The 57,671-nt window shown below is 44.4% G+C and carries 51 protein-coding genes and 1 other RNA gene (2 of these 52 running past the window's edge); 26 read left to right on the top strand and 26 right to left on the bottom strand.

Going from position 1 to position 57,671, the window contains the following annotated elements; translation table 11 throughout:
* The 4 genes from BFP72_RS12450 to BFP72_RS12435 form a co-directional block, all read right to left on the bottom strand.
* Window positions 1-12, bottom strand: partial view of a sigma-54 dependent transcriptional regulator gene (locus tag BFP72_RS12450; RefSeq protein ID WP_099600777.1) — the 5' end (the start) only. It extends 1,152 nt beyond the left edge of the window; 12 of the gene's 1,164 nt are visible here — the first part of the coding sequence; it begins with the start codon at window positions 10-12; its stop codon lies beyond the left edge, outside the window.
* Window positions 13-23: 11 nt separating this feature from the next.
* An RNA gene (gene rnpB / locus BFP72_RS12445) (RNase P RNA component class A) lies at window positions 24-413 on the bottom strand.
* A 42-nt stretch (window positions 414-455) separates the two neighbouring features.
* Window positions 456-842: a hypothetical protein gene (locus BFP72_RS12440; RefSeq protein ID WP_099599447.1), complete on the bottom strand. Its 387-nt coding sequence runs from the start codon at window positions 840-842 to the stop codon at window positions 456-458.
* A gap of 40 nt (window positions 843-882) precedes the next feature.
* A complete protein-coding gene (locus tag BFP72_RS12435) occupies window positions 883-5,487 on the bottom strand; it encodes a translocation/assembly module TamB domain-containing protein (RefSeq protein ID WP_099599446.1) in 4,605 nt (1,534 codons plus the stop codon).
* 142 nt (window positions 5,488-5,629) lie between these two features.
* Between BFP72_RS12435 and tsaD the strand changes: the two genes are divergently transcribed.
* From tsaD to BFP72_RS12415, 4 genes are all read left to right on the top strand, one after another.
* Window positions 5,630-6,643, top strand: a complete 1,014-nt coding sequence (tsaD, locus tag BFP72_RS12430) for a tRNA (adenosine(37)-N6)-threonylcarbamoyltransferase complex transferase subunit TsaD (RefSeq protein ID WP_369824088.1) — start codon at window positions 5,630-5,632, stop codon at window positions 6,641-6,643.
* An 83-nt stretch (window positions 6,644-6,726) separates the two neighbouring features.
* The gene (gene smpB / locus BFP72_RS12425; protein WP_099599444.1) at window positions 6,727-7,188 is read left to right on the top strand and encodes an SsrA-binding protein SmpB; all 462 of its coding nucleotides are present in this window, start codon (window positions 6,727-6,729) and stop codon (window positions 7,186-7,188) included.
* 3 nt (window positions 7,189-7,191) lie between these two features.
* Window positions 7,192-7,944 (top strand): NlpC/P60 family protein, encoded by a 753-nt coding sequence (locus BFP72_RS12420; RefSeq protein ID WP_099599443.1) that lies wholly within the window; start codon window positions 7,192-7,194, stop codon window positions 7,942-7,944.
* Between the two features lie 92 nt (window positions 7,945-8,036).
* Window positions 8,037-8,546, top strand: coding sequence for an HNH endonuclease (locus BFP72_RS12415; protein ID WP_099599442.1), 510 nt, complete (start codon window positions 8,037-8,039; stop codon window positions 8,544-8,546).
* Here BFP72_RS12415 and BFP72_RS12410 read toward each other — a convergent pair.
* The 9 genes from BFP72_RS12410 to BFP72_RS12370 all read right to left on the bottom strand — a co-directional run bounded on the left by BFP72_RS12410 (window position 8,543) and on the right by BFP72_RS12370 (window position 15,420).
* Window positions 8,543-8,995: a pathogenesis-related family 1 protein gene (locus tag BFP72_RS12410; protein ID WP_158233394.1), complete on the bottom strand. Its 453-nt coding sequence runs from the start codon at window positions 8,993-8,995 to the stop codon at window positions 8,543-8,545. The genes BFP72_RS12415 and BFP72_RS12410 overlap by 4 nt on opposite strands.
* 107 nt (window positions 8,996-9,102) lie before the next feature.
* Window positions 9,103-9,867 (bottom strand): enoyl-CoA hydratase/isomerase family protein, encoded by a 765-nt coding sequence (locus BFP72_RS12405; RefSeq protein WP_099599440.1) that lies wholly within the window; start codon window positions 9,865-9,867, stop codon window positions 9,103-9,105.
* Window positions 9,851-10,414, bottom strand: coding sequence for a TetR/AcrR family transcriptional regulator (locus BFP72_RS12400; RefSeq protein ID WP_255397275.1), 564 nt, complete (start codon window positions 10,412-10,414; stop codon window positions 9,851-9,853). Before BFP72_RS12400 ends, BFP72_RS12405 begins: the two co-directional genes overlap by 17 nt.
* Before the next feature lie 170 nt (window positions 10,415-10,584).
* On the bottom strand, window positions 10,585-10,881 hold the full coding sequence (locus BFP72_RS12395; protein ID WP_099599438.1) for an SCP2 sterol-binding domain-containing protein: 297 nt from the start codon (window positions 10,879-10,881) through the stop codon (window positions 10,585-10,587).
* Entirely contained in the window at window positions 10,878-11,981 is a 1,104-nt protein-coding gene (locus BFP72_RS12390) for a glutaminyl-peptide cyclotransferase (protein ID WP_099599437.1), read from the bottom strand. Before BFP72_RS12390 ends, BFP72_RS12395 begins: the two co-directional genes overlap by 4 nt.
* Window positions 11,982-12,112: 131 nt before the next feature.
* On the bottom strand, window positions 12,113-13,378 hold the full coding sequence (locus tag BFP72_RS12385; protein WP_099599436.1) for a sodium:proton antiporter: 1,266 nt from the start codon (window positions 13,376-13,378) through the stop codon (window positions 12,113-12,115).
* A 447-nt stretch (window positions 13,379-13,825) separates the two neighbouring features.
* On the bottom strand, window positions 13,826-14,254 hold the full coding sequence (locus BFP72_RS12380) for a cytochrome c (RefSeq protein ID WP_099599435.1): 429 nt from the start codon (window positions 14,252-14,254) through the stop codon (window positions 13,826-13,828).
* Entirely contained in the window at window positions 14,238-14,897 is a 660-nt protein-coding gene (locus BFP72_RS12375; RefSeq protein ID WP_099599434.1) for an SCO family protein, read from the bottom strand. The genes BFP72_RS12380 and BFP72_RS12375 overlap by 17 nt, the downstream gene beginning before the upstream one ends.
* Complete coding sequence (locus BFP72_RS12370) at window positions 14,890-15,420, bottom strand: CopD family protein (protein WP_099599433.1); 531 nt, start codon at window positions 15,418-15,420, stop codon at window positions 14,890-14,892. Before BFP72_RS12370 ends, BFP72_RS12375 begins: the two co-directional genes overlap by 8 nt.
* A 131-nt stretch (window positions 15,421-15,551) precedes the next feature.
* On the opposite strand from BFP72_RS12370, the gene BFP72_RS12365 reads away from it, so the two are divergent.
* Window positions 15,552-16,244 (top strand): Crp/Fnr family transcriptional regulator, encoded by a 693-nt coding sequence (locus tag BFP72_RS12365; protein WP_099599432.1) that lies wholly within the window; start codon window positions 15,552-15,554, stop codon window positions 16,242-16,244.
* Window positions 16,245-16,270: 26 nt separating this feature from the next.
* On the opposite strand, the gene topA is transcribed toward BFP72_RS12365, so the two are convergent.
* A complete protein-coding gene (gene topA / locus BFP72_RS12360) occupies window positions 16,271-18,583 on the bottom strand; it encodes a type I DNA topoisomerase (RefSeq protein ID WP_099599431.1) in 2,313 nt (770 codons plus the stop codon).
* A gap of 121 nt (window positions 18,584-18,704) precedes the next feature.
* Here topA and BFP72_RS12355 point away from each other — a divergent pair, with 121 nt between their 5' ends.
* Genes BFP72_RS12355 through BFP72_RS12345 form a run of 3 tightly spaced genes read left to right on the top strand, consistent with a single transcriptional unit; the run spans window position 18,705 to window position 23,439 of the window.
* Window positions 18,705-19,199, top strand: a complete 495-nt coding sequence (locus tag BFP72_RS12355; protein WP_099599430.1) for a histidine phosphatase family protein — start codon at window positions 18,705-18,707, stop codon at window positions 19,197-19,199.
* Window positions 19,200-20,225 carry an agmatinase family protein gene (locus BFP72_RS12350; protein WP_099599429.1) on the top strand — a complete coding sequence of 342 codons (1,026 nt, stop codon included), beginning with the start codon at window positions 19,200-19,202 and terminating at the stop codon, window positions 20,223-20,225.
* Between the two features lie 10 nt (window positions 20,226-20,235).
* The gene (locus BFP72_RS12345; protein ID WP_158233393.1) at window positions 20,236-23,439 is read left to right on the top strand and encodes a caspase family protein; all 3,204 of its coding nucleotides are present in this window, start codon (window positions 20,236-20,238) and stop codon (window positions 23,437-23,439) included.
* Here BFP72_RS12345 and BFP72_RS12340 read toward each other — a convergent pair whose 3' ends face one another.
* Window positions 23,440-24,237, bottom strand: coding sequence for an MBL fold metallo-hydrolase (locus tag BFP72_RS12340; protein WP_158233392.1), 798 nt, complete (start codon window positions 24,235-24,237; stop codon window positions 23,440-23,442).
* 97 nt (window positions 24,238-24,334) lie between these two features.
* Between BFP72_RS12340 and BFP72_RS12335 the strand changes: the two genes are divergently transcribed.
* The 4 genes from BFP72_RS12335 to BFP72_RS12320 all read left to right on the top strand — a co-directional run bounded on the left by BFP72_RS12335 (window position 24,335) and on the right by BFP72_RS12320 (window position 28,046).
* Window positions 24,335-24,670: a hypothetical protein gene (locus BFP72_RS12335; protein WP_099599426.1), complete on the top strand. Its 336-nt coding sequence runs from the start codon at window positions 24,335-24,337 to the stop codon at window positions 24,668-24,670.
* 123 nt (window positions 24,671-24,793) lie between these two features.
* Window positions 24,794-25,018: a hypothetical protein gene (locus BFP72_RS12330; protein ID WP_143520056.1), complete on the top strand. Its 225-nt coding sequence runs from the start codon at window positions 24,794-24,796 to the stop codon at window positions 25,016-25,018.
* Window positions 25,019-25,474: 456 nt separating this feature from the next.
* A complete protein-coding gene (locus BFP72_RS12325) occupies window positions 25,475-27,406 on the top strand; it encodes a methyl-accepting chemotaxis protein (RefSeq protein ID WP_099599424.1) in 1,932 nt (643 codons plus the stop codon).
* Between the two features lie 118 nt (window positions 27,407-27,524).
* Entirely contained in the window at window positions 27,525-28,046 is a 522-nt protein-coding gene (locus tag BFP72_RS12320; RefSeq protein WP_099599423.1) for a ferritin, read from the top strand.
* Between the two features lie 62 nt (window positions 28,047-28,108).
* On the opposite strand, the gene BFP72_RS12315 is transcribed toward BFP72_RS12320, so the two are convergent.
* Window positions 28,109-30,196: a thioredoxin domain-containing protein gene (locus tag BFP72_RS12315; RefSeq protein WP_099599422.1), complete on the bottom strand. Its 2,088-nt coding sequence runs from the start codon at window positions 30,194-30,196 to the stop codon at window positions 28,109-28,111.
* A gap of 45 nt (window positions 30,197-30,241) precedes the next feature.
* On the bottom strand, window positions 30,242-31,525 hold the full coding sequence (gene tyrS / locus BFP72_RS12310) for a tyrosine--tRNA ligase (protein ID WP_221406562.1): 1,284 nt from the start codon (window positions 31,523-31,525) through the stop codon (window positions 30,242-30,244).
* A 185-nt stretch (window positions 31,526-31,710) separates the two neighbouring features.
* On the opposite strand from tyrS, the gene BFP72_RS12305 reads away from it, so the two are divergent.
* A complete protein-coding gene (locus BFP72_RS12305) occupies window positions 31,711-32,946 on the top strand; it encodes a tetratricopeptide repeat protein (protein WP_099599420.1) in 1,236 nt (411 codons plus the stop codon).
* Between the two features lie 126 nt (window positions 32,947-33,072).
* Window positions 33,073-34,017 carry a hypothetical protein gene (locus BFP72_RS12300; protein ID WP_099599419.1) on the top strand — a complete coding sequence of 315 codons (945 nt, stop codon included), beginning with the start codon at window positions 33,073-33,075 and terminating at the stop codon, window positions 34,015-34,017.
* Here the strand turns inward: BFP72_RS12300 and BFP72_RS12295 are convergent, their stop codons facing one another.
* From BFP72_RS12295 to BFP72_RS12285, 3 genes are all read right to left on the bottom strand, one after another.
* Window positions 34,018-34,683 carry a DUF4159 domain-containing protein gene (locus BFP72_RS12295; protein ID WP_099599418.1) on the bottom strand — a complete coding sequence of 222 codons (666 nt, stop codon included), beginning with the start codon at window positions 34,681-34,683 and terminating at the stop codon, window positions 34,018-34,020. It abuts the gene before it with no gap.
* Window positions 34,676-35,596 carry a DUF6089 family protein gene (locus tag BFP72_RS12290; protein WP_099599417.1) on the bottom strand — a complete coding sequence of 307 codons (921 nt, stop codon included), beginning with the start codon at window positions 35,594-35,596 and terminating at the stop codon, window positions 34,676-34,678. The genes BFP72_RS12295 and BFP72_RS12290 overlap by 8 nt, the downstream gene beginning before the upstream one ends.
* Before the next feature lie 101 nt (window positions 35,597-35,697).
* Window positions 35,698-36,306 (bottom strand): bifunctional 2-polyprenyl-6-hydroxyphenol methylase/3-demethylubiquinol 3-O-methyltransferase UbiG, encoded by a 609-nt coding sequence (locus tag BFP72_RS12285; RefSeq protein WP_099599416.1) that lies wholly within the window; start codon window positions 36,304-36,306, stop codon window positions 35,698-35,700.
* A gap of 177 nt (window positions 36,307-36,483) precedes the next feature.
* On the opposite strand from BFP72_RS12285, the gene BFP72_RS12280 reads away from it, so the two are divergent.
* The gene (locus tag BFP72_RS12280; protein WP_158233391.1) at window positions 36,484-39,087 is read left to right on the top strand and encodes a WG repeat-containing protein; all 2,604 of its coding nucleotides are present in this window, start codon (window positions 36,484-36,486) and stop codon (window positions 39,085-39,087) included.
* A gap of 201 nt (window positions 39,088-39,288) precedes the next feature.
* On the opposite strand, the gene tpx is transcribed toward BFP72_RS12280, so the two are convergent.
* Window positions 39,289-39,789 carry a thiol peroxidase gene (gene tpx, locus BFP72_RS12275; RefSeq protein WP_099600776.1) on the bottom strand — a complete coding sequence of 167 codons (501 nt, stop codon included), beginning with the start codon at window positions 39,787-39,789 and terminating at the stop codon, window positions 39,289-39,291.
* A gap of 243 nt (window positions 39,790-40,032) precedes the next feature.
* On the opposite strand from tpx, the gene BFP72_RS12270 reads away from it, so the two are divergent.
* The 8 genes from BFP72_RS12270 to BFP72_RS12235 all read left to right on the top strand — a co-directional run bounded on the left by BFP72_RS12270 (window position 40,033) and on the right by BFP72_RS12235 (window position 48,492).
* A complete protein-coding gene (locus BFP72_RS12270) occupies window positions 40,033-40,371 on the top strand; it encodes a tRNA-binding protein (protein WP_099599414.1) in 339 nt (112 codons plus the stop codon).
* Window positions 40,372-40,580: 209 nt separating this feature from the next.
* Window positions 40,581-41,168, top strand: a complete 588-nt coding sequence (locus BFP72_RS12265; RefSeq protein ID WP_099599413.1) for a hypothetical protein — start codon at window positions 40,581-40,583, stop codon at window positions 41,166-41,168.
* A gap of 163 nt (window positions 41,169-41,331) precedes the next feature.
* The gene (locus BFP72_RS12260) at window positions 41,332-42,789 is read left to right on the top strand and encodes a circularly permuted type 2 ATP-grasp protein (protein ID WP_099599412.1); all 1,458 of its coding nucleotides are present in this window, start codon (window positions 41,332-41,334) and stop codon (window positions 42,787-42,789) included.
* A gap of 106 nt (window positions 42,790-42,895) precedes the next feature.
* Entirely contained in the window at window positions 42,896-43,831 is a 936-nt protein-coding gene (locus BFP72_RS12255; RefSeq protein ID WP_099599411.1) for an alpha-E domain-containing protein, read from the top strand.
* A 2-nt stretch (window positions 43,832-43,833) separates the two neighbouring features.
* Entirely contained in the window at window positions 43,834-44,682 is an 849-nt protein-coding gene (locus BFP72_RS12250; RefSeq protein ID WP_099599410.1) for a transglutaminase family protein, read from the top strand.
* A 6-nt stretch (window positions 44,683-44,688) separates the two neighbouring features.
* Window positions 44,689-45,402: a peptidase gene (locus tag BFP72_RS12245; RefSeq protein ID WP_099599409.1), complete on the top strand. Its 714-nt coding sequence runs from the start codon at window positions 44,689-44,691 to the stop codon at window positions 45,400-45,402.
* 4 nt (window positions 45,403-45,406) lie between these two features.
* Window positions 45,407-45,937: a methylated-DNA--[protein]-cysteine S-methyltransferase gene (locus tag BFP72_RS12240; protein ID WP_099599408.1), complete on the top strand. Its 531-nt coding sequence runs from the start codon at window positions 45,407-45,409 to the stop codon at window positions 45,935-45,937.
* A gap of 119 nt (window positions 45,938-46,056) precedes the next feature.
* Window positions 46,057-48,492, top strand: a complete 2,436-nt coding sequence (locus tag BFP72_RS12235) for a methyl-accepting chemotaxis protein (protein WP_099599407.1) — start codon at window positions 46,057-46,059, stop codon at window positions 48,490-48,492.
* Between the two features lie 67 nt (window positions 48,493-48,559).
* On the opposite strand, the gene BFP72_RS12230 is transcribed toward BFP72_RS12235, so the two are convergent.
* The gene (locus BFP72_RS12230; RefSeq protein WP_099599406.1) at window positions 48,560-48,751 is read right to left on the bottom strand and encodes a cold-shock protein; all 192 of its coding nucleotides are present in this window, start codon (window positions 48,749-48,751) and stop codon (window positions 48,560-48,562) included.
* Between the two features lie 231 nt (window positions 48,752-48,982).
* On the opposite strand from BFP72_RS12230, the gene BFP72_RS12225 reads away from it, so the two are divergent.
* Window positions 48,983-49,651, top strand: a complete 669-nt coding sequence (locus tag BFP72_RS12225; RefSeq protein ID WP_158233390.1) for a YdcF family protein — start codon at window positions 48,983-48,985, stop codon at window positions 49,649-49,651.
* 6 nt (window positions 49,652-49,657) lie between these two features.
* Here the strand turns inward: BFP72_RS12225 and BFP72_RS12220 are convergent, their stop codons facing one another.
* From BFP72_RS12220 to BFP72_RS12205, 4 genes are all read right to left on the bottom strand, one after another.
* Window positions 49,658-50,104: a hypothetical protein gene (locus BFP72_RS12220; RefSeq protein WP_099599404.1), complete on the bottom strand. Its 447-nt coding sequence runs from the start codon at window positions 50,102-50,104 to the stop codon at window positions 49,658-49,660.
* 58 nt (window positions 50,105-50,162) lie between these two features.
* Window positions 50,163-50,957 (bottom strand): DnaJ domain-containing protein, encoded by a 795-nt coding sequence (locus BFP72_RS12215; RefSeq protein WP_099599403.1) that lies wholly within the window; start codon window positions 50,955-50,957, stop codon window positions 50,163-50,165.
* Between the two features lie 112 nt (window positions 50,958-51,069).
* The gene (gene pgk, locus BFP72_RS12210; RefSeq protein ID WP_099599402.1) at window positions 51,070-52,257 is read right to left on the bottom strand and encodes a phosphoglycerate kinase; all 1,188 of its coding nucleotides are present in this window, start codon (window positions 52,255-52,257) and stop codon (window positions 51,070-51,072) included.
* A 78-nt stretch (window positions 52,258-52,335) separates the two neighbouring features.
* Window positions 52,336-52,944 carry an L-threonylcarbamoyladenylate synthase gene (locus tag BFP72_RS12205; protein ID WP_099599401.1) on the bottom strand — a complete coding sequence of 203 codons (609 nt, stop codon included), beginning with the start codon at window positions 52,942-52,944 and terminating at the stop codon, window positions 52,336-52,338.
* A gap of 229 nt (window positions 52,945-53,173) precedes the next feature.
* Between BFP72_RS12205 and BFP72_RS12200 the strand changes: the two genes are divergently transcribed.
* Complete coding sequence (locus BFP72_RS12200) at window positions 53,174-55,321, top strand: T9SS type A sorting domain-containing protein (protein ID WP_158233389.1); 2,148 nt, start codon at window positions 53,174-53,176, stop codon at window positions 55,319-55,321.
* A 213-nt stretch (window positions 55,322-55,534) separates the two neighbouring features.
* On the top strand, window positions 55,535-57,671 hold the start of the coding sequence (locus BFP72_RS12195; protein ID WP_099599399.1) for a translocation/assembly module TamB domain-containing protein. It continues 2,918 nt past the right edge of the window; the window shows 2,137 of its 5,055 coding nt (coding positions 1-2,137); it begins with the start codon at window positions 55,535-55,537; its stop codon lies off the right edge, out of view.

The following is a 57,671-nucleotide window of genomic DNA, read 5'->3' as shown; positions in this document are numbered from 1 at the left end:
CCTCTTTGCCATAATGTAAGTATAATAAAAATAGGTCTATAAGCCGGGTTCTGTATCTCGACGAATCGAGACCCTTATCATTTATCTAGCTCTGCCATTGCTGACACAATCTAACGATCTACCCATCCTGTTTACTCCGAGGAGAACGAAGCGAGCAGCTTCTACAGGACCTATTTGATCTTTCAACTCGTAAGGTTTACAATGCGTCCTGCATCACTGCATGACCGGTGGGCTCTTACTCCACCATTTCACCCTTACCTATCTGTCAAGTTGCCTTGATAGATAGGCGGTATTCTTTCTGTTGCACTATCTCCCCTGGCTCTCGCCAAAAGCTTCCCGTTAGGAAGTACGATGCTCTATGTTGCCCGGACTTTCCTTTCCGATACAATCGGAACGATAAGGCGACCTATTGATACAAATGTAGTCATATATGGATGGATAGACCATTACCCTACTTAGAAAATATCCATTCCTGTCAAGTTCATCTCCCATGTATCTGCGAGGTTGGCGATTTCTTGAAGTATGGTTTTGAAGGTGTCATTTGAGGTTTCGGATATTTTGTGTTTAGACTCTATTTTGAGGAAACCATTGTCGATCACAAATTTGCCGTAGGTAGTAGCGTGATTCTGTTCTAACAAGTCTTTGAATTTGATCTTTTCATCAGCGATGCACACTTTGGAGGAGAGGGTTATGATTTGTTCATTGGCATCCATTGCGGCTACTACAGCTTGGAATCGATCGTTGGCTAATGGGATAACGATGACAGAGCGGGAAGGATCGTATTCAGAAAAATTTCCGTTGACCTCTTCTGCATACGTTTTCATGAATTTATTGAGCTGCATGATTATGGGGTTAGGGTTTGTCTTATATCATACAATTTACTTATAATAATTCGTCTTCTTCTTTGATTGCTTCTCCCTGGGGAGTGGGGGATTTTTCTTTGGGTTTGTCATTTCTGTTTTTGTTTCGAGAATCAACAAGTATTTGATTGAGCTCGTCGAAACTACGGACATACTGGAGACTGAAGCCAGTTTCTATCCCGTTAGAACCTGTAGTACTGTTGATGTCGTTTTGGTCGGATCGACTGTACATTTTAGCTCTCAAACGGCCATCTGAAGTCAAGAGGTATTCGACTGTCCAGTCTCCAATGATGACTGACATGTCATTTTTAGTTTCTTCATTGGGCAACCCACCGCCTCGAGTGACTCTAAGGCGCCCATCCAAAAAGGTGTAAGAGAGCCGGAGTTGGAAGGTGTTGAAGGCATCGTTATCCAGTCCTGCTAAGTCCACATCTATTTCTAAATTCTCGTCTACTTGAGTCGCCCAGTAGCTGAGCTGATTGGAAACGAATTCGCTCAAACTACTGCCGATAGATGATGAGTTGACTTCAAAGCTATTTTCAGGGGAGAACTTTCTTAGTATCAACAAGCTGAAAACCTGACGATTCATTTCTTGTTCGTTGCTTGCGAGTTTGGCCTTGAATGCACTGATGATGGATTCTAAGTTTTGATTGGTAGAGTTGGTTTCGGAGACGATTGAGATGTGGTCGGGGTAGTCTTCTATGTCTATACCAAACTTGATCTGAGGAGAGAGTAGGTCTCCAGTTAGTTTTAGGTTGACAATGGAAGGGTATTTTTTTCGCGCTTCGGGTGTGTTGATTTGCTCTTCGTCCAGATAAGGAGCCAAGAGAGGAGATAGAGAGGCCAGCTGTCTGTACCGGGCCTTGATGTTGAGTTGAGCTTCATAAGGGTCGCCGTACCATGCGATGGTGCTTCCTTTGTTGATGTCAAACTCTTTGTTGATGATGTTGTATAATGTGAAATTGTACCCTCCGTCATCAATCTCAAAATCGCCAAACATGTTGAAATCTCCATCTGAGTTGATTTGCAGCACAATATTGCCATCCCCTCTGCCTCGGATGATATCACCAGATTTGATATCAAAGATGAGTTCTACATAGGCATCAGTGGTCATCTCTATATCAAACTGTAATTGAACGCCTTTGATTTTTTCGGCTTCTCTTTCCATTACATTTTCTATGGACTCGACGACTTTTTCGTCAGTCAGATCGACAAATTCTATATATTCCTGTTGTTCAATGTCATAACTGGAGGCCTTGCTGACTGGGATGGCTATGCGCGTACCCTTGTTGGTTTTGGCACTTGCATTGATGATGATGTTGTCTTTGTTTCCTCCAAAATGAATTCGTCCAGTGCCGTGTGCCGTACCATAGTAGGCATTGTTGTCTACTGCCGTGGTGTTGAGTAATTTGAAGTTTTTGAATGTGCCTGTGACATTGAGATCGAGTTTTTTGAGTCCATCAAAGGTCAGGTCTCCCGTGAGGTAAGCCAGGTTGTTTTCATTGTCTTTGAGTTCTACTTGTTTCAATTGCAGTTTATTTTTGTCGAATGTGACTCCACCATTTACTTTGTAGTGTGTGTTGAGGTAAGTGATAGTAGCAGCTCCATCATATATACGTCCGTCTCCATATATTTCAGGATGGCCTAGACTACCCTTGATCTTGAGTTTTGCATCAGCAAATCCACTGATGTCTTCTACACTGTTTTGGAAAACCGGTGCTAGGATTTTCATGTTGGTGTTCTCAAATTCTGCATCGAGATTGAGCTGGTTTTGACTGTTGTATGGGAGGATGTAACCTGTGATCCCAATTTTTTTGTCTTCATTTCGAATCAAATGAAAATCTACCGAGAGCCGTTTGTTTTGGTTTTCCCATCGAGAAACACCATAAATATTCCCGACAAGGAAATCTTCGATCATGATGTCTGTGGCAGAGAGGTCACTTTCTATGAGGTTTTCCTCTTCTAGTCGTTTTATTTTTACAATACCGTCAAGTGTGCCCTGAATCTCAGTTTGGAAAAGAGACTGTAGGTTGACAAAGCTGAATTGGTTTACTGCGATGTTGAGCTGCTTGTTTGGATCATAGGAGTAGTCGCCATTGATTTGGATTGATTCTTTGTTGTTGTGGATTTGAAGATTCGAAAAACTCCATTCATTGTCTTTGTATACAATGTGATTGTCTTCTGCCCATTGCCATGGTTGATTGAGGATTTTTATTTTTGAAGGCTGGAGTTGACCATAAATTTCACTGCCTCGAAACTCTATGTTTGAGTTTATTTGAAAGCTGTTGTTGTATTCGTTTTGATCGATATTGAAGTACAATTCCATGTTCTGCTCATACCAAACTGCGTCTAGAATGAGGTTTTGCGACTCATACTTGTCTATCCATTTTTGTTTTTTACTTTCTACATAGATGGAGGCGAGGACATCTCGTTCGTAGGTTTCTTTTGATATGTTTAGGTCTATTTCATTGTAGGATAGGTAGTTGTCTTGTATGCTGAGCGTATCAATCTCTGTGAAAAGACTTAGTATGGTTGTTGAGTTTTGTGTGAAAGTACCATCTACTCGTACGTTAGGCGAGAGGTAGAAATCAGGAAAAAAAGGAGTGACAAAGCGGTTGAGATCCCAGAGGTTGAGAGTGATGTCTGCTTCAAAAGAATCCAAGGGTGTTGCTGACTTTTCCTTGTAGTACTGGTTCATTTGCAAGCTGTCAGGATTGGAGTACATCCAGAGTTCTTTGGCGAAATTGTTGGCGGCTAAAAATAAGCTGCTGTTTTTGTATTGACCTGTTATTCGTCCCGTTAGGCCATCGGTTTCGATGTGCATGATTCGATTGTCTCCAATGGCCGTGGATAGAAACTTGATAGAGTCGATTTGCAGCGGTTTGTGGCGGTAATAAATGTGGTTGTCGTAGAGGTTGATGAATCCTTTGAGATCGTCTGTCTTGAGGCCCTTCATGTCTATGTCTATCCGCGAGCCAAGTGTTAGCGGTTCTGTGGTGAGACCTAATTTATGAAGGTGTATGGAATCCAACTTTGCAGTAATGTCAATCTTATTGACATCCTGGTGAAGATCGATATCCATGTCTCCCCTAAAGGCTAGGTTTGGGTCTGTGATGGTTAGTTTTCCTTTGAAAATCTGATCTTCGAAGTAGCCGAAAGTGGTGATGTTTTGGTAGTTGTATTGTCTGATCTCGACCGAGTCGATATTCGCTTGAAGTGTGAAATTGGCATTTTCTTTTTCAAAACCTAAACCTTCGATGTTCCCGTTCATGGTGATTTTTCCAAGATAGGTAGAGCCTGGAGACAGTGCTTTCAGATCAAAATCATCAAAAGCCAATTCCCCTGAGTAGGTAGGGATTTTGTCTGGGTTGATTTTGAAGTTGAGATCGGTGTTGATATGACCCGCTTCAGAGTAGAAATTGCCTCTAGCTACAAAATCTGATGTGAAGCCCATGAAACTACCATCTAGCTGAGTGACTCCAAGTGTATTCATTTTTTGTTTGGTTTCGTCGTTGAGATAGCGACTGATATCTGAGGGTACGATGACCGAATTTTTGAGGTCGATATCCATGAATGTCTCCTTGATGATAGGTAGGCCGTAGAAACTGGCTTCACCTCTTAGGTGAGAACGTTCTCCAAAACGTATGTCAAGATCTTCTCCTTTGAGACGGCCTACCTTGCCATGTATGTTTCCTGATAGGCTGATGACTTCATGGATTTCCGGGATTTTGGGGTTGAGTAGCCAGAGTTCTTCTAGACCGATTTTTGATCTTTGAAAATTTCCGTAGAACTCAATACTATCTGCGAAATACGAGAAGTTGGAAGGCTTGCTGTAGGCAAAATGAAGCGAATCTCCGACTTGACTTTTATCGGTTTTGAGTAGAAATTCGTAGATGCTGAGGTCTTGTTGGGAGAGACGCAGTTTGCCAAAAAAAGACTTAATATTGAAATGGTCAGCCGGATCACTAGCTCGCATTCGGTCTATCTCAAGGTTGAGGGTGTCGTTGGTTATGGTGAAATTGCTCAGCGTAGAGAGGATATCTTTGAATTGCAGGTGATAGACGTCTTTGCCTTGCTTTGTGCTGTCCTGCCTCATGTCATTGAACGAAAAGTTGCCATTGTTGATTTCTACTCGTTCTAGGTATACGGCCAGTGGTTTAGCACCTTGATTTTCCTTTTTTAGGAATGTACGTAGTTCATAGACAAACTGAGAAATGTTGACCATGGATGAATCTCCTTTTTTGATCAAGTGTACGCTTGGGGTCGTTAGTTCTAGAGTTTCGGCATGAAGTGTTCGTTTTAGAATTAGGTCAAGTAGGCTGATGTTGATTCGGGCTTCTTGAGCAGCGATGAGCGTGCTGTCGGTTTCTTTTTCGTAGATTCGGAGATCTTTTACGAGCATTTTGTCATACCACGTGAGGTTGATGTGGCCCACTTCTATCTCGAAACTGGTATTCGAAGAGATTTGATGGATGACCGAATTGATGAATTTGGTTTGGATTTTGGGAACTTGAAAAAAGGCAAATGCCACCAAAAACGTACTGAATATCATTACGGGAATCCACACAACTATGCGTGCAATCCCGTGTAGCAGTATTCCGCCTTCTACATGACTTTTTTTCTCCATCTGAGTGATCCTGTGCAAATGTACTTTGAAATGCCAAAACAATTATGGTACCTATTTTAAACTCTATGTCTTGATTACATTGATTTTATTTTCAACTTTGCTGTCGCATATAGGGATCAGCCTGTAATTCGGATAACTGAAGATGTATACTATGAAAAAAGTGATATTGGCAATAGAGTCGTCGTGTGATGAGACCTCTGCTGCCGTATGTGTGGACGGTAGGATCAAAAGCAACGTGATTGCGACGCAGGCCATACATAGCAAGTATGGAGGGGTAGTGCCCGAGTTAGCTTCTCGTGCTCACCAGCAAGCAATTGCACCGGTAGTGATGGAGGCATTGGCAGTTGCAGGAGTGACCAAAAATCAGTTGACAGAGGTGGCCTTTACTCAAGGGCCTGGGTTGTTGGGGGCCTTGTTGGTAGGTTCTTCTTTTGCCAAGTCTTTGGCATTGGGTTTGGGAGTTCCTTTGTTGGCTGTCAACCATATGAAGGCTCATGTTTTGGCACATTTCATAGAAGAACCTCAGCCGTCGTTTCCTTTTTTATGCTTGACAGTGAGTGGGGGGCATACGCAGATTGTGCGGGTGGATGATTATCTAGATATGACTGTGCTTGGTCAGACGCAAGACGATGCAGTAGGGGAGGCGTTTGACAAATGTGCCAAAATCATGGGGATTCCCTATCCAGGTGGTCCGATCATTGATAGACTAGCCAAAGAAGGTGATGCGAATCGGTTTGAATTTTCGAAAACAGAAATGCCTGATTTGGATTATTCGTTTAGTGGGATCAAAACGTCATTTTTGTATTTTGTCCAAAACAATACACAAAAAGACGTGGCTTTCGTAGAGAAGAATAAAAATGACTTGTCAGCTAGTATACAGAAGTGTCTGATTGCGATGTTGATGGAAAAGCTCGTACGAGCTGCAGAACAAGAGGGTATCCATGAGATCGCCATAGCAGGAGGAGTGTCTGCCAATAGTGAACTTCGTAGTACCATACAAGGTATAGGAGCAGAGAAGGGATGGAAGGTGTATATACCAAAGTTTGAGTATTGTACCGACAATGCAGCGATGATTGCGATGACAGCTTACTACCAGAGTTTGGGACAGGACTATGCAGATATGCATGTGTCTCCTATGCCTCGAATGAAATTTTAACAGAAGAATTAGAATGCTAGAGGCATTTCGTGTGAGATTGATTGCATAAATGCCCAAATGGCATAACTTTAGTATACAATAGGATGAGCAAAACTAGATTTTCAAATGATGTCAATATTCGAAACAAGAAGGCGAGCTTCGAATATGAGTTTATAGACAAATATGTCGCAGGGCTAGTTTTGAAAGGGACTGAAATAAAGTCAATCAAAGAAGGTAAGGCGAGCTTGCAAGAGGCATATTGCTTTGTGTCCAACGATGAGATGTTTATCAAAGGGATGCATATTTCTGTGTACGAGCAGGGTACGGTGTATAATCATGACCCGTTGAGAGAGAGAAAGTTGCTCCTCAATAGGAAGGAGATAGACAAGATTCAAACCAAGTCCCAAGAGAAGGGATTGACGTTGATACCACTGAGGCTGTACATCAATCAGAGAGGATTTGCGAAAATGGAGATTGCCTTGGCCAAAGGAAAGAAAATACATGACAAGCGTAGCAGCATAAAAGACAAAGATGTAAAAAGAGAGCTGGAACGAAACAGGTATTAAAAAATGAACCAACAACCTAAAGGGATTTGTCGCTTGGCGATTGTCCCGATGAGAGCACAACCCTCTCATGAGTCAGCAATGCTATCCCAACTACTTTTTGGTGAGCATTATCAAATCCTCAATGAAGAGAACCATTGGCTGTACATAGAGCTTGTGAGTGATCAATCCAGAGGTTGGATTCCTCAAAATCACCATACGGCAATTAGCGAAGAGTATTTTCGTCAAATTGGTCTCTCGGATTACAAAGTCTGTACCGATTTGAGCAGTACGATATTTTTTCAAAAGAAAAGTGTACACATTGTTCTTGGGAGTATTTTACCGATCACGACCAGTGAGTTGTTCAAACTTGAAGAACAGATTGCTTACAACGGATCCTCCAAAAGCCTGTCCCAGCGACGTGATTTTGATTTTTTGAGAGAGGAAGTACGCAAGTTTGAGCATGCGCCTTATTTGCTCGGAGGCAAAACACCGTTTGGTATTGACGAAGGGGGATTTGTGCAGCAGGTTTTTAAGTTGTGTGGGTATCAATTGCCTCGCCATGTTGTGGAGCAGTCCAAAAGAGGAAGAGAAGTCAAGGGACTGGGGGAGGCTGTCTCTGGAGATGTGTGTTACTCAATATCGGGCAGGCCATTGGCTTTGATCTTCTTGAATAAGTCTAAATATGTAGGACTGGTGGATGGTGAAGTTAAAACAGTATCTACTTTAGAGGCTTATGCAGAGGACTGGGTAGTAAGGCGTGTTTTGAAGGATATTTGATTCAGGGGATTTATTCGATTGGTATAAAAGCCTATTCCTACTTATATTACAAATAAAGGGTTGTATATCAATTGTTTGTAAAATATGTCGCAATGAATAGCAAAGTACTTGTCTTGAATCAAGATTATTCACCATTGACCATCTGTACGGTTACTAGAGCCTTCCTGTTGGTTTATTTGGAAAAGGCGGAACTTCTCGAGCAAGATGATACCTCTTCGATGAGGAGCGTGTCTCGTAGTTTTCCGAGACCAACAGTGATCAAGATCAATCGTTATATTCATGTGCCATTTCGTGGAGTGGTACTCACTCGGCAGAACCTCTTCAAAAGAGACCAAAACATGTGTCAGTATTGTGGTGTCAAGGAAGATTTGACGATAGATCACTTGATCCCTCGATCTAAAGGGGGTAAATCCGTTTGGAATAATCTAGTGACGGCATGCCAGTCCTGTAATTCTAAGAAAGGAGATAGAAACCTAGAGCATACAGGGATGAAGTTGAATAAGCAGCCTTTTAGGCCTAGCTATTTGATGTTTCTCAAAGATGCAATGGGTGAAATTCGCAAGGATTGGCAGCTCTATCTTAAGAGTACCAAGGTCGCTTAGTAGGGTTTTTGTCCGACGTAGTTTCCAGGAGGACTGTAGTTGCATACCCAAGTGACATTTCCGTCACATACATTTTTGGCACAGCCTACCTCGGTAGTGTTTTTCCATACGATTTGAGTATAGTGTCCACAGACTTTTCCGGCATCACATTTATTTTTGGAATAACTGTAGTTTTTCTTCTCATTGCCCCATGCATCGATCGCATCTCCTACAGTGAAGTAGCCCTGAGTCCCTCTGAATAAATTTTCACCATAGGCGTTTTGGCTATGACTAAAACCACAACCGTTTTTTTGCAATTGGATCGCCCATTGGTTGGCAACAGCCGCGAGGGTGTCAGAGTATTTTATTTCCCCTACACCGACCTCTGCTCTCCAGAAGTTGTGTCTTTCAAGGATGAGCTCTATTTCATCGGCAGTTGCCATTTGACTGAATGAAGATAGTGATGTCATCAGAGCGAATATAAGGAGAAAGAGATGCTTAAACATGCGGGTGTGTTTTCTAACGATATGGGTTGACTTACTAGCGTAGAGTTTGACTCTACTCAGTTTAAAAGTAGTTAGTTTTTGCGTACTTTTTTGAATTTTAAGAGAGCTTCTTGACATTTTTGAGAAAGGACGAGTTGCCCACTAATTTGAGCTCGTTCTTCTAGTGTCTGGTCCCAATGCTCTGTTCCACTCCATAGCATGGTTTTTATTTCGGACATGGCAGTTGTAGAGTATTGGGTCAGTTCTCTTGCCATCTGGTGAGATTGCTCAAGCATAGCTTCTGGGGTGGTGAAAACCTCATGGTATAGCCCTTTGTTTTTGGCCCATACGGCCGGTTGCCAAGTAGTTGGTGTTAGGCTGAGTTGAGCTACGGCTGAGGGGCCTATTTTTCTTGTTACAGCCGGCTCAATGACGAAGGGGCCGATTCCGATGGATAGCTCGCTGAGTTTGATGGAGGCTGTCTCGGATGCCAGACAGTAGTCTGCTGCACTAGCTATGCCTACTCCACCACCTACAGCTTTGCCTTGTACAGATACCAGAATGAATTTGGGACATTTGCGCATGGCTTGGATGACGTGGGCAAAGCCCATAAAGAAGCGCTTGCCTTCAGCAGCAGTGGAGATATTGAGCAACTCGTCAAAGCTCGCTCCAGCACAAAATGTTTTTGTCCCTTCACTTTGCAGATGGATGACTTTGATCGCAGGGTTTTCTCCCGCTTCAGTGAGTGTACGTGAGAGTTTCGTTAGTAGGGCAGCAGGTAGGGCATTGCTTTTGGGGTGGCCAAAAGTGATAGAGGCTATGCCTTCACGTACAGAGAGGTTAATTTTTCCATTCATATTGATTCTCTATCAGTCCTGCGAAGAACATTTCCATGATATTGCCTTTGATGTCTGTCACGTCTAGTTCGCGATTGGCGTGATACCAGTGTTGTAGCCAGCGCACAGAAGATAGCAGGGTATAAAGTGCGATTTTCGAATCTACATTTTTGATTTCTCCACGTTTGATCCCTTCTTCAATGATATCTGTGAAGCGACGTTCATATTGTTTTCTTTTTTCTAAAAACTGTGATTTACAAGGCTCGGTCAAGTGTCTCCACTCGTCGTTCATGACTGTCGCCAAAGGTGAGCTCATGGAGTTGATTTGTATATGTAGCGCAATGAGCTTCTTTATTTTTTCTATCGGTGTATCACTTGTCGCGTACACTTCATCCATTTTGGCCCCATAGGTGTTGGCCAGGGAGAAGCAGATTTCATTGAGAATCTCTTCTTTGGATTTGATGTGGTTGTAGAGACTGGCAGCCTCCATGCCGACTTCTGAGGCGAGATCACGCATAGTAGTCGCTACGTACCCTTTCTCTCGAAACAGTCGTGCGGCTTCTTCAATGATGATTTGTTTCTTTGACTTCTTGATAACTCTAACAGTTTAGATAAAAAGAATCCATATAAAGCTAACATTTGTTAGTTTGATATGAAAGACAATCACACCTAAAGGTTAATCTGTTGTTTAGTTCACTTTTGGGTCAAGGAAGTATAAACAATAAAAGGGGTATTCGACTAGAATAGGTTGGATAACTTCATCGCAACGCTCATGTCACCTTCTATTTTGATTTTTCCCATCATGTATGCCCCCATGGCATTCATCTCCCCATTCATCAACTTATTGAAGTTTTCAAGGCTTACTTTGACTGTGCAGTCTGCATAGTCGTCTTCATTGGTGACCTTTGTCGGATTGGAACTATCGTCGAGTGAAATGACTCCTTCATCGAACCTGAACTTGATTTTCTTGCCAATACTTCCACCTTTCTTTTCGGCGAGAGAAGCCACTTTTTGGGTCGTTTCTTCTAAACTCATATCGGCACTTGTTCTTGATTTAGGATTTCAATTTCAAATAGTTTTGGCCACCATTTTCCAGTAATATAGTACGTTTTGGTTAATTTGTTGTAGGCGATTCCATTCAAAACATCGATGCGTTCGTGATAATTTTGAAGATCTAAAATACCAGATAGGTCCAATACACCTTCAACTTGGCCGTTTGTAGGGTTAATCATGTAGATTTTGTCCGTTAAGTAGCGATTGGCAAATATTTTCCCATTCACATATTCGAGTTCATTGAGAAAATCGATCGGGCCATGGTTGTCGTAAACTTCTACAATACGTAAGTCTGTGAAACCGTTTGGGTCTTTGAAGAATAGCTTGTGACTGCCGTCACTCATCACTAGCGTGTCGTCATTGATAGTGGTCAAGCCCCAGCCCTCTGCGTTGTGGTAGTAAAACTCATCAATAGGGGACAGAGTGTTTTTATCGAAAATAAAGCCCTTCTGAGCTCTATACGTCAACATATACAAACTGTCTCCTTTGATAGCAATGCCCTCACCGAAGTACTTTGGTTCTAAGTCAAATTGCTTGATTTGTTGACCAGATTGAATATCGATGTGATTGACACTGGATTCGTTTTGCTGTCCAGTACTTTCGTACAAAACCCCATTTTCCATGATCAAACCTTGGGTATACGATGTGGGATCGTGTGGGTAGCTATTGATTAGTTGGTAAGTTAAGCTTTGAGGAGCGGACTTGGCTAGTAGTTTGAGATTAACAATGCGACGTTCGATGGTTTGATTATTCAAGTAGATGGTCAATATGATCGCATGAGAACCTACCGTCTGATTTTTAGTTTTCCATACCCCGGTATGATTTGATTCAAAGGAGAATATGTTTTTGCTCTCTCGTTGTGCAGTTATTGAGTCAATTTCTATGCCTTCCTGTTGTGGGCGAATGAGAAATTCAATCTCATCACCTAAAGCAAATGTACTGTTGTTTTCCGGAGAAATTACTTTGGCGTATTGTGTCTTTCTAAGTGGTTTGGATGCCGTCTCTTTGTTGCTTTTGTCACAACAGGAAAGGCTGTGTACCATGCAAATGGCCAGTAAGAATGTTTTGTATGAAGGACTCATCGGTGAATTTTTTACAATGATAATTCCTAAGTTGGTCAATGCAAACCTTCATTGAAAAATCAATTCAATGTTTGAAGTTTTATCATAGAACGAGTTCCCGACAGAGGTGTCACCTGTTTATAAAGCTTGGTTTAGCTCTTGTTGAGTTTTTTTTCGGTAAAGGTCGTACGCATGAGATAAGGGACAGTTAGTCCTTGGTAGAGCACAGAACATACCACTACGGTATAAGTCATAGTGATGATGATGTCTTTTCCTTCGAAATCCGGTAGGGACAGTGATAATGCAATGGGGATGCCTCCACGTAAACCGCCCCAAGCCAAGACGTTGATGGTGTTTTTTTCGAATTTCCGAAAGGGGCTCATGGCGGCAATCGGGACGCCTACACTTACATATCGTGCAAACAATACAATGATGAAAGCGAATAGCCCAGCGGCAAAATAATCAAAACGAAGAGGGATGATCAGCATTTCTAAACCTATCAAAACGAAAAGCATAGCATTAAGCGTTTCTTCGATCAAGTACCAAAACTTGAAAACGTAATCTCCAGCGGCACTGGTGACATGCCCACTTTTGCCTTCATTTCCTATGACAAGCCCCATGATTACCACTGCTTGCTTAGCAGATACATGGGTGAACTCGGCAAGTTGTGTGCCAGCCATGACTAGCGCAAGGGTCATGAGTACTTCCACTTCTACCTCGTCATTGTCTATGTATTTGAGCAAGCGGTAACCTAAATAACCGAGGAAGAGACCTATAATGATTCCTCCAATGATATCAGTACCAAATACCCAGAGGATATCAATGGGCCCAATGTAATGATCCTCTCCTGAGTGTGCCAGATCCAAAAGAGTCAAGGCCAATACCACAGCAATTCCGTCATTGAATAATGACTCTCCTGCCATTCTAGTTTCTAGGTTTTTGGAGAGGTTGTATTTTCTTATGGTGGATGTAATAGCTATTGGGTCGGTAGGAGATATCAAGGCTCCAAAAACCAAACAATACATCAAGTCTAGTTCGAGCCCAATCCAGTCTAGTAAATAGTGGACACCAGTGCCTACAATGGCTGTAGAGATTAGTACGCCCAATAGTGCCAGTATGAGTACAGGAGCACGTTCTTCTGCTAATTTTTTGAAATCAATCTGTAAAGCCCCCGCAAAGAGCATGAAACTCAAAACAAGTTGATAGAGGACCTCATGATAGTCATAGTCCTTGAGTATACGTTCTGTGCCTAGTTTAAACTCTGGGATCAACTCATTGAGTATTAATAACGCAATAGACAGCCCCAATGCTAATATCATCAATCCAACAGAAGAAGGGAGTTTTAGATAGTAGGTGTTGATGTAGATAAAGACCCCTGCGAGAAAAATAAACAGGGCTAGGATATCTAAAATTTGCATAAATGTTGTGTTCAGAATTTTACTTTTGGTGGTGGCTAAAATTCATCCAATACAATATTAATACAATTCAATAATAATTCTACGTACTACAATGAGTAAATAAAACTACCAATTTCATTTTTGTCCTTTGTGAGTAAACATGTCTTATTTGAGCATCTGCTTTTTGTCATATTTACTGCACGTCACCCGTTTTTGGAGAGCATGTTTTTGTATCTAAAATAGGAGATGGTAAATATGACTATTGGGAATAAAATAAATGAAAAGATCATGACCACAGGTTTTAGGTGAAAATTACTTCCAAGAGGAATTTTGTTTTTTACTTGGAAGTAAATGTAGGGCTGTAGTTATTTAGCTGAGAATTCTTTCGATAAATACGATCCTTCAATGGATCAATCGACTAATGGTGAGATTTGTCGAATGAGTGATGGGTAAAATTGGATGAATGTCCTATTTACATAGATTTAGACTTTTTTCAACCGTTGAAATGGTCGTTATTCCCTTCTTTTTGCCCCAATTGACGTCTATGAAGGTGATGATTTCGGCAATTTCTAAGGAGGTGAGCCGTGGATTGGCTGGCATTTCTCCATCATATGTTTTGTGGTTGATTGAGATTGGACCAGTGAGTCCATGTTTGATGGCACAGATACTTAGCTCGAGGTTGGATTGTATAAAGGCGGAATCGATCGGGGGGATGAGTAGACCAAGACCACTGCCATCATTTTGATGGCAGTTGGCACAATGAAGTCTATAGAGCTGCTCTCCTTGGATCAAATATTGTCGCAGTTTGATTTCCTCAGGATTACTATGTTTGCATGATCCTAAGGATAGAGCCAAGAGTACTATAAATAAGGAGACGAACTTATTTATATTCTTCATTGAGTAATATATTGATGTCAGACAATAGTAGATCAACTTGTTCTTCCATGGTACCATCGTATACCCCTCTGATACGACGCTCTCGATCTACCAGCAAAAATGCACCGCTATGAATGAAACCTCCTGGAGCCTCCTCGTCAGACCCAGCAGTCACCATGTAGCTTTTTTCGCCCAATTGATAGATGGAGTCTTGGTTGCCAGTGAGGAAGAGCCAGTGATCACTGTCTACGCCTAACGCCTGACTGTATTCAGCGAGCACGTTGACATTGTCGTAGTTTGGGTCAATGGTATGAGATACTATTTTCAAGCGGTTGTCATTATGGTATTGATCATAGACTCGCAGCAGTTGTTTTTTCATGACTGGACATATCGTAGGGCAGGAGGTGAAAAAAAAGTCTGCCACATAAATGTTGTCACGCAGCGAGTCATTGGTGATGAGTACGCTGTCTTGGTTGAGTAGCTGAAAATTGGCAACACGGTGTGGTAGGGTGTCCGTTTGTATTGTTCCGTTGATGAACTGTGTGACAATCTCAGGTCGTCCTAAGACTGGTAAGTTTTTTTTAGGGCTTGTGGTAGTGCAAGCGTAGCAGCATATCCCTATTATAAAAAGGAAAACATTTCGCTGTATTATGGGGTTAGTCATCTTTTCTTAAATTTTTGTATAGTTTAATTCCACCCATTAGTAGAACTCCGAGTGCGATAATTCCCAATACTCCCCAAATCCAATTGAAACTGCTCTTGAGAACTACTACGAATACAATGGCGAATAAGAAAAGAGTGGCTACCTCGTTCCAAATGCGGTATTGTTTAGAGCTGTAGCGATAGATACCTTGAGTCATTTGGCGATGAAGTCTGCCGCAGATCAGGTGATAGCCATATAGCCCAACAACTAAGCAAAGCTTGATTTGAAACCATGGTTGTAGCCAGTAATTCATCAAATAAGCCAACCATCCACCCAAAAATAGCGTAAGCACAGCTGATGGCCATGTGATAATATACCACAGGCGATTCTGCATGAGGAGCATTTGTTTGCTTAGTATCGATTTTTCTGGTTCGCTTTTTGCTTGAGATTCAGTAGAGTAAATAAACAGACGAACCATATAAAACAGGCCTGCAAACCAAGTGACGATAAAAATGATGTGGGTAGCCTTTAGGTACAAATACATTGGAAAGTAAAATCTTGGGCAAATATAGATCCCATGTGAGAGTTCTCATACAGATGATGTGTCAATATTGAGTCAAATGGGAATTAAATCTAGAAGGATATTTTTTGTGAACGACTACAAACGACGAGAAAATGATTATCGAAAAAAATATAACACACAACGAGCAATTGCTTACTGGTTTTAAGAGAAATACAGCTGAGATGGTGACGGAAGATGTTTTGTCAAATATCCCTTCTTCGGTTTTGGATTATGCAAAGGATAAATTGATCTACGAAAATGGTCAGGTGTCAGATTGTATTTATTTAATAGAACAAGGGAGTGTCAAGATTGCTAAATCTGACGGCACGGGGAAAGAGGTGGTGAAATCCATCTTGAACCCTGGGAGTGTTTTTGGAGAGAAGGCTCTGTCTGGAGAGGAAATTCGTACGGAGTACGCACAGGCTGTCACTGCAGATACAAAGGTGAAGGTGTTTGTCGTAGAGGATGTACTGGAGGCTTCAAGGCAAAATGCTCAACTGAACCAAAAGGTAATCAATATCTTAACTAAGAAACTGGAAAGTCTTGAGAAACGATTGGAGTCTATCACGTCGAAGGATTCACGTACTCGAGTAGTTGATTTTTTGAGGGATTTAGCTTTGGAGAATGGTCAGAAGGTCGGGTTTGAAACTTTAATCAAAAATAATTTCACGCACAAAGATATTGCAAGTCTTACAGGGACTTCAAGACAAACTGTGACAACTACTTTGAATCATCTCAAAGAGCAAAACATAATTAACTTTGATCGAAGAAGAATTCTAATCAGAGATATGGATTTGTTGGAATAATAATAAAATGACTCAAGGAAGAGAAATTATTTTTTCTTCCTTGTTTTTTTCTCTGGAGCTTTCTTTTCTAATGCTACACAGTCTTCGTATGTCAAAGTTTTTGGATCAGTATCCTTAGGGATCTTTACATTCTTCTTGCCAAATTTGATATACGGACCCCATCTCCCATTCAGTACTTGAACTTCTGGGTTTTCATCAAAGGCTTTGATAAACTTCTCTGCATCAGCTTTTCTTTTTGCTAAGATCAATTCAATGGATTCGTCTGCTGTGATCTGAAGAGGGTCCATTTCTTTTGGAATGGATACGAACTTGCCATCGTGTCTGATGTAGGGGCCGAATCTTCCGATAGCTGCGGTCATCACCTTGTCTTCAAACTCCCCAACTTGTCTTGGCAGTTTGAATAGTTCCAAAGCATCTTCCAAGGTTAGACTTTCAAGAAATTGACCTTTTTTGAGGCTCGCGTATTGAGGTTTTTCTGCCCCTTCTTCATCACTGATGTCGCCGAGTTGGACCATGGCTCCAAATCGTCCGAGTCGCGCATAGATCGGTAGACCAGTTTTTGGATCGTTTCCTAGCTCTCTAGTCGTTCCGATTTCGGATCTTTCTATTTGTTCTGTGGTTTCGACTTTTTTGTGAAAATCACCATAGAATGAAGCAATCATGCTATTCCAGGTTTTGGTGCCTTGAGATATTTCATCAAACTCCTTCTCTACGTTGGCAGTGAAGGAGAAGTCAATGACATTTGGAAAGTGCTCCACCAAAAAGTCGTTGACCACCATTGCAGTGTTTGTTGGGAAAAGTTTGTTTTTCTCTGCTCCTGTGATTTCAGTTTTGTCAAGGGTTGAGACTTTTTCTCCAGAGAGGACGATTTCTTTGTAGTGTCTTTCGTGACCATCACGAGCTTCTTTGACTACATAATTTCTTTTCTGAATCGTAGAAATAGTGGGGGCATACGTTGATGGTCTACCGATCCCCATTTCTTCGAGCTGTTTGACGAGGCTTGCCTCGGTGAATCGAGCTGGGTGTCTTGTAAACCCTTCTTTTGCTTTGAGTTCTTTTAGATCAAGAGCCTGCCCAACAGACAAGGGGGGCAACATTTCTTTTTGCTCCGGCTCATCGTTTTCATCATCATTTGATTCGATGTAGACTTTTAAGAAGCCTTCAAATTTGATCACCTCACCTGAAGCGCGCAATTTTTCTGCTCTTGTGGAGATGTTGATAGTTGCAATGGTTTTTTCGATTTGAGCATCGGACATTTGTGAAGCGATGGCTCGTTTCCAGATCAGATCGTACAGTTTTTTTTCACTATCGTCTCCTCCTGCAGTGTGTAGTCCAAAATTGGTGGGACGTATCGCTTCGTGAGCCTCTTGTGCTGAAGAATTTTTGGTTTTGTATCGTCTTGGGTTTGAGAAACTGTCTCCATAGCTCGATTTGATTTCTTCTTGAGCGGCAGTCATTGCCTCTTCGGATAGATTGAGAGAGTCTGTTCTCATGTAGGATATTTTACCACTTTCGTACAGCTTTTGGGCTACACTCATGGTTCGAGATACTGAGAATCCCAACTTTCTACTGGCTTCTTGTTGTAGCGTAGAAGTAGTGAATGGAGGAGCAGGAGTTTTTTTGCCTGGTTTTTTCTCCAGGTTTTCAATTTCGAATTGTGCACCGACGCAACCTTGGACAAAACCTAGGGCATCGTCTTCACTTTTGAATTTGGTAGGCAATTCGGCGACAAGAGTTTTTCCTTGATCCAAAATAAATAAGGCAGTCACTTTGAATGCCGAAACTGGCTTGAACTTGTCTATGGCACGTTCGCGATCAACAACCAATCGTACGGCTACCGATTGTACTCGTCCTGCCGAAAGTCCTGTTTTGATTTTTTTCCAAAGAATAGGAGAAAGTTCGAAACCAACGAGTCGATCGAGTACCCGACGTGCTTGTTGTGCATTGACAAGGTCTATATCGATACCCCTAGGGTGCTCGATGGCAGAGGTGATGGCTCCCTTTGTGATTTCACGAAAGACGATGCGCTTCGTGTTTTCGTCTTTAAGCTTCAAGGCTTCTTTGAGATGCCAAGAGATTGCTTCCCCTTCACGGTCATCATCACTCGCGAGGTAGATAGTCTCTGCATCCTTGCTCAATTTCTTCAGTTCCTTGATGACATCTTTTTTGTCTTTGGAGACTTCGTAGGTTGGTGCAAATCCATTTTCTACATCGATGGCATTGTTGCCTTTTTGTAAATCTCGAACATGGCCATAGCTAGAGGTGACCTTGTAATCTTTACCTAGATATCCCTCTATGGTTTTTGCTTTCGCGGGTGACTCTACTATAACTAAGTTCATTTTGGAATGAGTGTTTTTGACTTTCGAATGCGCCAAAGTTCAATAAAAAAAAATGATTTAAGCAAATACTAAAAATAGATTTCTCAATATCTTGCCCACTCCAAGACAATAACGAACCAACATGAGCAAGGAACTTTTTTTGATTAGACATGCGGAAGCAGATTCGGAAAATTTTGATATCAAGGACATCGAAAGACCCCTTACTTCAGACGGAGAAATCGTCGCTTCCAAGGTCGGTAGATTCTTAAAAACAGCCAACCATCAACCTGACGCTATATTTGTGAGCTCTGCACTACGGACTCGACAAACAAGTGGTTTTCTAGTGGAACAGATTGGTTTTGATGCACAGAATATCATGATCGTAGAGGAGTTGTATGAGGCCTCTACTCGGATACTATTGAGGGTGATCAATGAGCTTGGAAATAATTTTAATAAGGTGTTTATTATTGCTCACAATCCTGGGATTAGTTTCTTGGCGGAGTATCTCACGGGCGAAATCATCGGTAATGTCGCGCCTGCGGGAATTGTACATCTCAAGGCAAAGGATGATTGGGCAGAGTTTTCTCAAAACACTGTCGACCTCATAGAATATATCAGTCCCAAAGAATTAGATTAAATGTCAATAGATAGTGAAAACTATGACCCTAGTGCTCCCGGAAAACGAGGAACACTGTTTGGGTTGCCGTTTGAAAAGGAAGAAGCAGAAGTCGTCGTGTATTCGGTGCCTTGGGAGGCTACGGTCTCGTATCATAGTGGTACGGCATATGGCCCGGTATCGATATTGGAAGCCTCTGTGCAGTTGGACCTGGACTTGCCAGGCAGAGAGGCTCCTTGGAAGCGAGGCATATGGATGACACCCCTCGATGGCAAGACCAAATCGAAAAGTGACATCCTGAGAGCACAAATAAAACCATATATAGCCTACTTGGAAGGAGGAAGGGCTATTCCCAATGAAAAGGAACTACTTGAGAAAGTAAATGCATCGACTGAGTCTTTGCGGCAAAGAGTCAAAACTGAAACGTTGGCGCTCATTCAAGAGGGGAAAAGAGTCGGTTTGCTCGGTGGAGATCACAGCACACCGCTTGGGTACATGGATGCTCTGGTAGAAGCCTATGGAGAGTATGGGGTGCTACAAATCGATGCGCACATGGATTTGAGGGAAGCCTACGAAGGGTTCGAACACTCACATGCATCGATTATGTACAATGCTTTGAAACACCGTCAGATTACAAAGTTGGTTCAAGTCGGGATTCGTGATTTTTGTGAGGAAGAGATGGAGGTTGTAAATCAAAATAAAGAGCGTATTGCGGTCTTTTTTGATGAGAATAACAAATCGAGAATGTATGAAGGAGAGACGTGGAGGTCAATTTGTGATTCGATCGTTGAGGAATTGCCTCAACGGGTTTACGTAAGTTTCGATATCGATGGGCTCAATCCAATGCTGTGTTCGGGTACGGGGACGCCTGTGCCCGGAGGGCTAGAGTATGCTGAGGCTGTTTACTTACTTCAAAGGGTCAAAGCATCTGGTAGAGAGATTATTGGGTTTGATTTGTGCGAAGTGGCACCACAAGAGTATGATCAGCAATGGAATGCCAACGTAGGTGCTCGTTTGTTGTATCAGTTGTGTGGATTGGTTGGTTGATATGAAAGGAATGATACGGACACTTGTACTCGTCTTCATGGTGAGTGTGCAGCAAGCATGGGGACAAGATTTGGAAATGAGGACTGTGTTTCAACGTGGACATGAAGCACCTATCATTGCAGCAGCATTTAATCCAGGCGGAGAGTTGTTAGCGACGGGGAGTGAGGATCAGACAGTGATTCTTTGGGAAGTTGCGACTGGGAGGCAGTTGCGCACTTTTTCAGGTCATTCTCGTGCTGTGACAACTCTTGATTTTCATCCAAAGGATGAGAAAATTGCGACTGCTGGAGATGATAAGTCTTTGATTGTCTGGGACTATATGACAGGGGAGAAGGTTCAGGAGTTTAATTTTGATTATTGGGTGAGTTCAATCCGATTTAGCCCTGATGGTAGCAAGATATTGGTAGGTGGGGGGAGTCATACGGTTCAACTTATAGATTTGGCTACTAGTCAAGTTCTTCAAGATTTTAAAGTTCAAAAGACACAGTATGGGGTTTTGGTTGCTTTTGGGGCAACGGGAGTAGAGGTGATCACTGGCAATGACGATGGCAAGGTAATCCGCTATGGCGTGTTGGATGGAGAACCGACGGATACGCTGCGCAACATTTCAGCGAGTAGTTGCGGAGGGTGTCTGACATATTTGGACATTCGTGAAAGCGAACTCGCGAGTGTCGCTCATTCGGGAGCTGTATCCTTATGGGATCTTATGAACGGGGAGTTGCTAGAGTCTTATGGAAATATTGACAATGATTATGAAGACGTGGCTTTGAGTCAAAAATATGTGTTTGCTAGTGATGAGAAGCAGGTCGTTCAGTGGAGAAAGGATGGGGTACAGGTTCGGGTTTTTGGTCAGTCGTCCGAAGATCTCACTGGCATTGCCATGAGTCCAGATGGCCAGTCGTTGCTCACGTACGGGGAAGACCAAGTGGCAAAGCTGTGGGATGTGGAAACAGGGACCGTGCTGCAAGAATATCGAGGCTATCTCAATATGGAAAATGACCGAGGCTTGTCGTTTGGCAAGAATTCATATTGGCATTCGAACTTGAACCAATATCTATCGATTCGTAATAAAGTATTGATAAGTCCTGACGGAAAGAAAGTCATTAAAGGGCATTATAATTCTTCTGCTTTTTTGTGGGATACCCATAGTGGGCGGTCTCAGCTTGAACTCAAAGGGCATGACAAGATCGTCGTAGATTATGTTTTTGCCCCCAATAGCAAGCATGTTTTTACCGCAGGAGGTGATCGTGTGGTTCGTCTTTGGGATGTGGATAGTGGTGAAATGCTTCGTGTTTTTGAGGGACACCGAGATTTGGTGTTTGAACTGGTACTGAGTGAAAACGGCCGCTATCTGGCATCAGGGAGTTGGGACGGTACAGCAATGGTGTGGGATGTAGAGACTGGAGCACTCATGCATACGTATCGGTTTGACAATAGCTCGCCGTTTACTATGGCATTCGCATACCATGATCAATATTTATTGGTCGGGGGCTTGGATAAAAAGCTATGTTTGGTTGAATTGGACACTGGAGAGCCCTTTGTACAGTACATAGGTCACCGAGATATTGTGACGGATATTGAGATTCGTGACGAAGAGATACTGACTGCTAGCAAAGACGGTTTGATCAAGCTTTGGGAATTGAAGACGGGGTTTCAGAAGAAGCGATTGGCGGGTCACGAAGGGCCTGTCTATGATGTAAGCTACGATACACATGGACTCTACATTGCATCGGGAGGACAGGACAAGTCGGTTCGACTATGGGATGCGGAGACAGGTAAAGAAAGGAGGACGTTTGTAGGTCACAAAGGAGCCGTGACCGGAGTGCAGTTTATCAACGACGATAGGGTGTTGGTGAGTAGTAGTTTGGACGGTACGATGAGGTATTGGGACGTAGAGAGTGGTAAGGAGATTGCCATGCACGTGTTTTTGGGGGCAAGAGATTGGTTGACTAAATCTAGTCGGGGATACTTTGATGCGACCGAAGCAGCGAGAGAGAATGTTTTTTTTGTAGAAGGCGTGAAGAGTTATGCCTTGGATCAATTTTTTGAGGAGTTTTATCGACCGGATATATTGGAGCAGTCGCTCCAATTGGGTGCAGATGTACACTATGATTCTGATCTGAAGCAGAAACTCCTCGATTCGCCTCCTCCAACGGTAGAGATTGTCTCTCCAAAGCCTGGCGAAAGACCTACGAGCAAGGAGATCGATGTAGTCATCAAGTTGACCAACCAAGGTGGAGGGGTCGACGAACTTCGATTACTTCACAACGGCAAAAGAGTCATGGGAAATGAACGAGGGTTGATGGATGCGGATACCCATGGAAAATCACTCTATAAACATGTGAGTATTGGACTGGTTCCAGGTAAAAATGTGATATCAGTTTCAGGGTTTAGTGAGGAGCGAATTGAATCCCAAATCATCGAGCGTGAAGTGATGTATGAGGGTATCGTGGATCAAATCACTTGTCATGTTGTGGCGATTGGGATCAATACCTATAAAAATCCGATTCTCAATTTGAATTATGCCAAAGAGGATGCCGAAGGTTTTGTTGATTTGATAAAAAAGAAGGGGAAGAATTTGTATGATGATCTAAAATTGTACCCTCTATACAATACAGAGGCTTCCAAAGAAAATATCTATAAAGTGCTAGATGAGGTAGCGAGACAGGCCAAGCCAGAAGATGTGTTGTTGGTTTACTATGCGGGGCATGGTAGTACAGTAGATGGAGATTTTTATTTTATACCTACAGAGAATGTACGCTTGTACGATCAGAAAAAACTCAAGGAGCATGCAATACATGCTGGAGACATGCAAGTGAAGCTTGCTCATATTGCCGCATTGAAACAAATGGTTGTGATCGACGCGTGTCAATCAGGGAGCTCGACGCAGCTTTTGGCTTCTCGCGGAGCAGAAGAGGAAAAGGCGATGGCGCAGTTGTCACGTAGTACAGGGGTGCATATCTTGGCAGCATCAGGGAGTGAGCAATACGCTACAGAGTTTGCCGAACTTGGGCATGGGTTGTTTACCTATGTACTGTTGGAAGCATTGAGCGGTTCAGCAGATGGGGCACCTGCAGATGGCAAAGTCACAATCTATGAACTCAAGTCCTACCTAGATGACCAGGTGCCGGAGTATTCTTCCAAATACAAAGGAAGACCTCAATACCCAGTCACCTACTCGAGAGGGCAGGATTTTCCAATTGTCGTGGAATAGTTAGAAATTGATTTTTTGGCCAGGTTCACTGAATACCTCCGCACTTGGCATCTGTTGGTTGATTTTTTCTATCGTTTTGTCGTTACCCGAAGTAGGGAGGTGCATGCCGACTACTTTTTTAGCAGCGATGTGTTTTTCGATGATTTCAGTACCGAATAGATTGGTCATGAACCAAAACGGGACGATGGCCAAATCGATTTCCTCATAGATCAATCGGAGGTCGTCAAAGTAACGGACATCCATTTGTGTGTCTGCTACATGCAATATCTTTTTGTCTGCTATGGTGACCAAAAATATTTGGTTTTGAATTTTGCCGTATGCCTTGCCTGCATGCCGGGTGTAGGCGCTACTAATGGTCATATCGTCCACAACATCCGTTTTCCATCCTTTGGTCCATACATTGGTGCTGACTCGGTCTTTGACCTCATCATAGCCGTCAGCTTTGAGGCGCATGCTATCTGCTGCTTGTGGTGTAGCTATGACCCGAGCATCTTTGTTGTTTTTGAGGTAGTTGACATAACTAGGTGCATCAAAGTGATCCGCGTGTGTATGTGTAACCAGTGCAGTGTTCACTCCCTCGTAGGGGCTTTTTCCAGCAATGATGTCATCCATAAGGTCATAATCGGGTGTGTGAAATTTCCCCGTAGGGTCAGTGAAAAGAGCATCGATGATGACTTTTTTACCTTGATATTCGATCAATACACCTTCATTGCCCAAATATGTGACCGTTTGAGCTTGACTTACAAGTGCACAAACCATTGCACATATCGTAAGTAGGATAGATTTTATAGGAAGCATTCTGCTAAGATATTGGAGAAACATGATACAAATAAAGTAACAAAATCTAAATATTAATTTGTAACGAATCTAAATAAAAATTAGATTTGCACCCACAATGCATTTGATACACGAATCACATAACGGAAAGATAATTCAGGCAGACAGTGAAAACTGCTTTTACTTGATATACAAGGGAGGGGAGTACAGGATGAATGTCTGTTCTTTTATCGCTTTCAAGTATAAATTGGATGCTTTCAATATTGAAGAAATGCTCCTTTCTGATTCGGTTCAAAATGATTTGGAAATAATCCCACTCTGCAACAAGGACCGTATCCTTGTTTTGACATTGAATGAAATTATTGAGGTCAAAGATTTGGTGCAAGGAGCACTGGTTATGCTTGAGCTCAATAGTATTGTTGAATATAGAATTCATAAGGCAAGTTTGGCATAGTACTTGTCTCTCCAACTATCGTTAGCAAATTACTATTGTTTTTTTGGTCGCTTTTGTAAGTGCATCGTATGGTGCTCACGTCTATAGAAGCGTTTGTTTGAGAAAAGAGAAAAAAATCCAATCGTGAGATCTGAAGAGGCAAGTTATGTCGTAGGTCATGCGAGAGGAGAATTTGAAATGCAGCATGTTCGTAGTATTGTGACAGAGGGCAATGTGTCTCATCGTGTCGTCAATATCTACTTGTTTTGGAGAGAAGAGTGTCAATACGCTTCAATACTAGAAGTGTACGGCCATTCTATAACTGGAGACGATGTCTTGAACTGGAAAAGTTCGGGTGCGGACTGGTGATAGAGCGGTGTTTGCACATTTTCATGACCCCACCTGTAAGTATTCCAAAATAAGCATTATGCATTTGAAAGGCATGTTGGATTTGTCTGCAGAAGAAATAGATTTCTATCTGATGGCGAAGACAAGAGGTGCCTTATCGCTTTCTCGTTTCAAGGACAAGTACCAATTCCCTCAATTTTCGAGGATTATCTCTGACCAATGAGGTGAAGTGTTTGATCTGTGCGGGATCACTCCACACCAAGAGCAATTGTATTCTATAGAGATAAGACCTGGTTTTTTGATGGAGATAATACCATTGGACTGACTTTTTTCGTTGGCCCGATATCGATACTTCTGCCCCGGCTATGGCATTAAAGTTCAATCTAAGGACCAACCGATGCCCTTGTATCCAAGCTTGTCAGGATACAAGTGTGTGGTTCGTTTTTAGAGTATTTAGAAAACTCAAAAACACAAACTATGAATTCGGAAATTGCGAATGGATTCGAAACAATTAGTAAAAAGACAGAGGTCACGATGCAATATGCAGTCATTGGCTTATTTCTGTTTGGAGTGGGGATCTCCTTTCATTATGATACTTGGGCGTTTGGATTGGGAGTAGGGGGACTCAATGTACTCTTATTTTTGATGGCTCGTTTTTTCTTTTCGGGCCAGTTGGTCGTTCGGTTAGTGACAGGGGCGGTGATGGCTATTTTTATGCTGCAGTTCGTGGCACAACTGCATGGTCTGTTTGAAATGCACTTTTGGTTTTTCATACTGCCGATTGTATTGATTATGTTTCAGGACTGGAGGGTTTACATTCCTTTTGGTTTGATTGTGACAATACATCACGTGTTCATCTTTTACATGTATATGCAGGGCAATGATCAGTACAATGTGTACTTGTTTAATACAAATGAGGTGACTCTTTCTACATTTTTGTATCATATGGGGCTGGCTGTGTTAGGTGTGCTAATCAGTGTCTGGACTTCATACCGATTGAAATCAGAAAGTGATAGGCGAATAGAATCCAATCATCACCTCAATGCACAGCTTGAGGAGATGAAGGAGGTCACGCACCGAGTCCGAGAGATCGCTTCGGAGGTGATATCCGCAGAGTCTTCTATGGAAGCAAAAGAAGGTGATCAGTCGGCAAGTGCAGCATTGGCAACCATGGGGGCAGATTTTTCTAAGGCGATCAATGGGTTGATTCAGGATACGAATGAGGTGGTCACACTTGCTGGGGCTCAGGGAGACCTGAGTACACGGATGGAGTTGATAGGAAAGAGAGGCAATTGGAAGTTGATGGCCGAATCGATCAATAACCTGTTGCTGTCTATTTCGACTCCTGTGCTCAAAGTGACCGAAATGGCTCAAGCCATGGCGAATGGCGATTTGACCAAACGATATGATGTCGAGGCGTCTGGAGACGTCAAGGTGTTGGCTGATAATCTGAATGCTGCATTGGAAAAGATCGCTTCGTTGTTGGTGCAGATTTCTGGGGATATCAATACGCTCAAAAATCAGTCTACTGATATGCTCAGCTCGGGCAAGGAGATGGAGGGTGCGACCAACGAAATCGTGAGTGCGATCACACAGATGAGCACAGGGGCACATCGTCAATTGTCGAGTATAGAGAATGTATCTCAAGTTTTGGAGGATACATTGGCTACAGCTAGAAACCTAGAAGAGAAGACTCTAGCAGTCATGAAGTCCACCAAATCAGGGACTGAAAGTAGTGAGCGTGGGAAAGAAATAGTGAAGGCAGTGGTAGGAGACATGGAGCGGATATCTAGCTACTCATCTGAGACTAGAGAGTCGATTCAAGTACTCAACGAACGCTCTGCCGAAATCTCTAGGGTGCTCGGGGTAATCACCGACATCTCCTCTCAAACTAACCTGTTGGCACTCAATGCCGCTATAGAGGCTGCACAAGCAGGGGAGTCTGGTCGTGGTTTTGCAGTGGTGGCCGAAGAGATTCGCAAGTTGGCAGAAGGGTCAAGGGAATCTGCTCAGCAGATCGAAAAGTTGGTCAGTGATGTCAAACGGGATACCGAAAATGCTTCGAAGATAATCCAAGAGATGAATGCTAGTGTCAATAGTGGTGTGAGCTCTTCGCAAAAAACAGCGGAAGTATTTGAGCTGATATCCGAGAGTTCTGCCGAGTCAATGCAGCTGTCTGAGGAGATTTTGAAAGATTCTCAGACTCAAGTCAAGAGTATGTCGAGTGTCGTGACCGATGTAGAATCTGTCGTAGTGATTGCCGAACAAACCGCTGCAGGTACGGAAGAGGTCAATACATCGGCCAATGAACTGGCCTCAGGGATGACCAATTATATCCAAACATCGACTAGGCTCAATGACATGGCAGTGGAGTTAAAAGAGGGGATTTCGAGGTTCAAACTGAATTGATTTTCGGCCTATAGCGTGGGTAAAGCGAAATTAGACTAGTTCTAAATTCGTTTTGAGTGAAACCATTCTGCGCTATTTTAGTTTCATTTGTAACAAGTCGCACGTAAAAAATATCACAATGAAGGATTTATTAAGACAAAGGGTGGCTGTTCAAGACAGCATCATCAAAAAACTGAACAATCAAGTAAAGTTAGAGGCGCAAGCTTCGGCTGCCTATCTATCGATGGCCGCTTGGTGTGATCAGCATTCGTATGACCATAGTGCCAAATTCTTCTATCAGCAAAGTAGTGAAGAACGTGAACACATGATGAAATTATTTCATTATATCAGTGACATGGGAGGGATCGCGGTGTCTCCAGCTATTGCTGCGACTCAAAATGAGTTCTCCTCTTTGAGGGAGGTTTTTGAGACGGCTTTAGAAAATGAAATTCATGTGACCGAATCTATCAATCAGATTGTTGCTGAATGTAGAAAAGCTAGTGATTTTGCGACAGAAAACTTCATGCAATGGTTCGTCAAAGAACAGGTAGAAGAAGAGTTTGTCGTGAGAAGAATTTTGGAATACTTCGAGATGTTAGGAGAGGATCCAAAATCACTGTTGTTGATAGATGAGAGAGTCAATTCTGTGACTTACGAATAAGATATACAGACATAGAGATATAAAAAAAGGGAGCATATGCTCCCTTTTTTTATATCTCGTTCTTAGCGGTTGAGTTGTTTTAGCGCTTGTCTGACATCTTGAGTGGGGAGTTGACAGGATTTGTCTTGACAAACATAAATGAAGGTATTGCCCAAGGCTAATTTGCCTTCCAATAGGTCAAGTGAGCCTTCGTCTTGCCCTCCCAATAGGATTTTGTTGGGGAGATAGTGGCGAGCAAGTTCATCTCGTTTGGCTGCTGCATTTGCACCTACGATGGCGATCTCATAATGTGTCTCACCGAGGAGGTTGTAAAGTCGTGCCCAATTGCTATAAAAATAGGGGTAATTGCGAAAATTCTCTTCGCTGTTGGCAAGCATCTGCTGTGCGTGATGGATGTCCTCTTCGTTGTAGAAATACTGCCCAAGGAGTGCCAAGGCTTGAGCCATGGCAGAATTGGAGGAAGGGATGACATTGTCTGAGAGTTCCATTTTGCGAGCGATCAGTTTTTCATCAGTGTCTGAGGTGTAGTAGTACATTTGGGTTTCGAGATCGAGGAAGTGCTCGTTGACGAACCCTTTGAGTTCGTCGGCTTTGTAGAGCCACTTTTCGTCAAAGGTCGCTTCGTACAGTTTGATGAATGCCAAGATACTGAAGGCATAGTCATCCAAAAATCCGTGTATGTTGGATTTTCCATTCTTGAAATTACGGTGTATCCGGTTGGAATCGAAAAGTTGTTGGTCCCATAAGAACGTTCCGGTGGTCAGGGCATTTTCTAGGTAGGTCTCGTCACCTAGTGCAAAATAAGCGTCGACGAGGGCAGTGATCATGAGTCCATTCCATGAGGTCAAGACTTTGTCATCCAATGCGGGACGTACGCGTTGGTCACGAGCTGCCATGAGTGTTTGTTTGGATTCATCGAGTATGGTCGAGACTTGAGCTTCTGATAGTCCGAAATCATCAGCTAAGCTTGTGAGGGACGATTTGCGCTCAAGAATGTTCTTGCCTTCAAAGTTTCCTTTTGGCGTGATGCCGTAGTAGGTCTTGAATATCAAGGCTCGGTCCTGCAGGAGGCTGTCTATCTCTTTGTCGTCCCAGACATAGAACTTGCCTTCTTCTCCATCACTGTCTGCGTCGAGGGATGAGTGATAGCCTCCGAAGGAGTCTTTGAGTTCGCGGTTGCAAAATGCGATGGTTTCAATGACGGTCTGCTTGTATCGGTCATCACCAAAATACTGGTAGGCATGGCTGTAGAGGCTAATGAGTTGGGCATTGTCGTAGAGCATCTTTTCGAAATGCGGTACAGTCCAGGTGGCATCTACGGAGTAGCGCGCAAATCCACCGCCGAGGTGGTCGTAGATGCCGCCATCAGCCATTCTGTTGAGGGTAGTGCGGAGGGCTTCTGTGACTTCTGTGTCCTTCCTGTAGTAGCTCTCTGCTAGGAGGTATTCGTAGTTGGTCGGCATGGGGAACTTCGGGGCTCCTTTTTTGCCGCCGTAAATGGGGTCGATGGATTGGAGTAATGTGTCAGCTATGGCTTTGGCATTTTCTTTGGAATAGGAACTGCCCGATTCGTTGAAGGTAGGTATCTCGTTTTGGACAATCCCTTCGGTGACTTTCTCTGCTTGATCGATCAGCTTTTGGGGATCGTTTTGGTAGATGTTAGAAAAGTAGTCGAGTACTTTGAGCCAGTTTTCTTTGGGAAAGTAAGTGCCTGCAAATACCGGTCTTCCGTCAGGCAGGGCGATGACATTGAGTGGCCAGCCTCCTTGCCCTGTGAGTAGTTGGGCAGCATTCATATAGATCTGATCTATGTCAGGGCGCTCTTCTCTATCTACCTTGATGGAAACGAAGTTTTGGTTCATTTGAGCCGCTACGAGGCTGTCTTCGAATGATTCGTGCTCCATTACATGACACCAGTGGCAGGCTGCATAGCCGATACTCACGACGATAAGTTGATTATTAGATTGTGCCTCTGCGAGAGCTTTTTCACCCCAAGGGTTCCAATCTACGGGATTGTGAGCATGCTGGAGGAGGTAGGGGCTGGTCTCGTCGATCAGTGCGTTGGTGTGCGTATGTTTTTGTTCCATAGGTGCATTGCAGGCATATAAAAATAGGATTGTCGCCAATCCTATTTGTGTGATGTGTTTCATAATCCCGTACAGTTTAGGAATCGTTGGATCCCGGTATGTATGTTGTTACTCGATGGTAATCAAGTAGTAGTTCTTTTTTCCTTTTTGCGCAAGCAAATATTTGTCGTTGAGCAGTTTGAAAGCGACACTTTGTTCTGCAGACTCGACTTTGTTTTTGTTGATGCTGACTCCACCGCCTTTGATCATGCGTCTTGCCTCTCCTTTGGAGGGGAATACTACCCCTTGGCTCGCCTCGGAGAGCAGGTCTGTCACGTTTTCCAATGCGGTATACTCGCTTTTACTGATGGTCGCCTGAGGTACACCCTCAAACACCGCCAATAGTGTCTTCTCATCGAGAGACTCTAGATCCTCAGAGGTGGACTTGCCAAAGAGGATGTTGGAGGCTTTGACAGCCATGTCAAAGTCTTGACGCGAGTGTACTCGAACTGTGATTTCCTCCCCCAATACTTTTTGTAGTTTTCGTTGGTGAGGAGCTTCTTTGTGTTCAGCGATGAGTGCCTCTATTTCTTCTTTGCTCATCAGCGTGAAAATACGAACATAGTTTTCAGCATCTTCGTCTGATGAGTTGAGCCAGTATTGGTAAAACTCGTAGGGTGAAGTGCGGTCTTTGTCCAACCAGATGTTGCCACCAGCAGTCTTACCAAACTTGGTGCCGTCAGCCTTGCGGATGAGTGGTGTAGTGATGGCCCATGCCTCTCCTTGTGCTTTTCGACGAATCAGCTCTGTGCCCGTCACGATGTTGCCCCATTGGTCCGATCCGCCGAGTTGTACTTTACAATTTTTGTTTTGGTTGAGCCAGTAGAAGTCATAGCCCTGTACCAGTTGGTAGGTGAATTCTGTAAAGGACATGCCTGATTCCAATCTCGTTTTGACAGAGTCTTTGGCTAGCATATAGTTGATGGAGATGTGCTTGCCTACATCTCGGATGAAATCAAGGAAGTTGAAGTCTTTGAACCAGTCGTAGTTGTTGACCACTTCAGCAGAATTTTCACCACAGTCGAAATCTAAGAATTGCTCCAATTGCTGTTTGACACATGCAAGGTTGTGATTGAGAATGTCCTCAGAGAGTAGGTTTCTTTCAGCAGATTTGCCCGATGGGTCACCGACCATGCCAGTTGCTCCACCAACTAGCGCCAGGGGTTTGTGTCCCGATCTTTGTAGATGTACTAAGGTCATGATCTGAACCAAATGCCCAATGTGGAGTGAGTCAGCAGTCGGGTCGAAACCAATGTAGGCTGAGATCACTTCTTTATTCATTTGCTCTTGTACTCCTGGCATCATATCATGGATCATGCCTCTCCATGTCAATTCTTCTACAAAGTCTTTTATCATTATTCTAATAATATTCTGTAACTATTCTTGAGGTTCTGAGCAGGCAAAGATAGAAGTAAAAAATATGTTTGGATAGGGATTTATAATTAAGCCAAAAAATAATTTATAACAGATGGAATTGTTATTTTTCGGATTGCAAAATTCACCGTATTCAACCGGCGATGAGATTAAACGAATAGGGTATGAAAAAAACGCAATTACTACTGAACTTGGTTTTGATGCTATCTGTCGTGACGGCATGGTCTCAAGAAACCGCACCATACGAGAGCCAAAAAGATAAAGAGGAGGCCTCCGACCAATATTACAAAAAGGGGAATCTGGCAGTAACCAATGGCCAATACGAACTAGGTGTCATATACTATGATAGTGCAGTGCACTTGGCTCCAAGTATGGCGGATTTGTATATCGTCCGTGGACAGGCCAAAGAGCTGGAGGGTGATGATATGGGGGCTTTGGCTGATTATGAAGCCACCCTCAAGTTAGATCCGAAAAACCATGCGGCGCTTTTTAAGCGAGCGTTGATCTATTACAAAAGGAAAAACTATACCCAAGCGGCTCAGGATTTTACTTATCTCATCAATAATGTTGAAAAACTAGAGACGAAGGCATTGCTATTCAAAGGAGTGAGTTACGAAGAAGATGGAGAGCTGCGCCTATCGGGTATTTCTACAGTGAGTGAGATGAAGGCAGACATCTATGTGCACCGAGCATTGACCTATGAGAAAATGGGCTACAATACGCCGGCTATGTTGGATTTTGACAAGGCAATCGAACTCAACGAACACGACCCTAACTACTATGTTTACCGAGGGATGTTTCGCTTGGATAGGGGAGACAAGGAAGGGGCCATCGCAGATTATCGAAAGGCTTTGAAAATCAATCCTCACCACCGCAACGCTTTGTATAATTTGAGCTTTTTGGTCGACGAGGATGAGCGTGATGAAATCAACAAGATTTTGTTTGGAAAAGGGGATTTTGCGAAAGCCTATTCCAAACGTGCTTTTGACAAGTTTCAAAAAGGAGAGTATGAAGGAGCATTGTTGGACTATGATTCGGCCCTAATGATCAAAGCAGACAATGCCAGTGACTTGATGAATCGGGGGATTGTCAAGTCCAAATTGAAGAACTATAAAGGAGCGATCAAGGATTTCAATTCTTCGGTATATACAGACAATTCGCTCACACGCAATTATGTATTGATTGCCAATGCCTATCAGGAGTTGGCGGATTATAACTATGCGATTAAATATTACCAACGGTTTTTGGACAATGCGGGCCCAGATGGTTCGGTGTACTACAACATGGGCTTGGCTTACATGAAGTACAACAATGACAATGAAGCTTGTTTGACTTTTAGAAAAGCCATCGAAATGGGTGAAGAACGTGCAGAGAAGCCGATGGATAAAGTTTGCTTTTAGAGTATCCAGAATTTGGCAAACGTTTCATGTTGATTTAGTAGAGAAGAGTACAATACATTCTCTCTAATGTTTTAGATTCGCTTTAGTAGTAAAGCGTAAAAAATACGGGTATTAAAATCAAGGCATATGTATGAAGTGAAAAAGGCTCCAATAGGGAGGTTCGAGGCGTATAGGTTGATCCATAGAGATACATTAGAGTATGTCGAGATTTTGACAGGGTTTGGTGCGGGTATCAACGATTTTGTGGTGAAAAATCAGCAAGGTGATTTGGTGTCCTATGTGGATGGGTACCGCAGTGAAGAGGAAGTCATGAAGACGCATCATTTCAAGTTCAAAGGGTCTAAATTGTCCCCTTTTCCCAATCGGCTCACGGCCGGCCGTTATGAGTTTGAGGGACAGAGCTATCAGATGTATATCAACGAGATCGATAGAAACAATAATTTGCATGCATTGTTGCACAACAAACCTTTTGAAGTGATTGAGACCATAGACGGGGATACCGAATGCAAACTTGTTTTGGGTTATGACTATCTCGGGACAGAAACAGGTTACCCGTTTGCTTATCGCGTGATGATAGAGGTAGTGTACGGAGAGGACGGAGTGTCTTTCGGTACTCAAGTTGAAAATACAGGATACTCTACTCTGCCTATTGGAGATGGGTGGCATCCCTATTTTCAATTTGATCAAGGGCTATCCCAGGTAGAATTGCAGATAGGAGCGGCTAAGCGCATTTCTTCATTGGTAGGCAATGCTGTGTCTGACACTCATGGTTTTGAGGTCGCGAGTAGTATGGGGAGTTGTGCCTTGGACGATTGTTTTGCTGTAGTGGATGGAGGAGCAGGGCCATTTGTGGTGTCGATGTATGATACTTCCAATGCTTTGGAACTGCAGCTATGGCAAGACAAAAGCTATGGTTACTGCCAAATCTATTCTCCTGATACCCGTCATCAATTGGCTGTGGAGCCTGTGTCATGTCCACCCAATGCTTTCAATACAGGAGAAGGGTTGGTGGTATTGTCTCAGGGAGAAAAATGTCACTTCATGTTTGGGATCAAGGCCCAGAACCGCTAGCTACTGCATGAATGCATAGCTGATGATGTTGGCCCCCATTTGAAGAGCTTTGAGTCGTACGCTTTCGGGATCGTTGTAAATGGATTGGTCTTCCCAGCCGTTGCCTAGATCCGATTCATAGGAGTAGAAGCATACCAGCCGACCTTCATGGATGATTCCAAAGCCCTGTGCTGGCTTGCCGTCGTGTTCGTGGATTTTGGGTAGCCCATTCGGGAATTTGAATTTTTGTTGGTAGATCGGGTGGTCCGGAGGGAGCTCCACGAATTCCAATCCTGGAAATACCTTTTTCATTTCCAAACGAATAAATGGGTCCAATCCATAATTGTCGTCGATATGCAAGAATCCCCCAGAGATCAAGTAGTTTCTAAGGTTTTCTGCCTCATGGGGTGAGAGTACAATGTTGCCGTGACCGGTCAGGTAGGTGTAGGGATAGAGAAAGAGGTCTGGGCTGCCGATTTCTACAACTTCATCCTCGGTATCGAGGTTGGTGTGGAGCTGTTGGTTGCAGAATACTGCCAGATTGGGTAGGGCGGTTTTGTTGCCGTACCAGTCCCCGCCTCCGTTGTATTTGACTTTGGCGATTTGGATTTTGTTTTGAGCAAGAAGGGCTGTGCTACAAGCGCTAGTCCATAGGACGAGTAAAAATATACGTTTAAGATCAGTCATATGCTCCTGGTTTGCCTAGTATCTTGCCCTTTCGACCTCTTCCTTTCTTGGAACGAAAGACGTCTTTGGGTAGATAGATTTCCAAGTTGAAATTGAGCATAAAGTAAGAGTCAAACTTACCATTGCCCCGTTGTGCTCCTGGGATCAATTCGTCAAACGCTTCTTGGTTGATGATGTATACGTCACTCTCAAATTTGCGATTGCTGAGTGAAGAAGAGATGGTGCCATCTGGGTAGCCTGTACCGTCACCATTGGGGTCGGCATAGTCGCCGTGTACATCGTCGAGATAGCCCGTAAAGGCAAAACGGTAGCCCGCATCTACTCCCAGATTCATGAATTCATTGATGGCGAGTTTGACACCCAAATCGACAGGGATGATCCAAGCCGCCTTGCCGTAAGAGTCTGTTTCGGTACGGTAGTCTCGTAGAGGGTAGGTTTTGATTTTGTCAGCTTGTGTATCGTACAGATCTGCTTTTGGGTTGAAGAAGGTTTGGCCTACACCAATGGCAACATAGGGCTCGTAGGGTCTTCTCTTGTAGTATTTTTTGTTGTATTTGAACAGGTAGTAGACCATCTGTGCTTGCCACTCGTGATTGACTGAGTGAAAGGAGAGGTTGCGTTGCCTGTTGTAGGAACTGTCTGCCGCATTTTTGTCACTGCCTTCAAGTTTGTATACCGTGTATTGTACGCGTGCGGCGATTCTAGAGTAGAGTCGGGCCTCTGCTCCGATGTTGAAGTGCGAGAGTCCCGAAGTGAAGGGTTTACCATTGGTCAAGTCTCCCACATAGCCCGTCCACCCTGTCCCTGCAAACACAGAGAAATACCGATCATGGTACTGCCAATCGAAGAAATTCTGCGATTTCCCTGTCAGTGAAGTGAGTAGGAGTATTGAAAAAAGAATTGTCCGAAGCATATCTATCTATTAGCCCATCAAAATTATGGAATACCCATAAGATTCAGCGGTGGATAGGATAGTAATATTACAAATTATTGATGCCAAGCGTGCAGATCGATTTAGTTTTTTCTTAGGACAAGGGTTGCCATACTTCGCATTTGATCTACCACGACAGTTTTGATAGGCTCTATGTGTTCATAGCCAAATCTACTTGTAAGATGTTCGATTTTGGAGGAGTCGATCAAGTAGCGTAGGCTGCCGTCCGGTAGGAGGTGTTGTGCTGACGCACTCGGTTCTAAGTTGAGTCCTACGTCGGAAGTCATCCGGATGAAGAGCGTGCCTCCTGGCTTGAGTACACGGGTCATTTCTTGGATGGCTGACCAAAATACCTCGTCGCTTGGGCAGAAATGCAGTACTGCACTGGAGATCACTAGTTCGAAACTTTGGTCTGCGTAGGGCATATCTGCTATATCGCCCGTAGTGAACCTTTCCTTGTCGTAGGGTGCGTAGTTGGCTCCTACGATGAATTGGAGCATGCGGATAGCGTCAGGGTTTTGGTCTATGCCATAGACTTGATACCTGTTGTTGAGGAAGTAGATCAAGTTTCGACCTTCACCGCATCCTGCATCTAGGATGTTGGCATCAGGTAATACATGTCCTTTGAGTAAATGGTCCAAAAGGTAGAGGTCAATGTTCCCGAGTTCTTTGTTGAGTTGTTGTATGTCCATATAGAGTGGTGTCTTTGGACAAAAATAGGTGGACTATTGGTATATCCTATGGGGAGACCGTATTCGTGTATGGGAGGTGGTGTCTTCATGTGTTCATTTCCCTTTGATTTGTCTTGGGCATGAATTGGGTTCCTCCGAAATGATTATTTTCGCATAATGACCAGACGAAAATTCTTGATGAAAACCAATGCAGTCCTGTGGGTGCTGATGTTTTGTGCGCAGTTGCTTTGGGCAGATCGATCCAAACAGGCCTTGCGGGCAATCGAAAAGGAAGAGTTTGAGAAGGCAGAAGCATACCTAGAACGATCGTACGAAAAGGATACATTGAACCCGCTGGTTTTTTATGCATACGCACAGCTGTATGTCGCGGAGGCTTATGACAACCGCGACGTGGATGTAGCCCATGATTATATTTTGCATGCCATAGATTTGCTTCCTGACCGTACCGAAGATCACAGTGATGAGATAGACAAGGCGGATTTGACGCCAGATGATTTTGATGGGGCCAAGACAAGGATCGATAGTGTGGCATATGGTCGTGCACGTGAGAGGGATGAGTTGACGGCATATGCTTTCTTTATTTCACACTATTCGGATGCGGTAGAAGTGCCTGAGGCAAAGACCCGGCGCGACGAGCTGGCTTTTGCAGCAGCGGAGAGACAAGGGGATTGGCAAGCTTATGAAGATTTCATCAAGCAATACCCTGATGCAGCACAGTACCTCATCGCCAAGCGTCGGTTCGAAACTTTGGCCTATGAGGCCAAAACCAGATCCAATGCTTTGGCTGAGCTGGAAGATTTTTTGATTGAGTTTCCCAATACTCCCTATCGCTCTGTGGTCGAACAAAAGATATATGACAAGAGAGTTGCAGGACTGGAAGAGGGTCAGATATTGGAATTTATTAATTCCTACCACAATAACAAATTGACACGTCGAGCCTTAGGCTTACTGTATCATACGGTGGGGTTGGATGCTTCCAAACTCAAACCTTTCAATCAGCAAGTGTACCAGCAGTTTATGGATTCGGTTGCACGCTTAGAACTTCTCAATCAACAGGTACTCTATCCGTTTTATTTTGAGGGGGAGTATGCTTTTTATGACGTGGATGGGAATGAATTTTTGGGAGGGCCTTATGAGGACATTAGTTTGGACTACCTCTGTGGCAATGTCACCGAGCAGATTTTGGAAGTGAAGCAAAACAATGTGTTCTCGTTGATCAACCGTGAAGGGACGGTGATCTATCAGGGGTTTATCGATTCGTACAAGGACCTAGGCTCCGGTGTACTGTGTATCAGCGAAAACGGAATGAAGGGAGCGATATACAAAACGGGTGACGTGATTTTACCAAATCGATACGAGGAGGTCACTGTGCTCAATCAGCAGTTGGTGGCGTTTAGAGAAAATGGTAAAATGGGTCTGGTCAGTATCACAGGGGAAATATACTTGGATCCAGCATATGATGATATTTACATGGAAGGACCGTTTTGGGTGGTCGAACAAGATGGGGTTTTTGGTGTAACCAATCTTCACCAAATTTTGACCAATGAAAAGAAGATTGATTTGAAGTACGAAGAAGTGGAACTAATCAATGACAAGCACATTGTTGGGTATACGTCAGATTATGAGACACTTCTAGACGAGCATTTGCGAGTACTGAGTCCAGACTCCAGCGTGAGTATCAATACTGTCTATGAGACTTGGACGTTTCGGACGGCTCAGGGCTACTATATCTACGATCAGCAAGATGATCAGCTGACAGAGGCGGTCTACGATGATGTGTTGCAGAACTACGAATGGCTAGGGCTCAGACAAGCTGAAAAGTGGGCAGTGTACAACAAAAACATCCATGACGAACCCATACTCAATGTGGATTCAGTGAAGTTGATAGGAGAAGACATGGTCATTGTATTTCGAGACAATCAGGGGATGGCGATTTTTCCTAACAAAAAGGTGATCGATGTACAAGAGGGTGAATACATCCAAGCTTTGAGTTCGAGTCGCCGCTTGGGGGTACATTATCTGGTGATCAAGCGCAATGGGAAGCAATACCTCTATGGTGACGGGGAGTTGTTGTTTGCGGAGAGCTATGACGAATTGGGGTTTATTGCAGACTCGGTGTTTTCGGTCAAGCGTGATGGACAATACGGTGCAGTGGACGAAAAAGGGCGACCAATCATGCGTGTGCGCTATGATGCGATCATGGAGGCCAAAGATGGTGTTGCAGATGTGTTGTACCGTGGCAAGTTTGGAGCATACAATTTTACGGAGCGTATCTTGCTCAATCTAGAGTATGAGGAGAAGATCAGAGTCTACAGCGACGCTCTGTATGTGGTCAAAACAGAGGGGGGATATGGAATCCTAGATGATCACAACCATACCTTGGTGGAGGGGCGCTATGACCAGATTGTGTATTGGACGGACAGTGCCTTTCTCGCCCAGGAGGAGGGAAGATGGCTTGTTCGCAATGTCTATGATGAGTTGGTACATATAGATCGCATCGATGGATACGATTTTTTGAGTAAGGTAGCAGGAGGTCAAACCATCGAAATCCGTGTAGATAATCTGTACGGGGTGTATCACAGTACCTTGGGCTTGGTGATTCCACCTGTGTTCAATGACATATACAACCTAGGGAGTGCTGAGAAAAACATCTATTTTGCCGAAAAGCGTTTTGCGGAAGCGGACTATTATGTAGTTGTGTATTATGATTATGCCGGCAATAAGATCCGCTCGGAAGCATATAGAGGAAATGAGTATGAATTAATCGTCTGTGAGGACTAACCCACGCTCACTTTCTTTCCTCTAAATAAATGCAGCTGGTTGCAAGTGGTAAAGATCTCGCGAGAACACATTCATGTTCAATGTATCTTCTACATTACAATCGAAACCTTAAACAAATGAATGGTAGAGGTTTCGATTGGCAAACTAATACTTTTTTTGATTTCTCAAAGTCTAATGTTAAGAGATATTGGCTATAGTTTTTTAAGCCAATGCAGCCATAGCTGCGTCATAGTTTGGCTCGTCTACAGTTTCAGCGACTTGCTCGGTGTAGAGTACTGTGCCTTTCTCATCCAGTACGATGATGCACCGCGAATGTAGACCTCTCAAAGGACCATCGATGATGTCTAGTCCATAGTTTTGGCCAAAGCTACCGTCGACAAAGTCCGAAGCAGTGGTGACGTTTTCTATGCCTTCAGCACCACAAAAGCGTCCCAGGGCAAATGGTAGATCTCTAGAGACGCAAAGGACTTTGGTGTTGTCGAGTTTGGAAGCCTCCTGATTGAACTTGCGAACAGAAGCTGCGCATGTGCCAGTATCCACGCTCGGGAAGATGTTGAGGATCAATTTGGACCCTGCAAACTCTGCCAAACTGACGCCAGAGAGGTCACTTTTGACCAAGTTGAAATCTGGAGCTTGACTGCCTACTGTGGGCAATTCACTTGAGGTATGGATTTCGTTTCCTTTTAATGTAATTGTTGACATGATGTAGTATTGATTGATAAATAGTAAATATACTACATATGGATACTCGATTGTTGAAAATTGGTTTGGGATGTTTAGAGTTTTTTTGGCTGGTTTCAATAGGGAATGAAACAGAGCACTAACGTGACTTTGAATAGCGCCATGACGATTCCTTTTAGGAAGGTTTAGTTTTTGATTTGCAGGCCTAGTAGAGTATGTTTTATGCTCCTTTGGTCTTAGTGGAGAGTGGTTTAGTTTTGGGCTATGGAAAATCATATAACATGGTCTGAGTTTCAAAAAGTGGACATCAGAGTGGGGACGGTACTGAAGGCTCGTGTATTTGAAGAAGCGAGGAACCCTGCCTATCAATTGGTGCTTGATTTTGGAGAACTCGGTCAGCGCAAGACCTCTGCCCAAGTGACTAAGCTGTATGCACCAGAGGATTTGATAGGCAGACAGGTGTTGGCAGTGGTCAATTTCCCTCCCAAGCAGATCGCCAACATGATGAGTGAGTGTCTCCTGCTCGGCGCAATAGGAGAAGAAGGGAGTGTCACGATTGTTCAGCCTGAGAGGTCAGTGAGCAATGGCCAACGTATCGGTTGATGTATTAAGGGATAGTTATTCTTTTGTGCTTTTATTCTCAAGAATTGTTGGCAGAAGTTATGCTTTGATTAAGGTCCTGGATTGGGGCTTGCCGAATGAGTCAAGAATGTTTGCTTTGTGGGTAGAATAAAGAATCAATATGCTCTGCGAGTGATTGATCTTCTACATTCAAAAACACGTCTGATGTGAATCAGATTGAATCAGCTGCCATGAAGAGAAAAATAGTTTGTAGTGCTTGTGCGTTGTTGTTGTCCATCGGGATTTGTGCTCAGGGGGACCCTCACAATGAATCGGGGTTCATTGTGACGCCCGATGAGGTGATTTATGGAGATGTCACGATCAATGTGGATGGAAATGATTTGATGATTCGGACGGGCCGACATATCTACAACTGGACGGCAGATAAAGTAACAAAGGTCGCTGTGATCAATCCTGAGACTGGTATGACTGAAAAGTATGTCTCGGGAACGTTTGGCATGAATGAGCAAAATTTTTTCTTTGAGGTACTATCGGATGGCAAGATTGTGTTGCTCTACCGAGAAGGACTCAAGTTTAGCAAGTACGACGAGTTGGAGTATGCCCCATACTATGTATTGATGGACGGAGTGATTCACTCCTTGGCGCAAAGCAAAAAGGAGTTTATGGGATTATTTGCAGAGCATCACGAAAATGAAATGTCAGATTTTATCAAGGAGAAAGGGATTGATTTGAAGAACCGTTCGGATTTGACTAAGGCCTTTGATTATTACAATACGAAATTTGGCGGGTCAGAGAGCTATTTTGTAACGAACCGGTAAGGTAGACAAAGCTCCCTGCTTGATGACAGGTATGCTGTATTGCAGTTTATGACATGACTAAAGAGTGAATGACCCGCGTCATATGTCATAATAATTGATTGTCATGAATCCTATTTTTGTCTGACACCCTGATGGGTGTGGTAGTAGAAAAAAACCGACAGACATGAATGGGAAAATATTAGAATCGTATGCGGTCAACGATCGACTCTTGGATGAGGTGTTTGATCATGGTGGAGTAATCAAGAAACCTTACGAGCGAGTTTTCGATCATTTCAATAGATATGGTGCCGAGGATTTTAAGCGAGTCAATGAAGCGACCAAATTATCCTTTTTGCTGCAAGGGATCACCTTTGCTACTTATGCGGATAACCCGAAAGGAACGGAGAGGATCTTTCCGTTCGATTTGATGCCACGTATCATCACGAGTACCGAATGGGCACGATTGGAAGAGGGCTTGATCCAACGAAATGTTGCCATCAATTTATTTCTCAAAGACATTTACAACGAAAAGAAAATACTCAAGGATAAAGTCGTTCCTGCAGAATTGATATTTTCTTCGGTCAATTACAACAAATACATGGTGGGCTTTGAGCCTCCAGGAGGGGTGTACAATCATATCTCTGGGACCGATCTGATCAAGCATAGTGATGATAATTTTTATGTGTTGGAAGACAATGTGCGTTGTCCGTCTGGGGTGAGTTATGTGCTGAGCAATCGAGATGCTCTGAAAAAGTCACTTTCAGTACTTTTCAAGCAATTGAAGGTCGGGACGGTATTTGACTATCCAGCCGCCTTAGCAACTTGTATGCATTCGGTAGCACCTGAAGGCGTAGATGCTGCACGGTGTGCGGTGCTCACTCCAGGGATTTACAATTCGGCGTACTATGAGCATAGTTTTCTGGCTCAGAGCATGGGAATGGAGTTGGTCGAAGGTCGGGATTTGTTTGTGGATCATGGATTTCTCTATATGAAGACGATCTATGGGCGAAAGAAATTGGATGTGCTCTATCGGCGCATTGATGACGAATTTTTGGATCCGTTGGTGTTCAATCCGGATTCTATGCTCGGAGTGCCTGGGTTGATGGATGTCTACCGCCAAGGCAATGTCAGTCTGATCAATGCCCCTGGTACAGGTGCATCGGATGACAAAGCGGTCTATTCCTATATGCCACAAATTGTTAAGTATTATTTGGATCAAGATCCAATCCTGCAAAATGTACACACCTATCAGTGTGAAAACCCTGTGGAGATGGATCATGTACTGCAGCACATCGAAGAACTCGTCGTGAAGCCTGTCGACCAGAGTGGAGGCTATGGGATATTCGTAGGGAGTGCTGCGACCAAGGCCGAGTGCGAGGAGATGCGGGCCAAGATCAAGGATGATCCTCGGGAGTATGTTGCTCAGCCTATCATGAGTCTATCGTCACACTCTACCTACATCGATGAGACCAATCAGTTCGAGCCCCGGCACGTGGACTTACGAGCTTTTACCTTGCTAGGCAAGGACTATGAGTTTGTGCTCAAAGGGGGGCTGACACGCGTAGCACTCAAGAGAGGTAGTCTGATTGTCAATTCGTCGCAAGGTGGAGGAGCCAAGGATACATGGGTAGCTGATGTGTGACCACCGACTGGAGTGATCACAGGGGTCAGATGCTCCAGATAGTCGTGATTCAATCAATAAAGTGTAACTCCTGAGACACTCGTTTCAGGTCAAAATCTAAGAGAATATGTTGGCGAGAGTAGCGGATAATTTGTATTGGTTTGGTAGGTATATAGAGCGCTCTGAGCATCTGAGTCGCTATCTCAATGTGCAATATTTTTCGGCATTGGATACCACTTCTGATTTGCAACGAGAGTTGGCCTTGAAAAGCATCATCAATATGGTGGGGCTGGACGAATCTAGCGAGTATGCGTTTGAGGAGGATATTTTGGTGGCGGTTGCGATGGATGAGGGCAATAGCGCATCGATCAAGTCATGTATGCATTTTGCCAGAGAGAACGCTCGTGGAGCCCGTGATTTGATATCCACGGATGTGTGGAATGCGATGAATAAATTTTATCGATTTATCCATGATTACCCTGAGGACTTTTACAAAACAAAGGGGTTGTACGATTTTACGAATACTACAATAGAGAACTGTGCAATCATCAAGTACCGTGTCGAGTCGACTATGCTCCATGATGAAGTGTGGGCTTTCATCAAGATGGGACTGCACCTCGAGCGTGCAATACAGGTGACTCGGATACTAATCAGCAAGTTCAACGACATCAATGAGTTGGAAGAGAGTAAAGAAAACCACTCTGTGGCAAGTTTTCAATTGGGGTCTTTGCTCAAATCGGCGGAGGGTTTGGATATGTATCATCGCGAATACTCGATTTTGCCGCAGGAGAAGCAGGTACTGGAATTTATGGTGCTCAATGAGCGTTTTCCACGATCCATTGCATACAATATCAGTGAGTTGCAGCAATACCTGCTGCAGGTAGGGGTGAGAAAAAACACCGAGAAAAATAGCATCGAATGGAGTATAGGGCGTAAGAGTGAATTTCTGAAATACTGTACGGTAGAAGAGATAGAAGACGACCCATTGGCATTTTTGGGAGATACGCTGACTTACTTGAACCAATTGAATAATTTGCTGAGCAAAGAATACTTGAATTACTAAATATGCCGACGTATCAGGTCAGTTATCAAACTCAGAATTCGTATGAGTACCCTGTCAACGAAGCGTTGTTTGCGTTGCTCGTGTTGCCAGCAGCAGACGAATACCAATCATTCGTGTCGTTCACCGTTCAAAACAACATTGGAGAAGGGCATTACTTGCAACCTAATTTGCACGGGTTTGACCAGTTGATGATTCGTGCGAGTGGTGAGTTTACGGCACTTTCGCTGCAGGTAGATTGCCAAGTGGAAGTGGCAGAGATCAATCCCTATGAGCAGGCGGAGGAGCCCAATGTTCAAGAAAATGAGCTTTTGAACTCCATAGGGTTTAAGATAGATCATCATGCTTTTTTGGCGCCTACACGGACGACATCTATCATTCGTGAGCAATTACCCGTATTGATGCATCAGGCTTCAGGTCAGAGCTGTAGTGATTTTTTGAATCAAATCAATCGATATATTTTTGAAAACTTTAGCTTTTATGAGGGAGTGAATAGCCTATTGAGCACACCGAGTTCTACGCTGGAGACTCGGGCAGGTGTATGCCAAGATTTCGCACAGCTTTTCATCGCGACCTGTCGGGCCAATGGCATTCCGGCGCGCTATGTGTCAGGATATCTCAACCAAGGGGAGGGACACATCGGGAGCGCTATGATGCACGCTTGGGTAGAGGCATTGATCCCAGGGGTTGGTTGGCAGGGTTATGACCCTACAAACAACCTGTTGAGAGATAGCCATTATATCAAAGTGTGTCACGGGGTGGATTATGAAGATTGTTCACCGATTCGTGGGGTTTTGAGCACTCAAGGTGATAATTTTACCTCCTATACCGTACAAGTAACCCAACAACAGTAAACGCACATGACCTACTGCTTAGGAATCAAAGTCAAACAAGGACTGCTGGCTATCTCGGATACCCGATTGACCTCAGGGTCAGAGACGACCATTGGTAAGAAGTACTACAGCTATTGCAAAGACAAACAAGCACTTTTCGTGATGACTTCTGGTTTGCGTTCTGTGCGGGACAAAGCACTCGTGTATTTCAGAGAGGTGATCGAAGGGGAAAAGAATGATTTCAAGAAAATGTATGAGGTCGCCAATGCACTGGGCAATCAAATCAAAAAAGTCGCAAAGGAGGACAAAAAGTCACTCATGGATTCGGGGTTGCAGTTCAATCTGCATGCTATCATAGGAGGTCAGTTGTCTGGTGATTCGGAGCACAGGTTGTTTTTGATTTACCCGGAGGGCAATTGGATCGAAGTGGGTGAGGGTTCGCCCTTCATCATCATTGGCAACTCGGGCTATGGCAAGCCGATTTTGAGTCGGACGTTGACCAAGGATTCTACCCTGCAGTTTGCCTTGAAGACAGGCTTCTTGTCGTTTGATTCTACCCGCGTGAGTGCCAATGACGTGGATTTTCCGATCGACGTGCTCAAGTACGAGCACGACAGTTTCGACATCAAGCATCATCGCTACGAACTCACAGACATGCATGCCGTGTCGGAGTTTTGGGGGGAGCAATTGACTCAAGCCATCAAGCAGGTGCCAGAGGATTGGATCAAAGAGACCTTGTAGGTTCATGGCAGATACCATCGACTACCAGTACTACAAAAGTCCCGTGGGAGAACTCATCATCGGCTCATACGGTGGAGAGATATGTCTCTGTGACTGGCGCTACCGCAAGCAGCGCGAAGCGGTAGACAAGAGGATATGGTCTGCTCTTGATGCCGTGATGGTGGAGAAGGACAGTACAACTGTCCAAGCTTGTATCCAGCAACTTCAGGAGTATTTTGTAGGAGAACGGCGGGAATTTGACTTGTCCCTACGTTTAGTGGGGTCTGATTTTCAAAAGGAGGTATGGGGGCATTTGATGCAAGTGCCTTATGGTCAGACCAAAAGTTACTTGGCTTTGGCACAGAGTCTCAACAACGAAGGAGCCATTCGTGCTGTGGCATCTGCCAATGGGGCCAATGCCCTATCGATCGTTGTGCCTTGTCATCGCATCATAGGTAGCGACGGGTCTTTGACGGGCTATGCCGGTGGCTTGCCAGCCAAAAAGCGCCTATTGGAACTGGAAGGGAGCCTATTGCATCAGATTTCTTTGTTCTGACTGGTGTACGTGGTGGTTTAGGTTTGTTCATAGAAACTTAACATGCTCCTCATTACTCGTGTGGCGTTTTCAATCTAATCTTGTGCCTAAGACTAGAATACCTCATACTACAGACAGCTATGGAACTTTTCAAAGGACTCTCAGGGAAGTTTATTATTTCCTATGTGTTGACCCTTATTTTTGGCGTATGGACTTATTTCGCCATTCAAAACATCAACAAATACGAAGGCCTCAAAGATAGTCTCCAAGAGATCCATTTGGGATTGCTCCAGGCTAGGCAGTACGAACATGAATTTCTCACACGAGATTTTCGGAATCCCGATTTTTTGACCTCTGGGCGTAGCGAATATCTCGATCGCAATCGTCAGATTATCGATAGCCTCCTGTCGATCAATAGCCGCCTCAGAGCACAGCAGATATTTCCTGTAGAGAAGCAGGATTCGATTGCTGGGTCGCTACGAGCGTATCAGGCAACCCTCGCTCAGTTGGCCAAGCAAATGTACGAGCGAGGATTCAAAGACCATGGGCTGGAGGGACAACTCCGGCAGGCAATTCATGATGTGGAGGATGCGGATTTTGAGTACGACAAAGCACTGATGCTGATGCTTCGTCGGCACGAAAAGGACTTCTTTTTGAGACATGATTTGAAGTATCAAAAAAAATTCAATGCCGGGATCACAACTCTTTCAGCGCATATCTTGGAGGTGGGCAAGCAGGACCCAATGAGTCGGGATCAGATTTTGAAAAACATCCAAACCTATCAGCGCTACTTCAACGACATTGTCGCCATGTATCAAGTCATCGGTCTAGATGAGGGGGACGGGCTCCAAGGAGAACTCAATACCATTGTGGGCGTTTTGTCTGTCTCTGTAGACGAACTCATCGTGAGTGTCGGGGAGTTGGCAGACCGCAAGGTCAAGCAGAATATCTACGCAGTGGTCGTACTCATGGTCATCATCATGGCGATAGGGGTCGTCATACTCACAAAGCACGTCACTAAAATCACCCGAAATATCAACATCATCAATGATAGCGCGACCAAGTTGTCGAATGGACGTTTTCCCAATTTGGCGCATGTCAATTCGCGAGATGAGTTGGGCAAAGCACATGGAGCACTCAATGTGCTAGTGGAAGGGCTGAGGCACAAGACACAGTTTGCTCTGGAGATCGGACAAGGGAAGCTGGATACACAGCTTGAAGTGCTAGGTAAGAAGGATCAACTCGGAAATTCACTCATCGAGCTCAAGGCCAACCTCAAACGTGCCGTGTTGGAAATACATCATGTCGTTCGCCAAGCAGGCAAGAATGGAGAGCTGAATACTCGCGTATCCTTGGATGACAAACTAGGCGTATGGGAGGATTTTAGCAAGGCCATCAACAAGCTGCTGGAGTCACTGACCTTTCCTTTTGAGACAGTCAATCGCATCGTCAATGATATGGCGAGTGGAGATTTTACAGGGCGCTACGAGGGGGAGAGCAAGGGGGAGTTTGAAGTGCTCGCCAAAAATCTCAATACCTCTCTGGATAAACTCGGTGAGCTACTGCAGCAGATCTCTGATCACGCAGAGGTAATCAACGATTCGGCTCTGTCTATGCTCGTGTCCAACGAAGACATGACCAATAGCACCAATGAGATTGCTTCTGCTACTGCACAAATGAGTGCAGGAGCTCAAGATCAGGTAATGAAAGTAGACGAGTCGTCTCAGCTCGTAGAGGCGGTACTGAGGTCTACCGAAGAAATGGGTACCAGATCACAGACGATCAATCAAGCGGCACAGACTGGGTTTGACGACAGTCAGCGAGGAGCTGAGATGGCTCGCGAGATGGTCCATGGGATCACGCAGATTGCCAACTATACCCAAGGAGCCAACCAATCGATGGATATATTGACAGAGCGATCCAAGGAGATCAATAGAGTGCTTCGGGTGATGACAGAGATCTCGTCACAGACCAATCTGCTAGCACTCAATGCCGCGATCGAGGCAGCACAAGCGGGAGATGCTGGGCGTGGCTTTGCTGTCGTGGCAGAGGAGATTCGCAAGCTCGCAGAGGACTCCAAGAATGCTGCCAAGGAAATCGAAGTGCTCGTGTCAGATGTGCAAAAAGATACTGTGTCGGCCTCATCCATTATTGCACAAATGGGAGAGTCTGTCGAGTCGGGAGAAAAAATATCGAAAGAGGCTGAAGAGGTTTTTAAACTCATTTCGAATTCATCGGCAAACACACTGTCTCTTTCTCAAGGCATTTTGGAAGCCTCACATCTTCAGAAAGCAGATATCAATAAGATCGTGAATATCACCGAGAGTATCGTGGTGATCGCAGAGCAAACCGCCGCGGGTACAGAGCAAGTGGCAAGTTCTGCCGAAGAACTAGCTGCAGGGATGACTGACTACAACAGGCGCTCAGAGAAGCTCTCACAGATCGCTCATGAGTTGCGTGATCTACTGGGACAGTTTCGTATCCATGTGGAGGAGAAGGGTGCAGAAGATGTCTCTGGCGTGTTTTCGAGGAGCTCGACCGGTATACAAGAGGATCTGATTTTGGAGCGAGTATAAGTAAGGACAAATAAAAAGCCCCGATGCGAATCGGGGCTCATTCAAGAAAAAAAGTTTAATATCTTGTTTATACTGTCTTTACATTGACAGCATTCAATCCTTTTTTGCCTTCCTTCAGTTCGAATTCAACTTCGTCTCCTTCTTTGACGTCATCCACCAAACCAGAGATGTGTACGAAGTATTCTTTTTTTGTTTCACTATCGATAACAAATCCATATCCTTTGGATTCATTAAAGAATTTTACTGTACCGTTATTCATTGTATTAATTATAATATTGAGATAGAAAGGTAAGGTTAATTTTTTACTTCCGCATGGAATATGGGGAGAAAAAGAGGTCTAATTATGCATAATTAACATCTTCTTTATTTGGGACACAACTCTACGTAGATCAATGACTTGTGAAATTTGCGGTGGTTTTTTTGACAAAACTAGATTGGGATGGGAGGAGATGTGCTAGTTTTATTCTCGGACACCAATAGACAGTTATGTATGACAAGAGGGATATTTGTTTTGTTGCTGCTTCTTCCGTTGAGTAGCTGTTTGATTTCACAGGACAATTGCAAAGAATTGCTGGTAGAGGCGGAGGCTCAAACTTTTGATGTGGTGGTGGTCCCAGGTATTCCCTACAAGGACGGCAGTTGGGATATGCTCATGCAGGGTAGGGTATACTGGAGTAAGTATCTCTATGATCGAGGCATTGCCAAACACATCATGTACTCAGGAAGTTCGGTGTATTCGCCTTATTACGAGGCAAAAATCATGGCTCTCTATGCGGCCAAGATTGGTATACCGGATAGTGTGATCTTCACGGAGATACGTGCCGAGCACAGCACAGAGAATATCTATTACTCCTACAAAAAGGCCAAGAATTTGGGGTTTGAGTCGGTAGCACTCGCGACAGATCCTTTTCAAGCCAAAATGCTGAGGCGCTTCATCAACAAGAAGGTCGATACCTCGATTGCCTTGATCCCTTTCGTGTACGATACATTGAGCCAAGTACATCAAGACTCCGTGATTCTAATCAATGACTCGTCGGCTTACAATCCTACCTATGTGTCACTTGTCAAGCGCGAATCACAATGGAAGCGTATGATGGGGACGAGGGGCAAAAATATCAACGAGTCCTACTACGAAAACGGTGCCTTGGAGGAAGAGTGATGCAGGCTACTCTTGCTTGAGGAGATGACTTTGGATATAGATCACGCCTTGTTCGGTACCGTCTCGGTATATGGCTACTTGACTGTAGCCTCCTTGGTCATCGATCCATTTTAGCTTCATGTTTTTGAGGTCACTCATGTCATAGTAGGAGCCATAGGCGCAGTGATGAGGGTTGCCTTCTACGTCCTCGGTATAGGCCGAAAATACGATCATTTTTTTAGAAGTACTGTCCGGACTCTGGTAGCCAAATATCCTGTGGTCGTTACCGATTTTGGACATGAGCCATACGGTACTGTCCATTTTTTCGATGACAGCTTGAGTTTCGGCGGTGTCTGTAGTTAGGGTCGGAGACATCTCGGTAGAGGAGGATGTTTCTTCGCTTGTGGTGCTTGGGGTTTGGGAGCACGCAGTGCAGATCATACAGAAGATGAGGGAGTAAAATAGTGCTTTCATAGAGTTGATCGTTGTGTCAATTGGGCAGCAAAATAGCAAAATCTTACCGACTCTATCCTTAGATTTTCAAAAACATATAGAGCTGAAATAGTAGCAACATGACCATGAGGATGGCTAGTGAGAGTTTGGCATCCAGAGTTTTCATGACGAATCGGTAGAGACATACCACCAAAAACATGACGGGGATGATGATGCCAAAGACTTTGTAGATGTTGTAGATCTGTTCGTGGCTTTCGAGCCGTCCGTCTATGGTGAGTACGGCACGCATGGGTTTGCCTAGTAGGCTGGTGCTTTCTACCTCGGCGCGATCGTAGTGATCGAGTCGGATGACTTCTCCTTTGTCGAAACGCATCGTATACTTGTCAAACGCAATCTCGTCGTAGCGGTATCTGGCATTGCCCCGGTTACGTTCGTAGACTTTGGTGATGCTTCGGATCTGTTGTTCTTCGGTGTTTCGAGGCAGACTATAGTCGAGGGATAGGAGGATGTTGAAAGCCAAGATCCCGAGGGCGATGTAGTCAAATACGGCTAAGATTTGCTGCATGAGCTCTTGTTGGAGACGCTCTGCTTCACGTGCTTTTTGTTTGGCACGTGCACGGGCTTGTCTTCTTCGCGCTTCGTATTCGTCTGCTTCGGGGTTGTAGTTGTAGGTGATGGGTTCGTGATGAGGCGTAGGGCCGACTTGCGTCAAAAATTGGTAGGCCTCTGTGATCTCGATGAACTTCTCTTTGGCGTTTGGGTCTTTGCTGATGTCAGGGTGGTATCTTTTGGATAGCCTACGGTAGGCACTTTTGACCTCTTGCGTAGTGGCACCAGGCTGCAGCTCGAGAATGTCCAGATACTTGTTACTCATCTTCTAGCAAGTATAAGAATTTGATACCGATCTATAGTGAAGGAGGGAATAAAAAAAGCACCTCATCCATGAGGTGCTTTGATGTTTTGTCAGACACTTTGTCCGTAGAGGGTTACGATTGCAGTGCTGCCACACCTGGCAATACTTTGCCTTCCATGTACTCGAGCAACGCACCACCGCCTGTCGATACGTAGGAAACTTTGTCGCCGTACCCAAGGTTGTTGATCGCTGAAGCAGAATCACCACCTCCGATCAAGGAGAATCCATCGTTTTCGGTGGCTTTCACGACCGCCTCTGCGATGGCTTCTGTCCCTACTGCGAACGTTGGGAATTCGAATACGCCCATTGGTCCGTTCCATAGTACGGTCTTCGAGCTAGCGACTACCTCTTCGAATAGTTTAGCAGTTTCTGGTCCGATATCGAGACCTTCCCATCCGTCAGGAATTTCGCCTCTACCGACTACTTGGGTATTCGCGTCATTGCTGAAGTCATCTGCGATTTTGTTGTCTACAGGGAGATAAAGCTTCACGCCTTTTGCTTCTGCTTTTTTGACCAACTCTTTGGTCAATTCCATTTTGTCATCTTCACAAAGTGAGTTGCCGATCTTGCCACCGTTTGCTTTAGAGAAAGTGTATGACATACCACCACCGATGATGAGGTTGTCCACTTTGTCGAGCAACTTCTCGATGATCATGATCTTGTCAGATACTTTCGCACCACCCATGATCGCCGTGAATGGTCTCTCAGGGTTGTTCAATACTTTTTCTGCATTGTCAAGTTCAGACTGCATGACATAGCCACACACTTTATCGGTGAAGAATTTAGCCACGATAGTTGTCGACGCGTGCGCTCTGTGTGCCGTACCGAAGGCATCGTTGACATACACATCGCCGAGTTTAGAAAGCTTTTCTGCGAATGCTTCGTCACCTTTTGTTTCTTCTTTGTAGAACCTAAGGTTGTTGAGCAATAGTACTTCGCCAGGTTGTAGACCTGCTGCGAGATCTGTAGCATCCTGACCGATACAGTCTTCAGCGAATTTGACAGTTGTACCGAATCTGCTGCTGAGTTCGCCCACCAAGTGCTTCAATGAAGACTTCTCTTCTGGACCATCTTTTGGTCTGCCGAGGTGACTCATCAAGATCGCCGAACCACCATCTGCTAGGATCTTTTTGATCGTAGGGGTAGCAGCTTTGATTCTAGTCAAATCTGTGATTTCGAATTTGTCATTCAACGGCACGTTGAAGTCCACTCTTACCAAGGCTTTTTTGCCTTTGAAATTGTATTGGTCTAAGGTTATCATCTCCTAATATAGATTTAAATAATACTTTATTGCTTGAATAGTAAGTACCAAATGTGGGTGCATGTTGGGTGTAGAACTTTAGGCTTCTAGCGCCGCGAAAATATCTTCTGCTGCGATAGCGCCTTGACGCAAAATAAGTGGTTTTTCCCCGGTAAACCCAACGATCGTGGACTCAAATCCGATATCGCATTTCTCTCCGTCCAATATGTACTCGATTTGGTCGCCTAGTTGCTCGTCTACCTCTGCAGCTGTGACGGGACTGGGCTGGGAGTGGAGGTTGGCACTGGGTAGTGCCACCGGGAAGTCCAACTGAGCGAGTAGTTGTAAGGTCACGGGATGATTGCAGATACGGACACCTACGGTATGACCTCCTGCAAGCATTTCGGCGGGAATTCGATCGTTGGCTTCTAGTACGAGGGTCAGTGCGCCTGGCCAAAACTTAGCAGCAAGCTTTTCGGCACTCGCCGGAAAGTCTTTGACGAAAGTTTTGATCTTCTCGATCGAGTCGGTTTGTGCGATGAGTGCCTTGTCCATCGGTCTACCCTTGACGCGATAGATGGTTTTGATTGCTTCTGGGTCGAAGGCATTGCCTGCCAGCCCGTAGACGGTATCCGTCGGGATCGCTACCAGTTCTCCAGCCTGGAGGATACTGGCTGCTACTTTGATGTCTGTTCCTATTTGTGCCATGTGGCAATTTTAGTTTACAATGAGTATTAAGTACAAAGTTATTGTACACAAAGTATGGGATGAGAGTGGGTGTAGGTGAATAGGAAGAGTTGGTATCGATAAGGAAGGATTTTAGTCTATCAAGAAGGGTAGGGTAATTTCCTCTTCGGTCGTTGTACCTCTAGTTGCTGCCACATACAGTATGATGGACAGGCGAAGATTTACTTAGCAATCGATCGTTATGAGAAGAATGATACTAGTACTAATGTTGTTTTGGGCACAGGGAGCCAGTGCACAAGTGGATCTATACGGTCCAGGCACGTTTGAAGAAATCATGTCTCGTGCTTACGCCAAAGCGTGGGTTCCCACGGCAGTGGATGGTTTGAGCAATTTGGATTACACGATCTTGCTCGATGCTGAGACCAAAACGAAGGCTCTATCGATCAGTCAGGAGAATATAGGTGCATTGGAGATCGTACCAGTATCGAGCTTGCATGAGATAGGAGCCACTTACGCTTCTGTACTGAGTGGTGTTTTTCAATGGGTCGATGTGGCTACCTCGATAGAAGAGTCATGGACAGGGGAGTATCAGATTCGACCTGTGCTTCATAGCTATTTTGCATTGACCAGTCCGGATGGAGTCTCGCTAGAGACCATGGATGTGAGTTCATACTATCTAGACCAAGGGGAGAGCAGCTACTTGCGGTTTGAGGCCATAGGGGATGCTCATTCGATGGAGATCAAGGTGAGTGGTCGATGGAGGTATCAGGAGGTCACAGCGACTTTTGAGGAAGATACGAGTTGGGAGGTTCATTGGCTCTCGATAGGAGAGGATGTACTCGAGCTGGTACCTGACCAGGCAGATGCATCTCGTTTCTTTTTGGCGAATGCCCATGATTTGATAGATTTTAGTTTGTTGGAGGGGTCGGATTTTAACCCGAAAAATACGGCATGGCAGGAAAGTCCGTTTGCAGATTATCCAGAGGATGTCTGGGGATATGAAGAAAGTGCTTTGTACTCAGACCACTTTTTCAAAGATATAGATGAAGCCTACCATGCTCAACTCAGCGATACGGAAGCGGCAGATCAGGCAGTTTCGAAGGCTTTGGATGACATAGAGGAGACACTGGCTGCCGCTGGAGAGCAAATGAGGTACGATCGATCTGTGTATTTGACCTTTCGCGACAACTTGATGGCAAGACGCTTCATGAGCGATGATATATACAACAGCAGATTGGGAGAGAAGACGGTAGCGTATGTTTATTTTACCAATGCAAGAGACGACAATGGAGCGCCTCACCCCTTTATGGTGATCGCCTCTCACAATGCCTCCGATGGCCCCAATTTTCTGATTGATGTGGCACGTCCTCCTGGTGCGGGTGATGAGGGTGGGTATGCCGAGCAATCCATCACAAGAAACGCCGTATTGGAGGTGAAACTCGTGAAAATCCCCCTTAGAGATTATGGGCTAGTGGACGATCTCACGGATAATGATTTCTCTGCATATGGCACTCTTGCTTCGGATCTGAATCTGCCGATATCTGACTATGACGTATACAACTACGCCAGTGTGGCATCCAATGGGATCGCTATAGATGGAGTAGTGATATACCCTAGTTACAACAACAATTTGCGATTTGCTGCGCTGGATGCAGAGATCACTTCGACGGGTATCCACGTGGGTAGAGGTATGGGGCTGCATTATCATGCAGATGGTCACGGGTACAATCAAAACGGGATCAACCTATACAATACAGAGGATTTTGCAGGGAAAAATCATCCGCCCATGATAGGTTTTGCTTACGATGGTTTGGCACTGTTTGGAAGATACGAGCAAAGCCATACGGCCATGCTAGGATATGATGTATCTCTCGATGAGTTTGGAGGGCATGCTCACGGAGATTTAGGTTACCATTACCATGCCTTTGGGCAAGAGGTGACTTTCACTGATGAGATGGGTAGTACAGGCCCGTTTGTGCAGCACTTTTTGCTCGTGGGGGCTTGGAAGGGCAATATCAATGCTATCCCTGGCATCATGGAAGGCAGTACAGCCCAGCTGAAAGAAACAGATGTAGGAAGGTATGCAGGTGCAAGCTATGAGGAGAGTGAAGAAGAGCCAGGAGAAGAGCCTGAGGAGCCTCAAGAGGTACTAGGTACTTCGTCACAGGCTGATGAGGAGATCGTACTCTACCCCAATCCAGCGCTAGGAGAGTTTGTGGTCAAAGCAGAGCATGTAGATTGCGCTGAGCTATATGACTTGAACGGCAGGGTACTGATGATAGCAAGTATGGAGAATGGGGTGGCGAGATTTGACGTCACAGGATTGGCACAAGGAGTCTATGTACTGAAACTCCACAAGGTCAGCGGTGTGGTGGTCAAAAGAGTAAGTGTCCGCTAAACTCTATGGCGTCTATACCGAAAGCCCGGGTCAAAGTTGAAACCATCTTGATCAGCAGCCTAGCTATGCGATTGGAAGTGTCGTGAGTCGATAATCCACTATCAAGGATTGTTTGGTCTGCTTCTTGACTCAATCTATACTGGAAAAGAACACTTTGAAAAGTACATATGCTATCATTGCCGTTACGATGGCCATGGGCCGGTATAGGACTATATGTCAATAGGAAGGAAGTACAAGATCATACGAGCATTGGGCGGGTGCCTACTGGGGATATTTATCCTCTTTGTGGGGATGATTCTCCTCATTCGCAGTGCGTGGGGACAAGACCTCATTGTGGGCAAAGTGCTCGATTTTGTGTCCGAGAAAACCGAGACCCGTGTATCGCTGGACCGTTTGTTTATTACGTTTTCGGGCCATGTTTATGTGGAGGGACTCTATGTAGAAGATCAAGTACAAGATACCTTGCTGTACTCTCAGGACTTGGAAGTATCGATGGCTCTCTTGCCGATCCTGCTCGATCGTACTGTGGATGTAGACAAGGTCAAGTGGAGTGGACTGACGGCTCGTGTCAGTCGACCAGAGTCGGGACCGTACAATTTTGATTTTCTGAAGGAGGCTTTTGCGTCAGAAGATACTGTCGTGGAGGAGTCAACGAATCGACCATATCAGTTTGAGGTGGGAAGAGTTTATTTTCAGGATTTTGACTTGCGATATGATGACCGCTCTTCAGGGATGTATGGTGCCTTGCAACTTGGTAGTTTGACTTTGGATGTAGATCACATGGATATCGAAAACCTAGTGTTTGATGTGGCGGAGTTGATGATTGCCGAGGCAGACCTAGTCTATCAAATCACCAAATTGAGTAGGAAAGAGGAAGAAGCCAAAGCCACGTCTGCTTCTCAGTTACCTACGTTTGCCGTGAGGGATTTGGAGTTGAGTGACGTCACTGTTCGTTATACTTCTGTACCAGATAGCATGAAGTTGGGTGCAACTATAGGTGGACTGCTGCTCCGTGGTCCGCAGCTCAATCTCCGTGAGCAGATTGTCGCAGGGGAGTTGTTCCAACTGGAAGATTCGGAGGTTATCTACCATTCGACCTCAAAGGCGCACGCGGTAGACACGGCAAATACTGCAGGTGAGGAATCAGGAGACTTTGTATGGCCCGATTGGCGCGTAATTGTCAAGGAGGTCGCGATGGATCGCAATCGTTTCGCTTACCTAAGCGATACTGCTCGCTCACAGCCTGGAGTCTTCAATGCTCAAGGGGTAGATTTGCAGGAAGTCGAGCTGAAAGCCACGGAGGTGCAGTTCATGCCAGGACGGACAACACTCCAATTGACTCAACTTGGGTTGAAGGATAGGAGTGGGTTTGATTTGGAGAAATTGGCATTTGGATTGGCTATCGACGAGCGTGAGATGATTCTCTCCGATTTGGTTCTAAAGACCGAGCACAATGCACTCCGTGCTGATCTGGAAGTACGTTACCCTTCGATTGCTGCACTGATGGAGGATCCGAAGGTGGCCGCAGGACACCTACAGTTGAGTGGGCTGTCACTGGCAGTAAGTGAAGCTTTCATATTTGCTCCTGCTTTGGCAGAGGAGGACTATTTGCAGGCATTGAGCCAAAAGAAAATTACAGGGAACATCGATCTGAGTGCTTCGGACAAGGGACTTACCCTCCGAAGGACGCGCCTCAATTGGGGAGAATTGACCCAAATGACCCTTGATGGGACGGTGCGTCATCCATGGGACAGTAGTCAATTGACTTATGATGTGAGGTCTCTTGATCTGACTACTCAGCGGACAGACCTGTCAGCACTGTTGGGGTCGAGTGCCGTGCGGTATCCTCGTTCGATGCAGCTGACGGGAGCGGTTGTGGGCAATCTAGACGAAGCAGAGTTGACGGCTTTGGTTCACTCTACGGATGGGCAAGTGAGCCTGCGAGGTATGTTTGCTCAACGAGAGACATTTCGATTCGATGCGGAGCTTGAGGTGCGGCAGGTGGAAATGGGACGTTTGATGCAAAACCCAGAATTGGGGCAAATGAGTTTTACTGCACAGGCCCAAGGCAGTGGTGATGATTTGGCTTCTCTCAATGCGGTGCTCAAAACCAATTTTACTGCTCTAGAGCTCAAGGGCAGGGACTACTCTGACCTACGATTGGAGGGCAAGATGTCTGATGGGATTGCTCAGGTTGAGCTAGAGGTCGCTGACGAGCATATCCAAATGACGATGAATGGTCAACTCAAAATTGCGGAGGAACGCAAAGAAGTCGAGGCGTATGTGGATTTAGAAGGAGCGGATTTTTATGCCTTGGGTTTGACTCAAGATGATGTGAGGGCAAGGATGA

The sequence above is a fragment of the Reichenbachiella sp. 5M10 genome, assembly GCF_002742335.1.
Classification (GTDB): domain Bacteria; phylum Bacteroidota; class Bacteroidia; order Cytophagales; family Cyclobacteriaceae; genus Reichenbachiella.
The sequence above is the reverse complement of the archived record's forward strand: the minus strand, read 5'-3'. Positions and strand labels throughout refer to the sequence as shown.

What these genes read in the sequence shown, in the direction of transcription:
- BFP72_RS12440 (WP_099599447.1), bottom strand. Translation starts at nt 842, where the DNA reads ATGCAGCTCAATAAATTCATGAAAACGTATGCAGAAGAGGTCAACGGA.
- BFP72_RS12435 (WP_099599446.1), bottom strand. Translation starts at nt 5,487, where the DNA reads ATGGAGAAAAAAAGTCATGTAGAAGGCGGAATACTGCTACACGGGATT.
- tsaD (WP_369824088.1), top strand. Translation starts at nt 5,630, where the DNA reads ATGTATACTATGAAAAAAGTGATATTGGCAATAGAGTCGTCGTGTGAT.
- smpB (WP_099599444.1), top strand. Translation starts at nt 6,727, where the DNA reads ATGAGCAAAACTAGATTTTCAAATGATGTCAATATTCGAAACAAGAAG.
- BFP72_RS12420 (WP_099599443.1), top strand. Translation starts at nt 7,192, where the DNA reads ATGAACCAACAACCTAAAGGGATTTGTCGCTTGGCGATTGTCCCGATG.
- BFP72_RS12415 (WP_099599442.1), top strand. Translation starts at nt 8,037, where the DNA reads ATGAATAGCAAAGTACTTGTCTTGAATCAAGATTATTCACCATTGACC.
- BFP72_RS12410 (WP_158233394.1), bottom strand. Translation starts at nt 8,995, where the DNA reads ATGACATCACTATCTTCATTCAGTCAAATGGCAACTGCCGATGAAATA.
- BFP72_RS12405 (WP_099599440.1), bottom strand. Translation starts at nt 9,867, where the DNA reads ATGAATGGAAAAATTAACCTCTCTGTACGTGAAGGCATAGCCTCTATC.
- BFP72_RS12395 (WP_099599438.1), bottom strand. Translation starts at nt 10,881, where the DNA reads ATGAGTTTAGAAGAAACGACCCAAAAAGTGGCTTCTCTCGCCGAAAAG.
- BFP72_RS12390 (WP_099599437.1), bottom strand. Translation starts at nt 11,981, where the DNA reads ATGAGTCCTTCATACAAAACATTCTTACTGGCCATTTGCATGGTACAC.
- BFP72_RS12385 (WP_099599436.1), bottom strand. Translation starts at nt 13,378, where the DNA reads ATGCAAATTTTAGATATCCTAGCCCTGTTTATTTTTCTCGCAGGGGTC.
- BFP72_RS12380 (WP_099599435.1), bottom strand. Translation starts at nt 14,254, where the DNA reads ATGAAGAATATAAATAAGTTCGTCTCCTTATTTATAGTACTCTTGGCT.
- BFP72_RS12375 (WP_099599434.1), bottom strand. Translation starts at nt 14,897, where the DNA reads ATGACTAACCCCATAATACAGCGAAATGTTTTCCTTTTTATAATAGGG.
- BFP72_RS12370 (WP_099599433.1), bottom strand. Translation starts at nt 15,420, where the DNA reads ATGTATTTGTACCTAAAGGCTACCCACATCATTTTTATCGTCACTTGG.
- BFP72_RS12365 (WP_099599432.1), top strand. Translation starts at nt 15,552, where the DNA reads ATGATTATCGAAAAAAATATAACACACAACGAGCAATTGCTTACTGGT.
- topA (WP_099599431.1), bottom strand. Translation starts at nt 18,583, where the DNA reads ATGAACTTAGTTATAGTAGAGTCACCCGCGAAAGCAAAAACCATAGAG.
- BFP72_RS12355 (WP_099599430.1), top strand. Translation starts at nt 18,705, where the DNA reads ATGAGCAAGGAACTTTTTTTGATTAGACATGCGGAAGCAGATTCGGAA.
- BFP72_RS12350 (WP_099599429.1), top strand. Translation starts at nt 19,200, where the DNA reads ATGTCAATAGATAGTGAAAACTATGACCCTAGTGCTCCCGGAAAACGA.
- BFP72_RS12345 (WP_158233393.1), top strand. Translation starts at nt 20,236, where the DNA reads ATGATACGGACACTTGTACTCGTCTTCATGGTGAGTGTGCAGCAAGCA.
- BFP72_RS12340 (WP_158233392.1), bottom strand. Translation starts at nt 24,237, where the DNA reads ATGCTTCCTATAAAATCTATCCTACTTACGATATGTGCAATGGTTTGT.
- BFP72_RS12335 (WP_099599426.1), top strand. Translation starts at nt 24,335, where the DNA reads ATGCATTTGATACACGAATCACATAACGGAAAGATAATTCAGGCAGAC.
- BFP72_RS12325 (WP_099599424.1), top strand. Translation starts at nt 25,475, where the DNA reads ATGAATTCGGAAATTGCGAATGGATTCGAAACAATTAGTAAAAAGACA.
- BFP72_RS12320 (WP_099599423.1), top strand. Translation starts at nt 27,525, where the DNA reads ATGAAGGATTTATTAAGACAAAGGGTGGCTGTTCAAGACAGCATCATC.
- BFP72_RS12315 (WP_099599422.1), bottom strand. Translation starts at nt 30,196, where the DNA reads ATGAAACACATCACACAAATAGGATTGGCGACAATCCTATTTTTATAT.
- BFP72_RS12305 (WP_099599420.1), top strand. Translation starts at nt 31,711, where the DNA reads ATGAAAAAAACGCAATTACTACTGAACTTGGTTTTGATGCTATCTGTC.
- BFP72_RS12300 (WP_099599419.1), top strand. Translation starts at nt 33,073, where the DNA reads ATGTATGAAGTGAAAAAGGCTCCAATAGGGAGGTTCGAGGCGTATAGG.
- BFP72_RS12295 (WP_099599418.1), bottom strand. Translation starts at nt 34,683, where the DNA reads ATGACTGATCTTAAACGTATATTTTTACTCGTCCTATGGACTAGCGCT.
- BFP72_RS12290 (WP_099599417.1), bottom strand. Translation starts at nt 35,596, where the DNA reads ATGCTTCGGACAATTCTTTTTTCAATACTCCTACTCACTTCACTGACA.
- BFP72_RS12285 (WP_099599416.1), bottom strand. Translation starts at nt 36,306, where the DNA reads ATGGACATACAACAACTCAACAAAGAACTCGGGAACATTGACCTCTAC.
- BFP72_RS12280 (WP_158233391.1), top strand. Translation starts at nt 36,484, where the DNA reads ATGAAAACCAATGCAGTCCTGTGGGTGCTGATGTTTTGTGCGCAGTTG.
- tpx (WP_099600776.1), bottom strand. Translation starts at nt 39,789, where the DNA reads ATGTCAACAATTACATTAAAAGGAAACGAAATCCATACCTCAAGTGAA.
- BFP72_RS12270 (WP_099599414.1), top strand. Translation starts at nt 40,033, where the DNA reads ATGGAAAATCATATAACATGGTCTGAGTTTCAAAAAGTGGACATCAGA.
- BFP72_RS12265 (WP_099599413.1), top strand. Translation starts at nt 40,581, where the DNA reads ATGAAGAGAAAAATAGTTTGTAGTGCTTGTGCGTTGTTGTTGTCCATC.
- BFP72_RS12260 (WP_099599412.1), top strand. Translation starts at nt 41,332, where the DNA reads ATGAATGGGAAAATATTAGAATCGTATGCGGTCAACGATCGACTCTTG.
- BFP72_RS12255 (WP_099599411.1), top strand. Translation starts at nt 42,896, where the DNA reads ATGTTGGCGAGAGTAGCGGATAATTTGTATTGGTTTGGTAGGTATATA.
- BFP72_RS12250 (WP_099599410.1), top strand. Translation starts at nt 43,834, where the DNA reads ATGCCGACGTATCAGGTCAGTTATCAAACTCAGAATTCGTATGAGTAC.
- BFP72_RS12245 (WP_099599409.1), top strand. Translation starts at nt 44,689, where the DNA reads ATGACCTACTGCTTAGGAATCAAAGTCAAACAAGGACTGCTGGCTATC.
- BFP72_RS12240 (WP_099599408.1), top strand. Translation starts at nt 45,407, where the DNA reads ATGGCAGATACCATCGACTACCAGTACTACAAAAGTCCCGTGGGAGAA.
- BFP72_RS12235 (WP_099599407.1), top strand. Translation starts at nt 46,057, where the DNA reads ATGGAACTTTTCAAAGGACTCTCAGGGAAGTTTATTATTTCCTATGTG.
- BFP72_RS12230 (WP_099599406.1), bottom strand. Translation starts at nt 48,751, where the DNA reads ATGAATAACGGTACAGTAAAATTCTTTAATGAATCCAAAGGATATGGA.
- BFP72_RS12225 (WP_158233390.1), top strand. Translation starts at nt 48,983, where the DNA reads ATGACAAGAGGGATATTTGTTTTGTTGCTGCTTCTTCCGTTGAGTAGC.
- BFP72_RS12220 (WP_099599404.1), bottom strand. Translation starts at nt 50,104, where the DNA reads ATGAAAGCACTATTTTACTCCCTCATCTTCTGTATGATCTGCACTGCG.
- BFP72_RS12215 (WP_099599403.1), bottom strand. Translation starts at nt 50,957, where the DNA reads ATGAGTAACAAGTATCTGGACATTCTCGAGCTGCAGCCTGGTGCCACT.
- pgk (WP_099599402.1), bottom strand. Translation starts at nt 52,257, where the DNA reads ATGATAACCTTAGACCAATACAATTTCAAAGGCAAAAAAGCCTTGGTA.
- BFP72_RS12205 (WP_099599401.1), bottom strand. Translation starts at nt 52,944, where the DNA reads ATGGCACAAATAGGAACAGACATCAAAGTAGCAGCCAGTATCCTCCAG.
- BFP72_RS12200 (WP_158233389.1), top strand. Translation starts at nt 53,174, where the DNA reads ATGATACTAGTACTAATGTTGTTTTGGGCACAGGGAGCCAGTGCACAA.